Raw genomic sequence first — 46362 nt, 5'->3', positions numbered from 1 at the left:
GAATAACTATTGTGTTTATAAAGTGCGTAAATACCTGCTTGTCGTCAGAAGTCACTTTATCTATCGGTATGAGTTTAATGGCGCTAAATATGTTTCGAACGTTATTTGCTCTAGTTGCAAAAATAAATAGCCTATTTAGATAGAATCTGCTTCTTGAGGTGTGTCATCTAACCATTTTAAACTGCCTAATGGGTAGCCTAAAAACCATTTGCTGCGCTCTAACACAATGCGAGTTTTGATATTTTTAATACTTAACTCGGAGCGGTCAGATAATTCTGTACAGATATCATTGAGTTTTTTGATATTAGGAAAGCAACTTAACGACATGTAATCAATATCTCCGCTCAATTGCATACAGTCCATAAACTCTGGAATTTCTTGAATTGCACTCACAAAGCGACGACGAGACGGTGCACTATTATCGTGTAAAGTGAATTCTACGTACGCCATAACATGTTCACATATTTGCTCTAAATTCACATCAGCATGAAACGTTCGAAAGTAACCTGCTTCTTTTAGTGCTTTGACTCTTTGAAAACATGCACTCGGCGATAAGCTGACTTTTTCAGCTAATTCGATATTCGTCAGATCCCCTTCAAGATGAAGTGTCGCCAAAATCTTCTTATTGTAGCTATCAATTTTTACTTTCTTTTTCATTTTCAGAAACCTAAGCCTGCATTTGCTTTGCCTATACTGGATTATCCCTCATTTGTTTGCAAAATTTCGTTAGTTTTATCTCAAAGCGATAATTTTTTACTGCATTTAAATAGCATTACAAAATATTATTTTTCAGCAAAGCGCCACAATGGTTATAACGGATCACACACATGCACAATATCTACATAATTATGCATATAAGCCTATGAGGGCAACTACATGAACACTAGCCATCGTCACATTTTTGCAAAATCAATTTTAGCAACTGCGATCAGTTTCTCGCTCGTCACTTCGGCTTATGCTGCAGATGAACAGCAACAAGTAACGAATGCAGAAGCCGGTATTGAACGAATTCAAATTAGTGCTCGTGGTCGTGTAGAGACACTGCAAAATGTACCTGATTCTGTGACCGCATTCAGTGGCGACATGATCCAAAATCAGCGTATTGAAAACTTCCGTGATGTGGCTGATTTAACACCTAATTTAAGCCAACTTGATAACTTCCGCCCTGGGTTAGCCAGAATTACCATTCGTGGACTGATTACCCCTCAAGTGGGCGATGCCCCTTTAGCATTTGTGGTTGATGGAGTTACAGCACCTGACTTAGAGTTTATTAACCAAGATTTAGTCGATATTGAACGTATTGAAGTGATGCGCGGAGCACAAGGCGCGCTGTACGGTAAAGGGGCAATTGGCGGCGCGGTTATCGTGACCACCAAAAAACCGACGGATGAATTAGAAGGCACACTAAAAGGCTCTTATGGTAATGGCAACACTTACAATTTAAATGGTGTCGTGTCTGGTGCCTTAAATGATGATAGCAGCGCATTCTTCCGTGTTGGCGGTTACACCAAAAGCTCTGACGGATTAATTGATAATGTATTTTTAGATGAACAAGCAGATTACTTATCTGAAGACTCAGTATTTGCTCAGTTAGAATTTGACTTGTTTGACGATACAACTTTAAACCTTCGTGGCCGATACACCACCAGTGATGCTGGTTTTGCTTATTATCAAGGCGTGACTGAAGATACTTCTGAAGATTTTGATATTCCAACTTCGCAAAATATCAGAAATAACGATCAACGCGATGTATATGAAGTCAGTGCTAAATTAACTCAGCATTATGATTTAGGTACGTTCGACTTTATTACTGCCTATAGCAGCAGTGAAAACACTCACTTTTATGATGGAGACTATTCGGCAGACCCAACCTTTATAGATGAAGATGACTTCTTTCGAGCGCCATTTGGCACCGAAGGCTTAAATGATGTTAAGTCACTAACGGTTGAATCTCGTTTTACATCTCAAAGCGATCAGAGACTAAGATGGGCAGTGTCAGCCTTTTATCAAGATAAAGAGCGCAATAACACTATTAATTTCTTTGATGATTTTTTAGGAGACGTGCCACTTGACAGAGATGATTTTACCGACGATATGATTTACTTAACCATTGCTGATAAAAATAGCAGTAAAGCATGGGCTCTTTCTGGTCAAATTAACTATGACATTACTAACAAACTAGAACTCACAGCCGCACTTCGCTACGACAATGATAAACGCGAGTCTTATGACCCCAATAATCCTGTAGATACTTTTGCAGAAGATACGTTCAGTGAGTGGCAGCCTAAATTTACTTTGGCTTATCAAATGAATCCTGATCTATTGCTATATACCGGATATTCAAAAGGGTTTAGAAGTGGTGGTTTTAATGAGCCAGCCGAAGGAATTAATCGAGTATTTAATCAAGAAGTGTCAGACAGTTATGAAGCAGGTTTTAAAACCACGCTGTTTTCAAATAAGGTCACTTTGAACGGCGCTGTGTTTATGATTTCGCAATCAGATGCTCAAATAACCCAGTTTAATGTTGATACCTTTACCCTTGAAAACTTGGCCATTGATGACGTACTAACAAAAGGTGCAGAAATTGAACTTGGTTGGGCGGCTACTGAAAACCTAGATGTTCGATTTAATGCAGGTTTAATCGATTCTGAAATTAAGGAATTTACTGACAAACCTGAACTTGAAGGCTACTCGCAAGTATGGGTACCAGAATATACATACAGCTTGTCTGCTAATCACTTGTTCCCTATCGGTGCTAATTGGTCAATCGTTTCACGAGCTGATATTCAGGTTAAAGGGCCACAATACTTTGATATTGAAATCCCAGATGTGACGTCTTCTACCTTTACCTCGATTAATGCTGGCATCGGCTTACAGTCAGATGATTGGACAGTACAGCTATATGTTAATAACTTAACCGATGAGCGCACTATTGAAGACATCTTCTTTTTCGGTGACGGTGTGACAGACTTAGCACGTATGCCAAATAAACCTCGTACCTATGGTATTGAAGCAATATATAACTTTTAATCTAGTACTTGTTAAATAAGTCGCTCGTTAAATAACTTACTTATTAAATAAATTGTTCAATAAACCAAAGGCCTCATTAGAGGCCTGTTGAGGGTTCATGTCAGTAAAGCAATCATCACACACCAATGTTCTAGCTAATTCATCGCAACCAGACTCATCTCAATCACACAGAGATGACATATTTGATGATTATGCTACTCGCCCTGTACCACAACATAAAACCGTGGGCGGTATTCGCATTGGGATGATTAATGGAGGACTCGCCTTTGCGGTGCCAGGCCTCATTACAGGCATAGAGCTTGGCGGAGAATTAGGACTAGAGCAAAGTATTTACGCTTTTTTGATTGGCGGTCTGATTCTGTCAGTACTCGGTGTGGTGACAGGGTTAGTTGGCATGCATAACCGTTTAACATCATGCATGACAATGAAATTTGTATTTGGCACTAAGGGCGCTAACTTACTCAGCTTAGCATTCGTGTTGTCATTGCTGGGTTGGTATGGCGTTAACATCAATTTGTTTAGCGAAGTATCGCAAACGCTAATACTGCAGATGTTTAACTTTACAGTCCCTATTTGGGTACTCGATATTTCGTCCGGCATCCTTATAACACTTACCACTATTTGGGGTTTCTCATTGATAGAGAAAGTCTCAAGCTTGTTTGTGCCAGTGTTGTTTATCTTAATCAGTTACATGCTTTATAAAAGTTTCGGTTACTCATTGAGCCCTGCCGAGAGTATTAATCAACAAATGGACACCATTTCATTGACTTTCGGTGAAGCGGTATCTGCTGTTGTAGGAAGTTTTATTGTCAGTGTTGTGTTAATGCCTGACTTTACCCGTTTTGCTAAAACAAAAACCGATACCGTCGTCGCTTCTTTCCTGCCCTTTTTATTACTCAACACATTTGTTTATGTCGCCGCTGCAATTGCAGGGTTAGCCGTGCAACAAAGCGACATATTACAAGTCATGTTAACGCTCGGCATTGGTGCCTTAGCTTTTGTACTGCTAATTATGTCGAGTTGGGTGACAAACGTGGTTAACCTTTATAGTGCAGCATTAGGTTTTAATGCGATGAATGCTCATTGGAAGGAATGGAAGATTATTGTATGCGCTGGGGTGCTAGGCACTGGGATTGCTTCATTTAATTTACTGGAAAATTTCACCGACTTTTTATTTAGCTTATCAATAATCTTTACCCCAGTTGCTGCAATTTACGTAGTGGACTTTTTCCTGCTTCGTCATCAGCAAGTTTATCAACTTACACAATTAACCAGTTTACCCACCTTTAACTATTGCGCTGTCATGGCATGGGGGATCGGCATACTTACCTCAATATTAGTCAATAAAGGTCACTTAACTCTGACAAGCATTGAAGTATGTGACGCCATAATCGTCACTGTGCCGGCTTATTACTTTTTAATGAAAGCCTTTGCAAAAAAAACGCTCACATGAGGTGAGATATCGCGATGATTGTTTTGTGTAACGCTTAAATTTGAACACATATTTTTGCAGTGATTATTAAAATAACTTCAGATAACACAGATTAAAATTCCAGAGCAAACCTAAGCTTAAGAGATGTAAATGATGAAAACACTGACTCGATTAGACTTATCTGACATATTACACGGCTGCGCAATTCTTGGCACTGGCGGAGGTGGTGAGCTAGATGAAGGTTTTCACTATATTGATAAAGCGCTCGAGGCAGGTAAAACCTTTAATCTTATTAGTGTAGAAAATGTCCCTGCAGGCAAGAATATCTGCACTCCTTATATGCTTGGCGCACTAACGCCAATGTCAGAGGAAGAAGAGCTGCAATATAAACGTCTTCCAAAAGCTGATGAATCATCAATAATGACTGCATTTAAACGCCTAGAGCAATACACTGGTGATGAATTTTACGGCACTATATGTTGCGAACTTGGCGGCTCTAATACCGCGATCTCCTTTTACGTTGCCGCAATGGCTAATGGTTATATCATCGATGCCGATGTTGCTGGCCGCGCCGTTCCTGAAATCACCCACTCTACTTATTACTTTAATGACATTCCAGCAGCGCCTATCGTCACTGCAAACGAATTCGGTGAGTGCTTTATCTGTGAGAATGTCATCGATGATTTACGTGCAGAAAGCGTTGTGCGAGCCTTATCAATGATAAGCCGCAATGACATTGCAGCTATCGATCACGCAATGCCTATTGAACAAGTTAAAGATGCTGTCATTAAAGGCACAATATCTAAATCCTTAGCCATTGGCCAAGCCTATCGCAAAGCAAAAGAACAAAATAAAGATATCGCAGATGAAATAGCTAATCACGGTGAAGGATATGTGGCATTTAGAGGCATAGTCACTGAGTTTAGCTTTAAAACTCAAGATGGTTTTACTTTAGGAGATCTCTATATTGACGGTACAGGCGAGTATGTAAGTAACCGTTATCATATTGAAGTGAAGAATGAGAACTTGGTAAGCAGGCTGAACGAAGAAGTCGATGTCACTATTCCTGATTTAATATGCTGCTTAGACATGGACACCTTAACCCCTATTACCAATCCAAACTTTAGCCAACAAATGAATGTGGCAATTGTAGTACTTCCAGCACCAAAAGAATTTACGACTGAGCGAGGCCTTGAAGCCTTTGGTCCTGCATATGTCGGGCTCAAAATGCCATATATTGCTGCTGTTGAACGCCACTTTAAAAATAATCGGTATAAAAATATAAAGTAAAAATACCAATATGAGTATTTTGTAGGTTCTAATTTTGTCTAATAATGATGTTCATAGACTTTTTGCATTAGGTGACTTTAAGTATCAGGTGGCTTGGAACATATGGGTATATTTGTTCTATTTACTGAATAGATTTAACTACTTGCCACTTAACAAATTAACTTAAGTCAACTGACTTAAATCAATAATCCCGAATCAATCAACCCAAAACACAGCATCAATTTTAAATGTATGCGGGCCTCTCATAATAATTCCCTTTCACGCCCCATAGCTTATGAGGGAGTAAATGTAACAATCGCTTCACAAGCAAATTTTTAAAGGAATATGTAATACTAAATTGACATTAAATAGCCTTTCAATGGATTAAACATTTCTTTGCAAGAATTCCACAGTCACAAACATACGTTGTAAAATATTGATTTTAAGCACATAAAAGGCAATATTTCACTTTTTTAATTGTTCATTATTATGCTTAATAAAGCCTATTAACGTTCAAAAATCTTCTCTAATCTGACTAATACCATTACAAAAACAACCAGAATTGGTATTACCAATACTTAAACCGAAACATGACCAAAGCTTTACCACCAATCATCCACTTCGAAGAACACTTAACTATACCTACTTATAGGTAAAATAAATAAATCCTTTAAAATCAGAGCCATAAATACAAAACTCTATAGGAAACTTATATTACCTATTACAAATCGAAATTTTAAAGTGATCGTTCACGTATGACAACAAACCTAGTCACACTAGACCTTGGTATACCAATGTAATGATTTTGGTAATAATAAGTTGCAATCAAATTACCCCTGTTATATAAATGTTGCTGTTGATTAAAACAACAACAATTGGTCATAACAAAGTTTAACAATGACTAAAAACAATTTTTGGGGGAATTATGAAGCTTAATAGAATAAGCGCTATGTTTAGTGAGGCTAAAAGTAAAGCGACTAATGTGTCGCTCTTTGGTGCGACTTTAACGGCTTTGCTAACCATGCCAGCATTTGCAGCTGAACCTGCTGCAGAAGCTGATACAAGTGAAATCGAAGTAATCGCAGTTAAAGGGATCTTCGGTAGCTTGAAAGCTGCGAACTTACTAAAACGAACTGATGACCGTATTGTCGATGCTATTGTTGCTGAAGACATTGGTAAGTTACCTGATAACAATATTGCAGAAGCACTACAACGTATTACCGGTGTTTCAATTGGTACTGACTTCGGCGTAGGTGAATCTGTCACTATTCGCGGCGTATCAGAAAACCTTGTATTACTGAATGGTCGTTCTACTGCTGGTGCTGGTCGTGGCGGTATTGGTTTAGATGATTTCCCATCTAGCTTCTTAAAAACTGTTGAAGTCATTAAGTCTCCAACACCAGAAATGATTGAAGGTGCCTTGGGTGGTACAGTCAACATGCAAACAATTCGCCCATTAGAGCTTTCAGAGCCACTTGTAGCGATTACGTTAGATGGTGAATACGCGGATAAAACAGAAAATACAGCACCTAATTTTTCAATGGGTATTGGTGACAACTGGGACCTAGGTGATGCGGGTACTTTTGGTGCCTCTGCCAATTTAGCTTATTTAGATCGCGAATTACGTCGTGATGAATTTTTTAGTAAAGTAGACTTACAAGACAATATCGATATTGATGGTGACGGTATTGTTGACGATTCAGGTGGACCAAACGGTAAATACCTGCGTCGCACTCAAAACACAGTTGAACAAAAAACTGAACAACGTGAACGTACTGCTTATGGTATTTCTCTACAATGGGAACCCGTTAGTGCTGAAGCCAATATCTACCTAGATTTAAATGCAACCAAACTAGATGGCGGCCAGTCTGCTTATTCTATTCTTGATGTAGGCGGTTCTTCTGTAGCAAGAAGTGATTCTTACTACGACTCTAACGGCGAGCTTCATAATTACGATTTAGATGGCGTACTAGTAATTCCAAAAACATGGAGTGATTTTACTACGTCAGATACCACCTCACATGCCATTGGTGGTGAATGGTTTATCACAGATAATATTGAACTGTCTGCTGAGTATTCATTATCTAAATCTGAAGAAAAACAAACAGCAAACGAGTTTAACCTACGCCCTATTGAACGTACTGACCCAACTGATTCATTAACCACTCATACAAGTACAAGTAGCTCATACAGCGGTAGTGGTATTCCAGGTTATATGTATGCTGACTCAGGTATGCTAACTAATCCTGACAACTTAGTCTTCCGTGAATTTTTCCACAAAACATTAGAAACTGACAATGAAGAGCAAGCATTACGCTTTGACTTTAAAATTAGTGATATTGGTGTAGATTGGGTATCAGCTGTTAAAGCCGGTGTTCGCTTTACTGACCGAGATTACACAGCAAACCGCTTTGATCTTAAACCAATTAATGGTGACACAACACTTAAAGATTCATATAAAAAAGCGGTTGATGATAATGGTAACTTCGCCCCTATCTGGATTGATAACGCTTTACTTGCCGATAGCATGAATATCGTTAACTTGAATAATTCGTTCGACCAAACCGGTGTTAACGGCCAAAACGATTTATTGACGTACAATGTATATGACGCTGATCAACTGCAAGATACTGAAGCGACTTACGCACTTGTACAACAAATGCTGCAAGACACTTCTTATGCGATGAACGGGACTTTAGCCGACAACATGGTCGAAGATAACGGCGCATATAAAGAAATCAACGAGAAAACCAGTGCTATTTACGCTCAGTTCCATTTAGATTTTGATGATTTAACTGCGGTATTTGGTGGTCGTTATATTCAAACAGAACTGGAGTCAAGTGTTGTTGCTTCTGTTGACGCTGACGGTAATAAAGTACTAGATACTGGTAAAAATGATTATTCAGATTTCCTACCTAGCTTAAACGTGACTTATACCTTAACTGAAGAAACGTTAATGCGTTTTGCTGCAGCGAAAGTAATGCGTCGCGCTGATTTTGATGAATTAAGTCCAGCACTTTCAATCGATAACTCGTTAGTAACTGGTACTCAAGGTTCTTACCAACTTGAGCCATACCGTGTTACACAATACGATTTATCTGTAGAGCATTACTTTGGTGATGGCGGTATCGTTTCTGCGGCGCTTTTCTATAAAGATGTTAATTCATTCACCCAAACTGACAGCAGCTGTTTAGCTGATGCAAGTACCGTATCAGGTCAAAACACGACTGAATGGGGTAACATTTGTTTACTCGACACTGCTGGTCAAAGTCAAGGTGATGTTAATTTCGCTACAGAAGATCAAGGTTTAGCTTATGTAGACCAACAGAAAGCTGCTGGCCAAACGGGTATTGTAATTGATACTGACGTTAACGGTGGTAGTGGTGAAGTGAAAGGTCTAGAGCTTGGTTATCAGCAACAGTTCACATTCTTACCAGGTTTCTGGTCAGGTTTTGGTGTTAATGCTAACTATACTTATGCAGACAGTGAGCAGCCTGATGGTAACCCATTACTGAACATTTCAGAAAATACAGCTAATGGCCAAATTTACTGGGAAAATGAAGATCTTCAGTTCCGTTTAGCATACAACTGGCGTGACCGTTACTTATATTCACAAGCTGAAAAACGCGTTCAAACTGTTGGTGCATTGGGTTATAACGTATTTAACCAAAATGACCCTACTGCAGATGACTTTGACGCAACAGTAGGTAATAACTACCGTGAAGCACGTGGTCAGTTTGATTTCTCTGCAAGTTGGGATATTAACGAACACTTCGCTGTTGTCGGTAACGTTGTTAACTTAACTGGTGAGCCAATTGAGTATACAACGGAACTTGGTTCTGTATGGAAATATAGCGAATCAGATCGTCGTTACACGTTAGGTTTACGCGCTAGATTCTAATTTAGTCGCACCTCGCAAAGAGAGCCTATTAATTTGATAGGCTCTCTTTAAATAAACCCTAACCACACCACTGTATTTACTTCGAAATAAAACAACCAATGTCACAAAATCAACAATTGGTAAACCAATTATAATAATTGGTCAGTAAACAATTGGCTTTACAGTCTTATTGTAATACAATTAAAAAATCAGAAGTAAGTAAAGAATTCGTACACTTTTAATTGAAACTATAAAAGCAAGACTGATAATCATTTTCGCTTTTATAAAAATAACTTAGCACGCCTATTCTTGATGCTAGCGCAAATAGCATTCAGATAGCATTTACCAATATATTTAGGAGTTAGATATGACAAAGCCTGTCATTGGTTTCATCGGACTTGGCCTTATGGGCGGCAACATGGTTGAGAACCTTCAAAAGAGAGGTTATCAAGTAAATGTAATGGATCTTAGTGCAGAAGCTGTTGCTCGAGTTACTGACCGTGGTAACGCAACTGCGTTTACTTCAGCAAAAGAGTTAGCAGCTGCAAGTGATGTCGTTCAGTTCTGCCTAACAACTTCAGAAGTTGTTGAAAAGATTGTTTACGGCGACGACGGTGTTTTAGCAGGTATTAAAGAAGGTTCAGTATTAGTTGATTTTGGTACTTCTATCCCAGCTTCTACTAAGAAAATCGGTGCTGCACTAGCAGAAAAAGGCGCGGGCATGATTGATGCTCCTTTAGGTCGTACTCCTGCACATGCTAAAGATGGCCTATTAAATATTATGGCTGCTGGCGACATGGATACATTCAATAAGGTTAAGTCTCTTTTAGAAGAGCAAGGCGAGAATGTATTCCACCTAGGTGCATTAGGTGCAGGTCACACTACCAAGTTAATCAACAACTTCATGGGCATGACTACTGTTGCTACTATGTCTCAAGCTTTTGCAGTTGCAAAACTTGCAGGTGTTGATGGCCAACAACTGTTTGACATCATGTCAGCTGGTCCATCTAACTCTCCGTTCATGCAGTTCTGCAAGTTCTATGCTGTAGATGGTGAAGAAAAATTAGGTTTCTCTGTTGCTAATGCCAACAAAGATCTTGGTTACTTCCTAGCAATGTGTGAAGACTTAGGTACTCAGTCTTTAATTGCTCAAGGTACTTCAACAAGCTTACAAGCTGCTGTTGATGCTGGTATGGGTCAAAATGACGTACCTGTAATTTTTGATTACTTCACTAAGTTAGCAAAGTAATTTAAAACAAGCTTACTCAAAAGCCTTACTAGAGTGTTAACACTGCGATGCAGTCATACTCAGTAAGGTTTTTTTATGTTCTAAGGTAATGTTTGGAATTAAATATTTTGAAGCTAACATTTTGAAATAAACATTTTTAAGTTAACGTTTTCTTCTAATTAATCAAGTTTTTATAAATAATTAGCGCATGTATTAAAAGAATTCTCTCTTCTATTCTTATAGTTTAATCCATCTCTTGTCAGCCAAACATGCTCACATATCCCCTTTGCTTAGTAACCCGTTCTAACCAGTTATTAATGTTGACATAATGAGTTAAATCAAAACCTCCTTCATGTGCGACATGGGTATAGGCATAAAGTGCAATATCGGCCAAGGTAAACTGAGAGCCAATAATAAACAGGTTATCTGATAACTGCTGATCAAGTAAGCCAAGTATTTTAGTCCCCTTAGCATGTAATGAATCATATTCAGACTGACGCTCAACAGGCATGTTTTGGTATAACTGAATAAAGCGTGCCACGGCAATGCATGGCTCATGAGTATATTGCTCGTAAAACATCCATTGATACATCAACGCCTTATCAAATTCATCTTTAGGAACAAGCTCAGAATTACCAGCTAAATAACCAATAATCGCATTAGATTCAGCTAGGACTCTGCCATCAGTTAATTCTATAATCGGTAACTTACCTTGGGGACTTTTGGCTAAAAACGCTGGCGTTGTTGTCTCCCCTTTCATCAAGTCTACTGCTTTCCACTGATATTCAATATTCAGCAGATGTAGTGTGAGTTTAATTTTATAGCAATTACCTGACTTCTCATCACCGTATACTGTAATCATTCGCTGTCCTTGTGAAACCGATATACATCTTGGTTTGATGACTAATCGCTTATTTTACTCTTAATTTTTTGGCTGACCTAACTCTTAATTTTATGTCTTACTTAACTAAGCTAGAAATAAGCGCTCTTAATGCGGCAGGTTTTACCATTTTCGCCATATAGTGATAACCACGCTTTTGTACATCGTCAACCAAATCTTTATTGGTATTAGCAGTAATCAAGATCCCTGGTAAATGCTCACCGTAACGAGAGCGGATGCCGTCCATCGCATCAACACCATTTTGATCATTATCTAAATGGTAATCGGCTAAAACAATATCGGGCGCGACGCCCTTTAAGCCCAGTTTAATTCGTGCATCTGCTAAATCAGATGCACACACGACTTCACACTTCCAACGAGTTAATAAGCTTTCAAGCCCTGCTAAAATGGCTTCTTCGTTATCAATACAAAGCACTTTCACCCCAGCTAATGGCTGAGTTAATGTTGGCACTGGTTTAATGACTTTTTCACTGACTGTCTCACCAAGCGGCACCGTTATAGAAAATACCGAACCCTGACCCAATTTGGATGTCACTTGTATTTGATGTTCAAGCACCTTGCTGATCCTGTCTGCAATCGCTAAACCTAGGCCAAGGCCACTCACATTGCGACTACTCGGGTGATTGAGCCGCTTAAACTCTTTGAAAATTTCTTCGGTTTCGTTTTCATCAATTCCGCAACCGGTATCAATAACTTGTATTTCAAGGAAGTCACCACGACGGCGACAACCCAACAAGACTTGCCCTCCTTTTGCATAGCGATACGCATTGGTCAGAAAGTTTTGTAAAATACGTCTTAATAAAGATAAATCAGAATTTATCGTGGCAGTGCAAGGCATCATGTTAAATCGAATTTGGTTATCATTAGCCATCGCATCGAACTCAACAGATAAGCCATTTAACAGCTCTGCCACCGCAAAGTCGCGACGATTAACTTCGACCATGCCTGAATCTAACTTAGAGATATCCAGTAAATCTGTTAATAGCTCACCCGCTGTGCGAAGTGAATTATTGATATGAGAAATAGTAGTTTTACCTTCTAAATCTAAATTGGGGTATTGTGCAAGAGACGCTGTAAATAAACGCGCCGCATTTAAAGGCTGCATTAAGTCATGTCCTACTGCTGCCAAAAAGCGACTTTTAGAGGCATTTGCTAACTCTTCTTGGGCTTTCGCTTCCAGTAGTTCACTGTTAAGCATTGCCAGTTCATAAGTACGCTCTTGTACGCGAGACTCTAGTGTTTCATTAGCTTCAATCAATGCCTTTTCTTGCAGTCGATACTGAGTAATATCGGTAAAGGTCATCACAAAACCGCCATCTGGCATGGGATTACCTTGAATCTTAATGACCTTGCCGTCTTTTCGTTGTCGCTCTGAAGTATGTTCTGTGCCGTTTCGCATGTGCTGAACACGGATCTCAACCTGTGTTTCTATATCGCCTTCACCACAATAACCTCGCGCAGCATTAAAACGCACGACTTCACTGATTGGCATACCTTGTTGTAAAAAGTCATCAGGATAATCATAAAGCTCTGCGTATTTATAATTCCACGCAACAAGGTTTAAGTCTTTATCAACAACGCTCATGCCTTCATAGGCATGTTCAATAGCGCCGCGAAGCATGTCTTGGCTCAAAATAATTTTTGACGACGCTTCATCTACTAAGCTGAAAACTTCATCAAGGGCTAAATCACGTCCTTGTAATACAGAATCCATCACCAGTGAAGCACTGGATGCACCAAGCACACCTGCGAGCATATGTTCAGTATGAGAAATCAGTTCTTCACCAGCAACCTTGTGCCATGAGTCACTGCGCACTGCATCAGGGGAGAATTTACTGAAGCTTTCATAAGCTCTTGTCGGACTGACAAAACGACTCGCAAGGATTAATAAGTCCTGCTGAGAAATTGCGCCATGTTTGCGGTTAGTGTCCTTCTTATCACCCTGCTTATTTGCCCCAGGGTTAATAAAATGACTTGCTTGAATACGCTCTGCTACACCCGCTCTGAACCAAAGAGAGCCTAAAATATAACAAACCACATTGGCGAGTAATGCAATTAAGGTATCGGCAACTTCTGGGCTTATAGACGCTAGCAGACCCGTTTCGCCGCCAATCCCTACACTGCCCTCAAATAAGATGTAACACCAAAGCGAGAAACCAACGGCTAAGCCTAAAAAGACTCCAGAACGATTACCATATTTCCAATACATTCCACCTAATAAAGCTGGCGCTAATTGCGCAAATGCCCCAAAAGAAAGCTGTCCAAGGTGAGACAGCGATTCGCTGTTGCCAAACAACAAATAACTTAAATAACCTAACGCCAGAATGATGACGATGGCTAAGCGACGGGCGTTTAATAAAAAGCGGGCAAATTGATTAAAGTTGGTTCCATTAACACGGCCTGTTCGCAACATAAACGGCACTAACCATTCGTTACTGATCATCACACTAATAGTAACTACCGCTACGATTACCATGCCTGTCGCTGCAGACAAAGTACCCAATAATGCGATGACTGCCAGCACGGGCTGGTCTAATGCAAGAGGTAGATTAATCACATAGGTATCTGCAGCAACACTATCACCTAATAACAAGGTGCCTGCTAATGCCAGCGGCGCGACAAATAGCCCGAACATGGCTAAATAAAGCGGAAAAATCCAACGAGCTTTGTTAAGTACCGCTTCTTCAGCACACTCAACTACCATCACATGGAATTGACGCGGCATACACATGAAGGCAGCTATCCCCACCAGCATTTCAGGCAAAAATGACACGATATTAAGGCTGCCATTTTTGATGATATCTTTGTCTGATGCTTGCTGCCAAATATCGCCAAAACCATCAAAGTATAAATAGGTAATCACAAAACCGACGATCAAGAATGCCGCCAATTTTACCAGCGACTCAAATGCAATGGCGACCATCATGCCCGGGTTATGTTCTGTGGCATCCAGTTTTCGGGTGCCAAACAAAATGGCAAAAATAGCCAATATAAAAGTAATAAGTAAAGGTACACTGACAGCACTTAAAGGCTGATTGTCTGGTTGGAAAAGATTTAAACTAAACACCATCGCTTTAAGTTGTAAGGCGATGTAAGGCATGATGCCAAATAGTGCAATGAGGGTAACAATCGCTGCGAGAGTTTGAGATTTACCATATCGAGCGGCAATAAAATCAGCCACTGAAGTAATATTTTGCGCTTTTGAGATGATAACCATCTTGCGCAATACCCCAAAACCGAGCGAAAAAACTAATATGGGGCCTAAGTATATCGGTAAAAAAGACCACAAATCGTTGGCAGATTGACCAACTGTGCCTAAGAAGCTCCAAGAAGAACAGTAAACCGCTAGACTTAAGCCGTATATCCATACCTGAACTTTTTTGGTGATCTTGCTAAACCATCGCTCAGCTCCCCACGCTAAAATAAACAGTAAAGAAACATAGCAAATTGCAATCACAGCAACGACTAAGGTCAAATTCATGGCTTTCTCTTCTTATTATATTCGCTTAATAAATAAGCAATAAATCTGTGTCAATTTGGTGCCATGCTAACATGCGCAACAGGTTAAATATTAAGGATATTTTAAAACTAGACCAAGGTCTAATAGTGTTAACCTCACCTTGCAGACGATACTTTCGTAACGCTAAATTCGACAAAGGGAAGCCATATGAGCTCGCAGTCTCTCTATAAAGTACCAGCAGATTTCGCAACCAACGCACTGGTAGACAATGATACCTATAAGAAAATGTACCAAGAATCTGTGGTAAATCCAGAAGGTTTTTGGAGAGAACACGGTAAGCGTATTGATTGGATCAAACCCTACACCAAAATTAAGAAGACGTCATTTGATGATCATAACCTGTCAATTAACTGGTTTTATGATGGCACATTGAACGCTTCAGCTAACTGTTTGGATCGCCACCTTGAAAAAAATGGTGACCGTGTTGCCATTATCTGGGAAGGCGATGATGCCAGCGAACAACGCAAAATTACCTACCGTGAGCTTCATACTGATGTATGTAAGTTTGCTAACGCCCTACGCAGCCAAGGTGTTTGTAAAGGCGATGTAGTAACCATTTATATGCCAATGGTGCCAGAAGCTGCAGTCGCAATGCTAGCATGTGCACGCATCGGTGCTGTTCACTCTGTTGTCTTTGGTGGCTTCTCACCTGACTCAATTGCATCACGTGTGATTGATGGTAATTCAAAAGTGCTAATTACTGCCGATGAAGGTATTCGTGGCGGTCGTAAAATTCCATTAAAGCGAAGCATTGATGACGCACTGAATAATCCAGATGTTGATTGCGTCGAAAAAGTTATCGTACTTAACCGAACTGGTGGTGACATCGATTGGGTTGAAGGTCGTGATATTTGGTGGAGCGATGTAATGGCAACAGCTTCAGAGCATTGCCAAGCAGAAGAAATGGGCGCTGAAGACCCGCTTTTCCTACTGTATACATCAGGCTCAACCGGTAACCCTAAAGGTGTGTTACACACCACAGGTGGTTACATGGTTTATGCTTCAATGACTCACGAATATGTCTTTGATTACAAAGAAGGTGAAGTTTACTGGTGTACTGCTGATGTGGGGTGGATTACCGGTCACTCATACATGGTATACGGCCCGCTTGCTAATGGCGCAACCGTGCTAATTCACGAAGGTGTTCCTAACTCGCCAGGCCCTTCTCGTTTAGGCGAAATGATTGACCGTCATAAAGTCAATATTCTTTATACAGCTCCGACATTAATCCGTGCATTAATGGCTGAGGGCAAAGAGCAATTTGAAGGTTTCGATGGCAGCTCTTTACGTGTCATGGGCTCAGTAGGTGAACCTATTAACCCAGAAGCATGGCGTTGGTACCACGAAGTGATTGGTCATGAGTCTTGCCCTATTGTGGATACATGGTGGCAAACAGAAACTGGTGGCATTCTAATTAGCCCGTTACCAGGCGCAACTGATGCAAAACCAGGCTCTGCTACTCGTCCATTCTTTGGCGTACAACCTGCGTTAGTGGATAACATGGGCAATATTTTAGACGGCGCGGTTGAAGGAAACTTAGTCATCCTAGATTCATGGCCTGGTCAAATGCGAACTGTTTATGGCGACCATGACCGTTTTGCACTGACCTACTTTAAAACCTTTAGAGGCATGTACTTTACTGGTGACGGTGCACGTCGTGATGAAGATGGTTATTACTGGATCACTGGCCGAGTAGATGACGTTATTAATGTGTCCGGCCATCGACTTGGTACAGCAGAAGTTGAAAGTGCACTTGTTTCACATGAGCTAGTTGCTGAAGCTGCAGTAGTTGGTTACCCCCATGATATCAAGGGCCAAGGTATCTATGCTTATGTGACGCTTACTAAAGGCGTTGAAGAAACAGAAGAACTTCGTCAAGGTCTACGCCAATGGGTTCGTAAAGAAATCGGCGCCCTAGCGACCCCTGATTTAATTCAGTGGGCTGGCGGACTACCTAAAACGCGTTCAGGCAAAATCATGCGTCGCTTCTTACGCAAGATTGCAGCAAATGAAGTGACCAACTTAGGTGATTCTTCAACACTGGCAGATCCAGCGGTAATCGATACACTTATCGAATCCCGCTTAAATAAAACCGAATAACACTGACGATTAGTGATTGTCAGGTTAATCGTAACCTTTACGTCCTACCCACCTAGAGAGTCTTGACCAGATTCTCATTGCCCCCTCAAATGAGGGGGCTTTTTTATGTTAAAACTCAGCTTAAGCAAATCGTAATAACCTAACATCCACTGCGTTACGTGATAAAGTAACCCCTCAGTTATCTTTTCAAAACATTCAACAATAACGAGTTTATGCCAGTAACAATTTCGCTTCGTGATTATCAGCAAGACTCAGTCAATGCTGCCATAGCCCATTTTAAACAAAGTAATGATTCAGCGGTGCTGGTATTACCCACAGGTGCAGGTAAAAGCATCGTCATCGCTGAGCTTGCACGTATTGCACGTGGAAATGTTTTAGTGCTCACTCACGTTAAAGAGTTAGTTGCACAAAATGCAGAAAAAGTGGGTTTACTAACCGAAGAAGCCAGTATTTATTCTGCTGGATTAAATCAAAAAAAAGCAGTTGGTAAAACTGTTGTCGCCAGTGTGCAATCTGCAGCAAGAGCGCCAGAAAAATTCAATCAGGTTTTTTCTTTGGTGATCATTGATGAGTGTCACCGCGTGAGTAACGATGAAAATAGTCAATACTGGCAATTGCTGGCTCATTTAAAAAAACGTAACCCACAACTTAAATTATTGGGTTTAACAGCAACACCATACCGCTTAGGTTTAGGTTGGATATATCGCCACCACTACCATGGCAAAGTGGGTAACACTGAAAAACCGATTTTTGAAAAATGTATATTTGAGCTGCCAATGCGGCCTTTAATCAAGCAAGGTTATTTAACTGCGCCTAAGATTTTTGATGGCTTAAGTGCTCAATATGACTTTAGCCAAGTCACACCTTCAGAATCTGGGGAGTACCCGCAAAAAGAAGTCGATGACTTACTCAATCATCAAGGCCGAGCAACAACCGCTATTATCAAACAAGTGCTACAACTTGCCGAGCACCGTAAAGGCGTGCTCATATTTGCAGCAACAGTGCGTCATGCACAAGAAATAATGACGTTACTCGATGATAGTGCAGCATTAATAACCGCTGAGACACTTCATATCGAGCGCGATGAAATAATTACTCGCTTTAAACAACAGCAACTTAAATTTATTGTTAACGTTGCAGTATTAACCACTGGCTTTGACGCCCCTCATGTGGACTTAATCGCGATTTTAAGACCTACAGCATCAGTGAGCCTATTTCAGCAAATGATTGGCCGAGGGCTCCGTTTAGCGCCTGATAAAGATGATTGCCTAGTAATTGATTACGCAGCAAATGGCTATGACTTATACTTCCCAGAAGTTGGCCAAGTGAAAACCAACAGTAAATCTGTACCTGTGCAAGTTCACTGCCCCGTTTGTCAGTTTGCCAACACGTTTTGGGGATTAGTTGATAGTGACGGCGATATAGTTGAGCACTTTGGCAGGCGGTGCCAAGGCTTAGTAGAAAAGACTCATGATAATCAAAAACATCAATGTGACTTTCGATTCAGGTCAAAATCCTGTCCTGATTGCGGCGCTGAGAATGATATTGCTGCCCGTATATGCCAAACCTGTCAATCTACATTGATAGATCCAGACAAACGCTTGAAGCAAGTCTTATCTTCTCAACATCACCATCTCTTTAAATGCCAAGAAATGCTACTAACGGCAGATGACAACAAATTAATCGTTCAATACTTCGATATTGAAGCGAATGACTTTAAAGAAACCTTTAGAATGGAAACCCCTGCCCAGCGCCGCGCGCTATTTGCCATTTTTATCGCACCGCATTCGCGAACGCCAGGAATGAAACATCCACAATACAAAACACCGCAGCAACTTATTACTCAAGCAGATCACTTTAAGAAACCTGATTTACTCCTATTAAAAAAACAGAAAAATAAATGGGATTTAGTCGAGAAGTTTTTTGACTATAAAGGTCGTTATAAAACGATTGATGAAAGTAGTTTTTAACCGAGTTCTGTATAAATTATCAATTCAATAAGAGTTATGGTATAAATCTTCAAATCAAAAAAAGGAGTCACTATGTTTGTTGTAATTTTTGGCCGTCCAGGCTGTCCATATTGTGTTCGTGCTGTTGAATTATCAGAAAAATTAACTGAACAGCGTGACGGTTTTAAATTTAAGTACGTAGACATTCATGCTGAAGGCATTTCTAAAGCTGACCTAGAGAAAACTGTGGGCAAGCCAGTTGAAACGGTACCGCAAATCTTCGTAGATGAAGTTCATGTAGGTGGTTACACTGAGTTCGAACAGTATGTTCGTTCAAATAACTTATTAGGCTAAATATTTTCGCTACAATTCGCTAATATATTATTGAAAGAAAAAGGGTTAATTCAATGAATTAACCCTTTTAAATGTAACTTGATTTTCGGGGGGGAAGTTACAATATCAAACTACTTTACTATAGGACGTATTTAGCAGAAAACAAAATACGGCTTAAGTCACCATCGCTACCATCTTCTCTTTCATTCATCGCATACATATACTCAACACCAAAAGTTAACGGCTTAGTTGGTGAATACAGCAAGTTAATATAGCTAGAATATGATTCAGCATTAACCTGATCACTTGATAGCATGGTATCGTTATCAGCCTTAAACGCTGAAACAGTTAAGCTAGAACGCCATTTATCATTCCACCAATGACGATAAGCTGCATAACCACCATATGAACTGATGGTTTGTATTTCGCCAGATGCATCTAAATTACCTGCATTTGCATAGTTAAGCGCCATATAACGGCCTAAACCTTCACCATATGTTGCTGAAAACTTAAAGTCATCTCCGCCAACTGGAATAATACCTGCGATGCTCGCACCATAACCCATTTCTGTTGAGTCAACGGCTTGCGTGCCAACATTTTGTTCTACATTTAATTGACGTAAAATACCTGCTACAGAAATGGCTGTACCACCTTCTGTTTTAAAGTTATAACGCGCAACAACATCTGGCACAATACCACTTCCACTGGTTAAACGAGATGCTGTTTGGTATTGATTTACGGTTGTTTCTGGATTTTCTACCGCTAACTGGAAGCCACCATTGGTATATCGGATCATCGCTTGACGCACAAATGGCGTACCCTCAGCTGCCCCAACGAAATCTAAGTTCTCTGGCAACGCACCAGGGTTTTGAAATGTGGTCCATGTTTGACCTACAGTCCAATTATCATAGCTTACAAATGCTTGGCGAATACGAGGAGAATAACTGTTTGATACACGTTCATTACCATCTGTATGAGTCATGAAATCTAATTCAATAAACCCTGTTAGCTTATGGCCATCAAAATCTGACACAGTTTTAAAATTAAAGCGTGTCTCACGTGCTTGAAAATCGACAACTTGGTTGCCATTTCCTTCTTCCCCATAAATAGTACCAGGCACATAAAACTGACGAGATAAACTTCCTGAGTCTGGCGCCCCATTACCATAATCACTGAACATCACATCGGCTTTTACATAACCACCAAACTGCATATCAGTATCTGCATAGCTCACATTACTTAATGCCAGCATCGAGATACCTATTACTAAACCATATTTTGCTTGTTTCATCATGCTCTCCCTGTTCTTATCATCCATAGCAATATGACCCAGTTAACATCCAAGCAACATTAGCAATAGGTCTATTAGACAAAAGTAGATGAGAGAAAACTAAAATGATTATCAGAATTGCAATTAAATGGTGGATAACATTAGCAATTAGAATACGTTAAGACTGATCGGTGAATTTATTAGCTAAGCTGTATTTTTGTGAACAAAAGAATACTTATTTATGAGGCGATAAAGTTGACAAAAAGTACAACATCAACATACAAGAGATGAATTTATATCTAAGCTGAATAAATTAAAAAACTGGAATATAAATAGATTAAAAACGATAGGACAATAGAGGGTCTGAATCAAAGCCGAACAGGCTATCTCACTTTCAGAAAAGTGGTGGGTCGTGAAGGATTCGAACCTTCGACCAATTGGTTAAAAGCCAACTGCTCTACCAACTGAGCTAACGACCCATCTAGGTAATGCATCTAAATCTATGCCTAACTGGCAACACTTTTAGAAAAGTGGTGGGTCGTGAAGGATTCGAACCTTCGACCAATTGGTTAAAAGCCAACTGCTCTACCAACTGAGCTAACGACCCATCTGTATTTCATTAAAACTATGTCTTAATTGGAGAGAAAGCCAACTGCTTAATTAAACTAAGCAACTGTTCTAACGACCCATCTAGTTTTACGTAACGATTCATTACGTCTGAATTAAAGCCTGACTGGCAATCTCACTTTCAGAAAGTGGTGGGTCGTGAAGGATTCGAACCTTCGACCAATTGGTTAAAAGCCAACTGCTCTACCAACTGAGCTAACGACCCATTTCTGTTTCTTAGATTAAGTGAAGACTATAAATAGAGTTCAATCAATCTGTCATCAAAATAAGTTAATCTAACCTGTTTAATGACCCCAGAACGTCGCTCCGTTCTGAGGGCGCCTATAATACCTTTTTCATCTTCTCATGCAAGTGCAATTTATGGTTTTTTTGCCGTTTGCACTAAAAATAAACTAAGAGGCTGTTTTTTAGTTAAATTAGGCTTATAAAGCCGACAGTTGTTGTTGTGCTAGACGAGCAGAGGCACTATTTGCATATTCTTTTAATACGCGGTTATAGAAAGTCTTTGCTGTTGTGCTATCACCCTCTTTCTCTGCGATCATACCTAGCTTGACTAAACTATCACCACGCTTGTTTGAGTTAGGGTATTTTGTCACCACAGTATCAAAAGCTTGCTTAGCTTCTGGGAAGGTACCTTTATTAAATAATAACTGTCCAAGCCAATAATTTGCGTTAGCCGCATAAGTTGAATCAGGATATTGCTTAATAAACTCGCTGAAGGCTGGAATAGCTTCATCATACTTTCTTTCTTTCAACACAAGGTTGACCGCTTGCTCATAGCTGGCAGTTTCACCTAATGTGGACTTTGTCGCTGAAGTCGCACTTGAATCAGCAACAGTCACTGTGGTTGAAGCAGCACTTGCTGATAAATTGGCAATTTCTTCATAAAGCTGACGTTGACGCTGAAGCATTTGACTAATTTGGTAATCTTGCTGTTCGGTAATGCCACGTAAATCCAATACTTCACGTTGTAAAGCATCTAAGCGTTGTTGGGCTTCGAATTCAGTTTGTTGTTTCGCTTTAATTATACGCTCTAAACGAGAGATGCGATCATCACTTGAACCACCAGCAATGTCTTGTACTGGCGCAGGTGCAGCTGTGGCACCCGCAGTTACAAACATTGCAGCAACTAAAACAGCATGTTTCATCAATAAACTCCTAAAATGGCCAGCAGGACTGGCCCTCCGTATACGTCAATTGTTATAACGTAATTAGTAAACTAAAACACCACGACGGTTTTTAGCAAAACCACTTTCTGAACGAGAAAAATCTAATGGTTTTTCTTCACCGTAACTAACCACACTCATTTGGCTAGCTTGAACACCCATGCCTTGTAAGTATTTTGCAATGGCTTTGGCACGGCGTTCCCCAAGAGCAATATTGTATTCAGGTGTACCACGCTCATCTGCATGACCTTCAATCAATACTCGCACATTTGGATGTTCTACTAAGTAGTTACCGTGAGCTTGGATAATTGCCGCATTTTCGCTTTGTACTTCACTACGGTCAAAATCAAAGTAAATGATGTTTTGAGCACGTAATTCTTCTTGCTCAACTCTTTGTTGCTCTTCTGGTGTTAAGATTGGCGCTACGCCACCAGTTTCAACTCCACCAGAACCATATTCACCGCCAGTAGTTGTGGTTGTTGAACCACTTGTTGAACCACTTGCATCTGTTTCAGATTCTGAAGTTGTGCTACATGCCCCTAATGCCATTACAGGTACAACAACTAACATAGCTTTAAACAACTTATTCAGATTCATGTGTAATCCTTAATTAATTTTTATAAAAATGGAGACCAGGCTGGCGATTTCACTTCGCCTTGGCCTGCTGGTAGTCTTGCTTTAAATCTTCCATCCATAGATACCGCAGCTAACACTTGGCTACCGCGGTAAGTGGTACCATAAATAACCATGGTTCCATTTGGCGCAATACTTGGAGACTCATCAAGTTGAGTCGAAGTCAGTACTTGCATAAAGCGAGTTTTAAGATCCATTCTCGCGATATTGTATTTACCGTTAGTGCGGTTAACAAAAATCATGCTGCGACCATCAGGTGTTATCGTGCCACCTAAATTCCACTCACCTTCAAATGTCACACGTGATATTTTTCCAGTGCTCAGTTTCACTTGATAAATTTGCGGTCTACCGCCGCGTTCAGAGGTAAAAATCAACGACTCACCATCTGGTGTCCACGAAGCTTCAGTATCAATCGCATAATGATTAGTGACACGCTTCAATGCTTTAGTGGCGATATCAATAATATATATTTCTGGCTGGCCATCTTTAGATAAAGTCACCGCCAGCTTTTTACCGTCAGGAGAAAAGCTTGGAGCACCATTTATACCATTATGCGAGCTAACTTTAACGCGCTCTTGAGTATAGATATCTTGAACAAAGATTTCCGCTTTACGGTTCTCAAAACTTACATATGCTAAACGACGTCCATCAGGCGACCATGCTGGTGACATTAATGGCTCAGGTGAACGTAATAACATTTGTTCGTTATAACCGTCGTAATCTGAAATCATTAAATGATATGGCGACTTTTCGCCTTGCTTAACCACAACATAAGCTACACGGCTTAAAAACGCACCACGAATACCAGTTAATTTTTCATACACGATGTCGCTGATACGGTGACCGTATTGTCTAAATTGCGCTTCACTAATGACCGTTTCACGACTTTCAAGTAATAAGTCATTAGAAGTCGTAGGACCTTTACCTGATTGCAGTTGCGCTTTAACAAGATCAATCAGATCAAAGCTCACTAAATATTGATTAGTACCATAAGGTTTAATAGAACCTACGAGTAATGCTTCAGATGCCGTTTCGCCCCAACCAGTGGCAATAAACTCTTTCACAGTGCTGATATTCGTTTGTGGTAAACCGCGCGCATCAAGGGGGTTAAACGTACCGCTTCGCGCTAAATCACTGGTAACAACATCACTAATTTGCTGTGGAGCTGGACCTGTACCCTGCCAAACAAAAGGCATAATCGCGATAGGTCTAGCTGCATCAACACCTTCAGTGATAACAATATCTAATGCAGCATTAGCGCTAGTACTAATAAATAGTACCAATATCGTTAACCATTTTGCCAAAATCTTCATGTGACTCCTTTAATTAAATTCCGGTGATACGGTTAAATTAATTTCTTTCATTTTGTTATAAACGTCTGCTTCAGCTGAAACAGGTAAACGCCCTGCTTTGTTAATAGCCGCTTTAGCTGCACGGCAAACTACTTGGTCGCCACTTAATGTTTGGCTTGCAGTGACAAAACCATCTTGCGCTAAGCGAATGAATACTCGACAACTTTTACCACGCATCGACTCATCGACAACCAAATTACGCTGAATAGTTGATTTAATCATTGCGGTGTACTTGTTTACTTCAGACACAACTTGCTTATTACGAGTAGCCGATAGCGCAACTTGTTCAGCCGCCATTGCTTCTGCCATTTCACGTTCTTGGCGAGCACGTTCAGCTTCTTCAGCCTTACGTTTTCTTTCAGCCTCTTCTTTACGTTTGCGTTCATCTTCACGTTTTTTAGCCGCCGCAGCTTCTTCTGCTTTGCGTTTTTCAGCAGCTTTTTTCTCAGCAGCTTGACGTTCAGCTTCTTGCTTTTTACGTAAATCCGCTGCTTTTTGGGCTTTAGCTTTTTCTTCAGCTTCTTTTAACTTTGCAGCTTTCGCCGCATTGTTAGCTTTAAGAGTTTCTTGCTCTTTCAACTTACGCTGATTTTCGAGCTGCTTAATGCGTTCTTGCTCTTTACGCACTTCATCTTTTGCTTTGCGTGCTTGCCTGTCTAACTCAGCTTGACGCTCACGCTCGATACGAGCAGTATCAGCCCGTTGCTTTTTCAGCTTTTCAGCATGCTCATTAATACGCTGTTGATCCACCACCACAGCTTGCACTATTGGCTCTGACTGTTGAGCTTGCGGCAAATGTTTAGGCTTATCATCAAAGCTAATGCCTAATGCTAGCGCGACAATAACGCCAACATGCACACCTGCTGAGATTGTAATTGGTAAGGTTAATTGAGATTTAGCAGCCACCAAATTACTCCTTAGGTGAATCAGTCATCAAGCCCACTGCAGGCACACCCGCACCTTGCAGACTGACCATTAACTGAATCACATTTTCATAAGGAATACGGCGGTCAGCTTTCACGACCACCGGTCTTTCAGGTTCAAGTAAGATCATTGCGCCCACTTGAATTGAGATTTCATCCAAAGACAGTGAATCATCATTAGATCCACTTCCTACATTGAGGAAATACTCTCCAAACTCATCTATAGATGCCACAATAGGTGGTTTACTTTCAGCTGGTAACGGTTCAGCTTCACCTTGAGGTAATTCAACTTTGACCCCTTGCGAAACTATTGGCGCAGTAACCATAAAGATGATTAACAGCACCAACATCACGTCAATATAAGGTACAACATTGATTTCGGCGACCGGACGACGGCGCTTACGTTGATACATTACACCGCTTCCTTCTCACTGTAGGCCTGGCGTTGCAATATGTTAGAAAACTCTTCCATAAAGTTAACGTGCGACATTTCAATCTTTTCGACTTGAGTCGAGAAACGGTTATAGCCAATAACAGCTGGGATCGCGGCGAACAAGCCCATAGCTGTTGCAATCAAGGCTTCAGCAATACCTGGTGCAACCATGGTAAGCGTGGCATTTTCAACGGCGCCAAGAGCAATAAACGAGTTCATGATGCCCCATACTGTTCCGAACAAACCAATATACGGACTTGTTGAACCTATGGTCGCTAATAAAGGAAGGTGTGTTTCTAAACGTTCAACTTCACGAGATAAACTCACTCGCATAGCACGGGTAGTGCCATCCATGACAGCTTCAGGTGATTTACTGTTGGCTTGGCTTAAACGTGAATACTCTTTAAACCCTGCTACAAATAAAGCTTCAAGTCCTGAAACACCTTCACTGCGAGCAGATAATTCTTTATACAACTTGTTGAGATCAACTCCTGACCAAAATGTATCTTCAAATTTGATAGCTTTAGCCCGAGCGCTATTTAATAACTTTCGACGCTGAATAATGACAGCCCATGAGGCAATAGATAAGCATAATAAAGTCAGCATCACTAACTTAACGAGAACACTTGCCTCTAAAAAAAGACCGATAAAAGAAATTTCAGCTTGCACGATTGAACTCCTGCACAATATTTAATGGGATAGCTCTTGGTCGCATACGTGATAAAGCGATACAGGCAACAATAATAGTGCCCTCACAATAGCAGTCGCCTTTGTCATCAAGCAATCGCTGTTTAAACACCAAAGAGGCTTTTTTTAATTCTATGACCTGTGACTCTACAAATAAGTTCTGTTCGAATCTTGCTGCAATGCGAAAATCTAATTCAGCATGCTTAACAACAAAAGCAATATCATCCGCTAATAACTCACTTTGAACGACACCCATAGATTTTAACCACTCGGTTCGGGCGCGCTCGAAGAAGTTTAAATAGTTAGAATGATAAACTACTCCACCAGCATCGGTGTCTTCGTAATAAATTGAAATAGGCCATGTAAACATAATTTGCGATTGTAAATTTTGCGTAATAAAAGATGGCTTACTATACCGAGTACCACAACGCTTGTGAATAAAAGGACTCGGGAAAGCAGGCTTTATTTTATGGTTCAACGCTTAATTTGCCATTAAAAAACGGCTTTTTCAGGCTTAATACAAAGAAATGAAGAAAGTTTAATGTTAACCATTGAAAAGTTTACATTCTATTAACCTTGATAAGTAAACAAACTGGTAGGACAGTGCCGAAATAACCACCAAATTTTGTTACTCAGCCTTTAGTTTGAATTTCATGGGCACCAAATGCTGTTTTTATACTTATATTGCTTATAGAGTCGAGCAAATTAATTCCTTTCATTTATATTTACTTTTTTAGAATAGATTGATTCACCGTAGTCCAGACCCCTTCTTCAAAGTCTTTCTTTAGCGACCACTCACCTCTTAAAAAAACACTAGCTAAAAAAACAGTAACGTTAGTAAAACAAGGCATTTAATCAGCATAATTTATAAACTAATCTTCCATATCAGTTTTGGATAAGATTATTTATTGCATATATTTTTACTTAAAGCCTGCCCCAATTTATTGATGACTTCTCAGTCCAACAGTAAAACTCACTAACACCTCCATTTATTGAGTAGTTAATAGTCAAAAAAGCTATTTAGCATTAATTATACTCATCCTAGTCAAGTTGACATGTTGAACTAGATTCCGTTATCTAAAACCAAAAGGTGATAAACATCACCATTTAAGTTAATCACCCGATATCATAGGCTTATAGAAGATAAATTTATTTTATTATTTTAGTTTTTACTGTACATAAGCTGACTTTTAACAATTGTATATCATTACTTAAAACGCTTAAATCGACTAAATATGCACTCACCATGCTTATAAAGTATGTTTTAATCCACTTTACTCACTTAAGCGTGATTACACTATAATCGAACTCAATAGTTCAGATTAGTTTTACTAATGATAAATTGAAATTTTTCTAGTTTGTCAATCTAGAGCAATCTCTCTAATATGTATCTTGTTTTCAGGACATAGCTAATTTAGTTATTGAAAACCAAGAACTCCAAGATGATGTACCCCAATACCTCATCTTATCCCTGGTTCTTATGCTTGACTTCCTTCCTTGAATTTGTGAATACAAATTGTTTGGCCCGCTTACTTTAAGCGGGCTTTTTTTTATCTAAAAATTTACCCTTTAAAACCATTTAAAATCTACCGATGCTTCAAGCATAAAAAATGGCTTAGCTCATAAAGCTAAACCATTATCGCAGTTCTATTACCATCAAAAGTAACACAAACCATATTAAGGTCATCAAATTACTAACACCGGAATAAGTAACATCAAAATCAGCATCAACCAGTTGTCAGTTAACCTTCCTTATGACTAATCTTAAATGCTTTTAGAAATCTTAATCACAACTCGGCGGTTACGGGCTCTTTCTTCCATTAAGTTATTAGAAGCAACATGTCGCCTTTCACCATGGCCGGTTTTATGAATACGGCTTTCTTCAATGCCGCTAGCCACTAGAATGTCCGCAACAGAGTCCGCACGACGTTCAGAAACCCGCTGGTTAGTCGAGCGTCCACCATAACTGTCGGTATAAGCGTCCACGAAAATCAATTCAACATCAGAGTCATATGATAAATACTCTTTTACGCGATTAAGTTGCTGTTTAGAGAAACGGGTTAAATTAGTACCACCCTCTTCATAATTTAATACTGTAAATGCAATATCGTCGAAGCCGTAAGGTAATAATGTCGATAAACATGAGCGAAACTGTCTATATTGGCCACCAAAATTTGCTGCCGATAAACCTACTGCCACTTTATCTGCCTTGTTATACCAATCAGCATAATAAAAAGTAGGCTGCATCCCCTTACTTAATTCCGATAGCATTGACCAGGCTGCTTGTTTAGGTACTTCGCCATTAAATTGCTTTTGATACTTAAGTTTAGTAATTGCTTTTTCATTAACGCCTGGACGCCATTGAGGGGCTTTGCTGATAAGCTCGGCATTAGTGACTTGATCAGGTTTATTCCACATATCTAAGGTAAAGTTTAGATTCAAATCTTTACCCGCTTTACTCGTAAAAACGGCTCTACCGTAGTCAGGGATATCATGCTCTAGTCGGCATTCAATCGGACTATTTTGGCTAATGCGCCACATTGAATCATCTAAAGACGCAACATAGTGCTGTAAATCTGCTTGCACAGAAAACACACACCCTAAGCTTGATAATAGAATTGCTTTACGCCACATAAAAACACCCTGTCAGATAGTCACATTTCTGTATCGGCAAAGTTTTATTATTCTTTAGCAGAGAAATCGCACAATCAAACATGACACTGAGCCACAGTTTTAGCATAATAGCCGACATATTAGAGAATGAGGTTTTTAATGAGCGATATCTGCGACGCAAACAAATTCAAACACCGCTTTAGAGGCTACTTTCCTGTTGTTATCGATGTCGAGACCGCAGGTTTCAATGCCGCAACTGATGCGTTGCTAGAAATAGCTGTCACCACCCTTAAAATGAATGATGATGGTTTTATTGAACTTGATAAAACCCAACACTTTCATATTGAGCCTTTTGAAGGTGCAAACCTTGAACCTGAAGCATTAGCGTTTAATGGTATCGATCCAACTAATCCTTTACGTGGCGCTGTCGATGAAAAGCAAGCGTTCCTAGAAATTTTCAAGCATGTGAAGAAAGCACAAAAAGCGGCTGACTGTCATCGCTGTATCATTGTGGCTCACAATGCTGCATTTGATATTGGCTTTGTTAATAAAGCCATTGAACGCAACGACTTAAAACGTTCTCCATTCCACCCATTCGCAACTTTCGATACCGCAACGCTAGCCGGATTAGCTATCGGCCACACCGTACTTGCTAAGGCATGTAAAATGGCAGGAATCGACTTTGACAATAAAGAAGCGCACTCAGCCTTGTACGACACAGAACGAACTGCAGAATTATTCTGTTATATCGTCAATAAGTGGAAAACTTTGGGCGGTTGGCCAATGGTGAGTGAAGAAGTTGATGAAGTAGAAGTAAAAGAAGCGTCAGAGAGTTAGCACCAATTCAATGCACTTTTAAAAGACACAAAAAAAGCTGCCTAGGCAGCTTTTTTAATATCTAACAAAAGCGATTAAAGCTTGTCAGAGTTATCTTTTAGGTAAGAAGCAACACCTTCAGTCGTTGCAGTCATTCCTTTGTCGCCTTTTTCCCAACCAGCAGGACAAACTTCACCGTGCTCTTCGTGGAATTGTAACGCATCGATCATACGTAGCATTTCGTCAACGTTACGTCCTAGTGGTAAATCGTTAACCACTTGATGACGAACTTGACCTTCTTTGTCGATTAAGAAAGATGCACGGAAAGCAACACCTGCTTCTGGATGCTCAACGTCGTATGCTTTACAGATTTCGTGCTTAACGTCAGCAACTAGTGTGTAGTTAACTTCACCGATACCGCCTTTATCTACAGCAGTATTTCTCCAAGCGTGATGAGAGAACTGAGAATCGATTGAAACACCGATAACTTCAACGCCACGTTTAGTGAACTCTTCAATACGGTGATCAAAAGCAATCAACTCTGAAGGACACACGAAAGTGAAATCTAGTGGGTAGAAGAAAACAACTGCTGACTTACCTTTAATCGCGGTAGATAGATTGAAACTATCAACGATTTCACCAGTACCAAGAACCGCTGCGGCAGTAAAATCTGGGGCCGGACGGCCTACTAATACGCTCATTTTATATCTCCATCTATGGATTGAAAAAAACTTAAAAACAATGCCTGTTAATCTGAGTAGCATTATACCCAAACTAAAGCATTATGCGAGACAGCTCACACAATTGCTTCAACTTGAAATGAATCTGTATCTTGGATAATTGCGATATACCTTACCCCTAATTGATTAAAGAAATAAGTCCTTTAAGATGAAATATGTTTTACCTGCTGAAAAAACAGTCCACTTGTCGATAAGAAAAAGGCAAATGAATAATTTGCTTTATACAAAAGATTATATTCAACATAACGACAGGCCTTGTTACATCAATGAAAAACCCTCCTTACATGAATACACTTTTTGTAAACTGAATAGAGATAAACTGGACATGACGTTTGATACGGACAAGAATGACTTCACTATGTCTATCTAATAACAAAACTAAATAAGAAAAAATTAATATGAATGCGGTCGTAATTGCTGTCACCTTAATGCTTGCATTAAGTCTCATGCGTGTGAATGTTGTCATCGCACTAACTGTAAGCGCACTTGTTGCAGGGTTAGTTGGAGGCTTAGATATTCATCAAACCATCGCAGCCTTTAATGATGGTCTTGGCGGAGGTGCACAAATTGCTTTAAGTTATGCCTTACTTGGCGCCTTTGCTGCCGCTTTATCGCATTCTGGCTTAACCACACTCATTTCTCACAACATTATTAAAAAAGTGGGTAAAGAACCAAATAGCACCAACACATTAGTTGTGCGTTGGTTATTACTTGCTTCCATTTTATTAATGGCAATAAGTTCGCAAAATATTCTGCCAATCCATATTGCGTTTATTCCAATTTTGATCCCGCCATTACTGCATGTATTAAGCAAACTACAAATCGATAGACGCTTAGTTGCTTGTATTATCACTTTTGGTCTTGTTACCACTTATATGATTTTACCGATCGGCTTTGGTGGTATTTTCTTAAATGATATTTTATTGGCTAACTTGAACAACAATGGTCTTGAAGCAGTTAAAGAACAAATTCCAACCGCTATGCTTCTACCTGCGCTAGGAATGATTACTGGCTTATTAACAGCAGTGTTCATTACTTACCGTAAACCACGAATTTATGAAGCGAAGGATATTGTTGCAGACCAAAGTGAAGAAGTGGGAATTAACAAGAAGACCATAATCATTTCGCTTGTGGCTATCGTTGCAACGTTAGTGGTTCAATTACAAACTGACTCAATGATATTCGGTGCATTAACAGGTTTCATCATCTTCCGTTTCTCAGGCATTATTAAACCTGATGTCAGGCAAGATATGTTTAACCAAGGTGTATTGATGATGGCCAATATTGGTTTCATCATGATTGCAGCAGCGGGTTTTGCTGCGGTAGTAAAATCCACTGGTGAAGTCAGCACCCTTGTTACTTCGTTAGGCGACATTATTGGTGACAATAAAGCCTTAGCAGCCTTGCTCATGCTGGTTGTAGGGTTATTAATTACTATGGGCATTGGTTCTTCATTCTCAACCATTCCAATTATCGCTACCATTTATGTACCATTAGCACTCACCTTTGGCTTTTCAGTTGCAGCAACAATCGCATTAGTGGGTACAGCAGCAGCTTTGGGTGATGCAGGCTCACCTGCTTCAGATTCAACCTTAGGCCCAACAGCAGGTCTAAATGCTGACGGACAGCACGATCATATCCGTGACAGTGTTATCCCGACCTTTATTCACTACAACATTCCGCTTATCGGCTTTGGCTGGATTGCAGCAATGGTACTTTAGTAGTCGATAGCATTATCAGTCTTGAACAATATGAAGTCGTAAATACTGATTAAGACCCAATAAAAAAGGAGCCAACGGCTCCTTTTTTATTATCGGTTTACTAAATTTATTTAGTACCGAAAATCTTATCCCCAGCATCACCAAGACCCGGTAAAATATAACCCTGCTCATTTAAGCAGTCATCGATTGATGCTGTATATAGTTCGATATCTGGATGTGCAGCTTCTAAAGCCTTAATACCTTCAGGCGCAGCAACTAATACCAGTGCTTTTATTGACACACAGCCACGCTTTTTAAGTAAGTCGATAGTCGCAATCATCGAACCGCCTGTTGCCAGCATAGGATCGACCACAATCGCCACACGCTCATCAACATTGCTAACGAGTTTGTCAAAATATGGAACTGGTTCTAAAGTTTCTTCGTCACGGTAAATACCGACAACAGAAATTTTAGCACTAGGCATATGCTCTAATACGCCATCCATCATCCCCAATCCTGCTCGAAGAATAGGGACAACTGTCACCTTCTTACCTTTGATCTGTTCAATCTCAACAGGGCCGTTCCAGCCATTAATAGTGACAGTTTCTGTTTCAAAGTCTGCTGTTGCTTCGTACGTTAATAAGCTACCAACTTCTGTGGCTAACTCACGAAAACGTTTAGTACTGATTTCAGCTTCACGCATTAAGCCTACTTTATGACGAATTAACGGGTGTTTTACTTCAACGACTTTCATTTTTGCACTCCTGATGATGAGATATTTTTCGCAAATTGTTCAAATTCTAGTTTATTTATTCTCTTTATAAAACATAAGGTTTCATAATTGCAGCCAATCTCACGCTAAACAGCTAAAAGCATTACAGAAAACTGTTTTCATAATCGGATAAAGCTAAATCATGACTTTCGACGCCTACCACAAGCTGATAGAATAGCGCCGCATAAAATCCCATAAAACGATGTACCCTAGAGGATCCTCCGTGAGCACTCCTACACCACTTAGCTACAAAGACGCTGGCGTTGATATCGATGCTGGTAATGCATTAGTCAATAATATTAAATCTGCGGTAAAACGCACTCACCGTCCTGAAGTAATGGGCAACCTAGGTGGTTTTGGCGCTCTTTGCGAATTGCCAACTAAGTATAAACACCCAGTATTAGTCTCTGGTACTGACGGTGTTGGAACCAAGTTACGTTTAGCCATTGATTACAAAAAGCACGACACTGTTGGTGTTGATTTAGTTGCTATGTGTGTAAATGACTTAATCGTATCTGGTGCTGAACCTTTGTTCTTCCTAGATTACTACGCAACTGGCAAGTTAGATGTTGAAACTGCCACTTCAGTTGTTAACGGTATTGCTGAAGGCTGTCATCAATCAGGTTGTGCATTAATCGGTGGTGAAACTGCTGAAATGCCTGGTATGTATGAAGGTGAAGATTACGATTTAGCGGGTTTTTGTGTTGGTGTCGCTGAAAAAGAAGCTATCATCGACGGGACTAAAGTTAAATCTGGTGACGCACTTATTGCACTAGGTTCAACTGGCCCTCACTCAAATGGTTACTCTTTAGTACGTAAAGTATTAGAAGTAAGCAAGGCAGATCCTCAACAAGATCTTGCTGGTAAACCGCTTATAGAGCATTTATTAGAACCTACCAAGATTTATGTAAAGCCTTTACTTAAGTTGCTTGAGCAAACTGAAGTTCATGCAATGGCGCATATTACTGGTGGTGGATTCTGGGAAAACATCCCACGCGTATTACCTGACGATTGCAAAGCAGTTGTTAAAGGCGACTCTTGGCAGTGGCCTGTTGTTTTCGACTGGTTAATGGAAAACGGCAACATAGAGCAGTTTGAAATGTACCGCACCTTTAACTGTGGTGTAGGTATGATTATTGCCCTTCCTGCTGAAAAAGTAGAGTCAGCACTTGAACTACTTAAAGCTGAAGGTGAAAACGCTTGGTTAATCGGTGAAATTGCAAATCGTCAAGGTGACGAAGAGCAAGTGGAGATTAACTAGATGTCTGAATGCTGCCGCGTTCTTGTTCTTATCTCAGGTAACGGTACTAACTTACAAGCCATTATTGATGGTTGTGATGATAACCTTAACGCTGAAGTTGTTGGTGTTATTAGCAACAAACCTGATGCTTACGGACTTGTCCGTGCTCATCATGGTGAAATCAATACAAGTTGTGTTATCGCCCGTAAGGATGAAAGCCGCCAGCAATATGACATGCGTTTACAGCAAGCCATTGAGCAGTATCAGCCAGATTTAATTGTGCTTGCTGGCTTCATGCGTATTTTATCTGATGAGTTCGTTAGTCAATATATGGGTAAGATGATCAATATCCACCCTTCTTTATTGCCTAAATATGCAGGGCTGCATACTCATCAAAGAGCATTAGATGCCAAAGATACTGAGCATGGTGCGAGTGTTCACTTTGTCATTCCTGAACTGGATGCTGGGCCTGTTGTATTGCAGGCTAAAGTCCCTGTTTATGAAGATGATACAGTAGAAACCTTATCTAGCCGTGTTCATGAACAAGAGCATGCTATCTACCCGCTAGTGGTAAAATGGTTTAGCTTAAACCGATTAAAAATGGTGGATAAAAAAGCCTATTTGGATGACCAACTTATTGGTATTCACGGTTACGCACCTGATTAATTTGTTTAATAAAGCTTAAAAATTAAAAATCTCGCCTTGGCGAGATTTTTTGTTTTTATCGATTCAAACTGACCTAACAGGTTGAAATCATAAATTAGCGAACGGGTAAATCCATTCCGGCAAACATCTCATCAATCAGTTGTTGGTCCCGCAATGCTACCGCCTTCTCTACGACATCACGAGTTAAGTGCGGCGCAAAGTTATACATGAAGTCGTACATATAACTACGTAAAAAGCTACCGCGTCTAAAGCCAATTTTTGTCGTGCTATGGGCAAATAAATGTCTCGCATCAATTGCCACTAAGTCTTTATCAATCACTGGATCAATTGCCATTGAAGCGATAACACCGACACCAAGTCCTAATCTCACATAGGTTTTAAGTACATCAGCACTGGTGGCACTGAATACGACTCTTGGCTCTAGCTCAGCCTTCTTGAATGACTTTTCAATTTCAGATGCTTTGTCGAAACCAAATACATAAGTTACCAATGGAAACTCAGCCAAATCTTCAATAGTCAGGGTTTTACGATTAGCTAACGGATGATCTCGGGTAACAACAATCGAACGATTCCAGTGATAACAAGGTAACATAATTAAGTCTGAGTATAGGTGCATTGCTTCTGTTGCAATTGCGAAATCAGCATCACCTCTTGCAGCTTGCTCACTAATTTGCGAAGGCGTCCCTTGATGCATGTGCAAGTTCACTTTTGGGTAGCGCTTAATAAAAGGCTTAATGACTTGTGGAAGCGCATAACGGGCTTGTGTATCAGTTGTCGCAATATTGAGTTCACCTTGATTAGGTTGGGTATACTCTTCTGAGACTTTTTTAATACTTTCAACTTTACCTAAAATATCATTGGAAATATCGATCACTAATTGGCCAGCTGGTGTCACATGAGTTAAATGCTTACCACTGCGGCCAAAGATTTGTATCCCCAGCTCATCTTCAAGCATTCTGACTTGTTTACTGATCCCTGGCTGCGAGGTGTAAAGGTCTTCTGCTGTTGCTGAGACATTTAAATTGTGTTTTACCACTTCTGCAATATATCTTAGTTGCTGTAATTTCATGTTACTACCTTCGTGTTGCACCAGATGTGAATCAGTTTTATTTACTAGAAACTTTCGATAGAAACTAAACTGTTCAAATAAAACACAACCAAAACAGTTTATGAAAGATTTCGTTATAGCTAAATGTTATAGACGATCTAAATTATTAAATCAAATAGTAATAACGAGTTTGAGAATTTTGCATGTTATTGGCCTCTAATGGTAACCTTGCGGACTCAGTCCAAAGTTATAGCAATTCTTAACGATTTGAATGACTTTTTATACGACACTGTTCGTGTCTTGCGCTAAGATATAAACTACAAATTTAATAAAAGTGGTAACAAACCACTCTGCTGTTAATTATTGAACGGAAACCATATGACCTTTACCTTGGTATTGATACTGTTAGGTGCACTTTTTATTCTGATCATTGGTATTAGTGTTATTCAGCAACAAAAAGAACGTGCTGAAGCAGAACGTAGAATGGAATTAAAACGCCATAGAGCTATCATTAATGAAACCGAAAACGTTTTATCTAACACAGGCTTGGCATCATTTCCTAGCAGTGTAATTTTAGTGCTTTACAAGCGGATTAATGAAGCGCTTGAAATGTCCCTAACCCATCTTGAAAATCAACCACAACAAGCGGATTACCAACGTCGCTTAGTCGATATCCAAACTCAAATCACGACTTTAAGCTCTAGTCCATCACAAGCTTTAGCGATTGAAAACTTTCGCTTACCGGACAATGACAAGCAAATTTTAGAATTAGTACAGATGCTCAAGAAGCTTAAAGCTATTGTTAGAGCTGAAAACAACAAAGGTAAACTAGACCCGCAAGTGTTTGCTGAAGCAGAAAACCGTATAGATAGCTACCAATTGCGCATTAATGTTGAGTCAATGCTTTCACGTTCACGCGCTGCTAACTCGCTAAAACAATTTGGTTCATCTAAACAAATGGTGTCCAAAGCACTAGCAACATTGCAGGCTATTAAAGCTAAAACACCTAATGACCCTTTCATTAGTCGTAAAGTTGAAGAAGCGAAAGAGTTGTTAGAAGAGATTGATTCTCAGCAGAAACAGTTGAACCCTCAAGCGGTCAAAACACCTAAAGATGACGAAGATGATATCGATATGCTATTCCAACCTAAGAAGAAATGGTAAAGCGCTCATTAGGTTTTTCAAGCATATAAGTTGATTATTTAATTAAAGCCTCGAAAGAGGCTTTTTTGTATTTGTGAAAAAGTATGTAATTACTTAACAATAGATTGAATGGGTCTAACTGATGAGTCACTTTGGCTAAGTATCTATTTGGTACCCTAGTATGTTAAATGAGCCTACGAGTTAATCTTGAAAGGCACAAATCATTGATTTAATATTTTTACCTTTAAAAACAAAGGCATACATCGGATCCCAGCTAAAAATCAGAAACAAAAATGGGACCCTTAGGTCCCATTTAAATTTAAAGCTTAATCAAATTAAGAGGCTTTTTTCTTGACCGCTTTTTTTGCTGGCTTTTTCTTAGTAGATTCGCTTACCCACTTGCCACCAATAAACTTCGAAGACCAACCTGTCGCTTTGCCATCAACTTCAGTCGCAACATATTGCTCCTTAGTTTTACGGCTAAATTTAACGGCGGCTTTATTACCATCATCATCTGTAACCGGGGCATCAGCTAGGTACTGATATTTTGGCCATAGTTGGTCACGGTAATGCACAAGCTCTTCAACTAACGGTGCACGAGTCTCACGGGATTTAGGGAATGTACTTGCAGCTAGGAAAATACCTGCAGCGCCGTCACGTAAAACGAAATGCGCGTCAGACTTTGTACATTTTAAATCAGGTAAGAAGATCGGATCTTCTTTTGGCGGCGCTGCTTCACCGCTCTTAAGCAGCTTACGAGTATTTTTACACTCTGTATTAGTACAGCCAAAGTACTTACCGAAGCGACCATTTTTAAGTTCCATATCATTGCCGCATTTATCACACTCAATGATTGGGCCTTCATAGCCTTTAATCTTGAACTGTCCCGCTTCGATTTCGTACCCTTCACACGTTGGGTTATTACCACAAACATGCAATTTACGGCCTTCATCGATTAAGTAGCTGTCCATTGCTGTGCCACATTTACCACAACGATGTTTGGCGCGAAGAGCATCAGTTTCAGCATCTTCATTATCACTAACCGCTTCTTCACCAGGCGTTAAGTTCATTGTCGTCTTACAACGTTCTTTCGGCGGCAATGCATAACCTGAACAACCTAGGAATACACCGGTTGTACCTGTGCGGATCCCCATTGGACGGCCACAAGTAGGACATTTAATGTCTTCAGCAAGTACCATCTCATTGAGACGCATACCACCTTCTTCAGGATCTAACTCAGCATTTTTGAGCTGCTTAGTTAATTCAGCATAGAAACCATCAAGTACGGTTTTCCACTCTAACTTACCTTGAGCTACGTCATCGAGCGTTTGCTCCATGCTAGCAGTAAAGTCAAAGTTCATAATGTCGCTAAAGCTTTCAACTAGGCGGTCACTAACGATTTCACCCATCTTTTCAGCGAAGAATCGACGGTTTTCAACTTTGACATAACCACGATCTTGAATCGTAGAAATAATCGTTGCATAGGTTGATGGACGACCGATACCGCGTTTTTCAAGTTCTTTGACCAATGATGCTTCACTAAAGCGCGCTGGCGGTTTAGTAAAATGCTGTTTCGGCAATAGCTCATTAAGGTCTAACACATCACCTTTATCTAAAGGTGGTAAAGTGTTGTCTTCATCATTCTTCTTACCCATTGGTGGCTGAACTTTAGTCCAACCATCAAAACGTAATGTGCGACCACTGGCTTTTAATTCGTAATCACCTGCGGTAACAGTAAGACGAGTTGCATCATATTTGGCAGGCATCATCTGACAAGCAACAAATTGTCGCCAAATGAGCTCATAAAGACGCTGAGCGTCTCTTTCCATATCTGTTAAAGATGCTGACTGTACGATGACGTTTGACGGCCTGATAGCTTCATGCGCCTCTTGAGCACCTTCTTTGCTACCATAACGTAATGGTTGTTCAGGTAAATACTTCTTACCGTACTCTGAACCAATCATGTCACGCACGCCTTCAACGGCTTCTTTACTTAAGTTTGTAGAATCGGTACGCATATAAGTAATATGGCCCGCTTCGTACAAACGTTGCGCCATCATCATGGTCTTCTTAACACCGAAACCAAGTCGCGTACTCGCAGCTTGTTGCAGTGTAGAAGTAATATATGGTGCAGAAGGTTTGCTTGATGTCGCTTTGTCATCACGACCAGTGACAACAAACTTGGCATCTTTTAATGCATCTAGTGCAACTTGAGCTTGAGCTTCATTAATCGGGCTAAATGCCGCTGATTGAAACTTGGCAACTTGCATTTTAAGCTTTTGCTGCTGTGAAGTAGCTAGGTCAGCATGAACATCCCAGAATTCTTCTGGCACAAATGCTTTAATCTCGCCTTCACGTTCAACCACTAGACGCACTGCAACCGATTGAACTCGACCAGCAGATAAACCGCGCGCTACTTTTTTCCAAAGTAATGGTGACACCATGAAACCCACAACGCGATCGAGGAATCGACGAGCTTGTTGTGCATTAACCATATTGGTATCAAGAGCTGAAGGCTCACTGAAAGCATCTTGGATAGCAGATTTGGTAATTTCGTTAAAGACAACTCGTTGATAACGAGATTCGTCACCACCAATGATCTCTTGTAAATGCCAAGCAATTGCTTCTCCCTCTCTATCCAAATCGGTTGCGAGATAGATGTGGTCGGCTTTTTCAGCAAGCGCTTTTAATTCTTTAACGACTTTTTCTTTACCAGGTAATATTTGGTATTTAGCAGCCCAGCCTTTTTCAGGGTTAATTCCCATACGAGCCACTAACGCACGTTTATCACGTTGTAGCTTATACTTGGCTTTCTCTTCAGGGGCCATTTTCCTAACTTCAGCAGGCGTTTTAGTCGCAACCTTGCTGTCAGGCGATGATGATGTAGGCAAATCACGGATATGACCTACACTCGATTTAACGATGAATTCTTTACCAAGGTATTTATTAATAGTCTTGGCTTTGGCCGGCGATTCGACAATAACTAGCGATTTACCCATAGTTTAATTTGCGCCAAAAAGTCTCTGATAGATTAAATTGGTTCCATATATAGAGTGTTGAGACGAATGTTTCAAGTAAATACCTCTAATATGTGTCCAGCGAGCCATTTTTTAATCAATTATAAAAAATGAAAAAAAATAATATTGCGTTAATTAAAAGTAATATTTCATTATTTATGGTCTAGCAAGTAAAAGTTGTGCATGTTTAGTCACTTTTTCAATTTTTGAGACCAAAGTCACCGCTTGTTAAGGCCTATTTCATCAGTATACTGGCTGTATTCTTGCAGTACCTAGCAGCAAATGAACTCATTTTCATAACAATATTTCATAACAATAATAAATATTTTTTAAGGATAATAAATGAAGCACTTCGAAGCGAACTTTGATGGACTTGTCGGACCAACCCACAATTATGCAGGTTTATCTTTTGGTAATGTAGCCTCATATAGCAACGCTGCGCAAGCTTCAAATCCAAAGTCTGCCGCGAAGCAAGGACTGAAAAAAGCAAAAGCACTTGCTGACTTAGGTATGATTCAAGGAGTATTAGCCCCTCAAGAACGTCCTGACCTTCACTCTCTTCGCCGTATGGGTTTTGCAGGTTCTGACACTGAAGTACTAAACCAAGCCGCTAAGCATGCTCCTGCTTTATTAAATGCCTGTTGCAGTGCATCATCAATGTGGACTGCAAATGCGGCCACAGTCTCACCGAGTGCTGATACTCGCGATGGGAAAGTGCATTTCACACCAGCAAACTTGGTCGATAAGCTGCACCGCAGCATTGAGCCGTTAACGACAGGTAATATTCTAAAAGCGACATTTAAAGATGAGCGTTTTTTTAAGCATCATCTGCATTTACCTGAACACGCAAGTTTTGGTGATGAAGGCGCAGCCAATCACACTCGCCTTTGCCAGGATTACGGCCACTCAGGTGTAGAGCTATTTGTTTACGGACAAGAAGCAACTAATCCGAATGCAGTTAAACCGACTAAATACCCAGCTAGGCAAACATTAGAAGCGTCACAAGCTGTTGCTCGCTTGCATCAACTAGATGAAGAAAGCAGCGTCTTTATGCAGCAAAACCCAAGCGTGATTGATCAAGGTGTATTTCATAACGATGTGATTTCAGTTGGTAACCAAAATGTATTGTTCTATCACGAACAAGCTTTTTTAAATACTGAAGCCAAATTTGAAGAAATCCGCAGCAAGATGAACACCGATGTGCACTTTATTAAAGTCGCAACGGATCAAGTTTCAATTAACGATGCTGTTAAGAGTTATTTATTTAATACTCAGATTATTACCCTACCAAACGGCGAAATGGCGATTATTGCGCCTACTAACTGTCAAGAGAACCCTGCGGTATTTGCTTACCTCAATGAGCTGGTGACTTTAGGCACGCCTATTAAACAAGTACAGTATTATGATGTGAAACAAAGTATGCAAAATGGCGGCGGCCCTGCTTGTTTACGTCTGCGGGTTGCAATGAGTGAATTAGAAATATCAGCCGTTAATCAAAACACATTAATGAATGATGCATTATTTAATCGACTAAATGTCTGGGTAGATAAACATTACCGCGACAGTTTAGAAGTAAAGGACTTAGCTGATCCGCAATTAATAATTGAATCACGCACCGCGTTAGATGAATTAACCCAGATTTTAAAATTGGGCAGTGTTTATCAATTCCAAAAGTAAATAATACTTCTTTTAATAAGCATAAAAAATGCCGCTCAATGAGCGGCATTTTTGTATCTTATGATTCAAGTTAAAGTATTTTAATTGGAATTGATAGCACTTCTGTTAATACGCCTCCGGGGGTTTCAGTTGTTACTGAGAACACACCCGAATTGGGTTCATCTTCACCTTTTAGCGATACGGCTAAATCAAGGCCACCGTTATGGTTTGAGCTAGGCCATGTAATTGTCGAGGTACTACTTACAGCCCCTGCAGACGCTTTAAAGGTCACTGTGGTACCAGCTGGTAATTGCTGATTATGTAAATCAGAAAGAGTAAATACTACACTAGCAGAACCTTTACCAATAATTTGAATTGGAGAATTTCCGTCATGCTCTCGGTCAACTACAATTGGGTTCCCATCAACATCTTCCCCACTTTCTTCATCAAATATTTTAATGTCTTCAGGTAGAGACACAACAGCAGTACTTCCTGACATCACGATTACAATACTACGTCTTACAAATAATGACTTAGAATCACTCACCCCATCAGCACAACCTGCGTGAACAGGGTCTGAACAAAGCACACCATTGTATAAACCATCAGCTTTGTCAAAAACGGTATTGACATTGAAATCAATCAATTCTTCTAATGAACCACCATCAAGACCTTTTAAAGCATCATCAGCTTGTGGATTGAAAACTGTATCTTCATTGTAATCATTAAATGCATCATCTAAATCAAACTTCTCACCAGTAACATCAGTACCAGTTAAAAATTCATTCATTTCATCGGCATCAAAGCGACCATTACCATTCAAATCTGGGAATGATTCTTCACCAATAGCAGTGGCAGTAATTGTTGCTCGACCACCATAAGGTTGGCCATAATAGTTACCGGAAACAATATTATCTTCTTCACAAGTTGGATCTTCTGTTTTGTCCGATAATTTATAGCACTTTAGATCTTGTATTGGGCTTAATACTTGAACTCCTAGAGCATCATAAAAGCTTTTACCTTCGGGACGTGGTAACTGTGATGTCCACACAACCGAACAAGCACCATTGATAGTCTGACATGCATCTTCAATCGAACCACCTTCGGTTGTAAAAGATACTGTTGTTCCATCAGGCACAGGGTTATTGAATGCATCAGCCATTCGAGCTGTGACTTCAACCTCAGTCCCCTCTTTATTCCAACCTTCAGCGTTTAAAATTGTTGAAGATAATGAAAAACTGTCTTGGTCAGGAATACCCGTTGAAACAACTAATTGGCTTGATTGACTTGAAATAACAGGAGATGACCCCTGAATAGTGCCCGTAACTCGAACAGATGTTGCGACTGTACCAGTGGTTACCACTGTCTGAACAATGCCTTCATTATTAGTGGTCGCAGTAATTGGATCGATTGAAATGCCACCGACAACAGTATTTAACGAGAAATCTACAGCTTGATTAGCTACGACATTACTATTTTTATCAAGAACTTGAAACTTCACCACTGATGATTCAATACCACCGGTACCTAAAATTCCAATATTTTCAGGCTCAGCTGATACAAACACAATACTGCCAATATCAGACTGTAAAACATTGATAGTTGCAACAGCTGATAAACTGATACCACCCGCATTTGCAGTTACATTAATCTGATCTTCCCCAACACAACCTTGTGCTAGATAAGTAGATGTGGCAACGCCGTTTGAAGATGAAACTGGAGAACTTAATTGAGCCTGTGCAGGAACCTTTGTCGCACAAGTCGATGAAAAATTCACATCAATAGGTTGTGTGAATGGATTACCTTCCTCATCTTGTATAAGAACAGTAACTGTTGCTGTGCCACCAGCAGATAAATCAGAAGTGCTGACTTCAGCTACTCCCTCAGTAAAAGGAGAACCGCTTCCCATCACAACATTTGTTGCTCCGACAACAACAATCGCTTCGCCTTTCTCACCGGTAGAAAGTGATGCGGTAACTGTTCCTGCCCCTAAAGAGCTACCTGCATAAATATCTACAGATGCTTGATTCTCACCATTTGTTACCGCTGAAGTTATTGGCAAGTCACCAATTTCAGAACTAAACGAAACAATCGTTGGCTTGCTGATACCAGTTACTGTAGCAACTAAAACACCTGGAACAAGTGTACTAATCGTTTCAACTTCTTCACCAGCAGCATTATATAACTTGAGACTTACTTGGGATCCACCGCCCGCTTCACCACCATCGCCAAGCATAGTAAATGCAACAGTACCAGCTTCACCAGATGCGATACTGGCGGTCACAGAACCTGAGCCTGCAATTTCAGCTGAAAAGAGGTTAATAGTTGCAACGCCTTCTGAATTGGTTACAGCTGTTGCAGTTGAAACATCAAAAGAACCTAATTCTTGATTGCTCAACTCAAAGGTAACTAACTCACCAGAGACTGCGCCATTTATTGAACTTTTAACTGTAGCGGTTAATAGTGCTCCGGTAGTTGCATCTACTACTTCATCGGATGCGACTGAAGAAACCAGTTCAACTGTAAAAGTTTCAGTAGGAGTCGTTCCCCCACCACCGTCATCTGAAATGCTTCCTCCACCACTACAAGCGAAAAGAAAAATTGAACTCAAAAGCGCTAAAAATAGTCTTTGTGCTGACCTCATTGTCAGTCTCCCTGTTACATTAAAATCGTACTTAAGATTTATAATAGTTACTTATATCGCGATATTACACAAAAATCTGGTAACTTTTTTGTTACTCTACTGTTTTATTCGGCATTTTTCCTTAAAAACTTTAACTTTTACACCGTTTCATAAGATTTATTTTCCTGCTAGGCTTTAAAAGATAAATATAAAAATCATTAAAAATCGATGATTGAGATTGGAAGGAAGTAGTTTTGAATAAAAATAGTAAGCTTGGTTTAACAAGCAAAATCCTCATAGGTATGGGTGCGGGTATTCTTCTCGGATTAATTCTGAGAAACGTATTTCCAGAAAGCCTTTTTGTAAAAGACTATATAACCGAAGGCATTTTACATGTTGTCGGAACAATATTTATTTCAAGTTTGAAAATGTTAGTAGTACCACTCGTGTTTGTATCACTGGTTTGTGGTACAAGTTCATTGAGCGATCCCTCTAAATTAGGGCGACTAGGCGGTAAAACCATTGCCTTTTATATGTTCACTACTGCAATTGCACTCACCGTTGCAATCACACTCGCTATTATCGTTCATCCTGGTAATGCGTCACTTGCCACTTCAGCAATGGAATTCAGTGCCAAAGATGCACCAAGCCTTTCTGAAGTAGTGATTAACATTGTGCCGACTAACCCAATTGAAGCTATGAGCCAAGGCAACATGCTGCAAATTATCATTTTTGCAGTCATCTTTGGTTTTGCCATTTCTCATATTGGTGAACGCGGCGCTCGTGTATCCGCGCTATTTAATGACTTAAACGAAGTCATCATGCGTGTAGTAACGCTAGTCATGCAACTTGCACCATACGGTGTCTTTGCTCTAATGGCTAAGTTAAGCTTAACTCTTGGACTAGAAACCTTAGGCAGTGTGGTTCAATACTTCTTCTTAGTCATTTTCGTGTTGCTAGTACAGGCATTAGTGGTTTATCCAACACTGTTGAAAACATTTACTGGGCTCAGTCCATTTATGTTCTTGCGCAAGATGCGTGATGTTCAGCTATTTGCTTTCAGCACCGCGAGTTCAAATGCGACGTTACCTGTAACGATTGAAACATGTGAACACCGTTTAGGTGCTGACAATAAAGTCGCTTCATTTACTCTGCCTTTAGGTGCAACCATCAACATGGATGGCACTGCTATCATGCAAGGTGTTGCAACGGTATTTATTGCCCAAGTATTTGGTATTGAATTAGGTCTTATGGATTATGCCTTAGTGGTTGTAACCGCAACCTTAGCCTCTATCGGTACCGCTGGTGTTCCTGGTGTTGGTCTAATCATGCTTGCCATGGTACTTAACCAAGTTGGTCTTCCTGTTGAAGGTATTGCACTAATTATTGGTGTAGACCGTCTATTAGATATGATCCGTACAGCAGTAAACGTCACCGGTGACTCAGTAGCTACTGTCGTGATTGCTAAATCTGAAGGCGAGTTCAACGAAGAAATCTTTAATAACTCTCAAGCAGGTAAAGTTGGCTCAAGCTTTGAAGATCAAGTTAAAAATGCTTAGTTAATAATTTGTATTTTATGCGAATAAAAAGGCGCC

The 46362-nt window shown here is 40.0% G+C and carries 32 protein-coding genes and 3 tRNA genes; 15 read left to right on the top strand and 20 right to left on the bottom strand.

Annotation, left to right across the window (positions count from 1 at the left end; genetic code table 11):
* Positions 1 to 135 precede the first annotated feature (135 nt).
* Positions 136 to 657, bottom strand: a complete 522-nt coding sequence (locus K5Q58_RS16715) for an Lrp/AsnC family transcriptional regulator (protein ID WP_220755032.1) — start codon at positions 655 to 657, stop codon at positions 136 to 138.
* Between the two features lie 219 nt (positions 658 to 876).
* Between K5Q58_RS16715 and K5Q58_RS16710 the strand changes: the two genes are divergently transcribed.
* The 5 genes from K5Q58_RS16710 (at position 877) to K5Q58_RS16690 (ending at position 10860) form a co-directional block, all read left to right on the top strand.
* The gene (locus K5Q58_RS16710; protein WP_220755031.1) at positions 877 to 3030 is read left to right on the top strand and encodes a TonB-dependent receptor; all 2154 of its coding nucleotides are present in this window, start codon (positions 877 to 879) and stop codon (positions 3028 to 3030) included.
* A gap of 97 nt (positions 3031 to 3127) precedes the next feature.
* Complete coding sequence (locus K5Q58_RS16705; protein ID WP_220755030.1) at positions 3128 to 4483, top strand: cytosine permease; 1356 nt, start codon at positions 3128 to 3130, stop codon at positions 4481 to 4483.
* 129 nt (positions 4484 to 4612) lie between these two features.
* The gene (locus K5Q58_RS16700) at positions 4613 to 5752 is read left to right on the top strand and encodes a DUF917 domain-containing protein (RefSeq protein ID WP_259651374.1); all 1140 of its coding nucleotides are present in this window, start codon (positions 4613 to 4615) and stop codon (positions 5750 to 5752) included.
* A gap of 904 nt (positions 5753 to 6656) precedes the next feature.
* A complete protein-coding gene (locus tag K5Q58_RS16695; RefSeq protein WP_220755029.1) occupies positions 6657 to 9632 on the top strand; it encodes a TonB-dependent receptor in 2976 nt (991 codons plus the stop codon).
* 346 nt (positions 9633 to 9978) lie between these two features.
* A complete protein-coding gene (locus tag K5Q58_RS16690; RefSeq protein ID WP_220755028.1) occupies positions 9979 to 10860 on the top strand; it encodes an NAD(P)-dependent oxidoreductase in 882 nt (293 codons plus the stop codon).
* Between the two features lie 238 nt (positions 10861 to 11098).
* Here the strand turns inward: K5Q58_RS16690 and K5Q58_RS16685 are convergent, their stop codons facing one another.
* Together K5Q58_RS16685 and K5Q58_RS16680 are read right to left on the bottom strand one after the other, a co-directional pair.
* Positions 11099 to 11698 (bottom strand): glutathione S-transferase family protein, encoded by a 600-nt coding sequence (locus K5Q58_RS16685; RefSeq protein WP_220755034.1) that lies wholly within the window; start codon positions 11696 to 11698, stop codon positions 11099 to 11101.
* Positions 11699 to 11798: 100 nt separating this feature from the next.
* Entirely contained in the window at positions 11799 to 15221 is a 3423-nt protein-coding gene (locus K5Q58_RS16680; protein WP_220755027.1) for a PAS domain-containing hybrid sensor histidine kinase/response regulator, read from the bottom strand.
* 186 nt (positions 15222 to 15407) lie between these two features.
* On the opposite strand from K5Q58_RS16680, the gene acs reads away from it, so the two are divergent.
* The 3 genes from acs (at position 15408) to K5Q58_RS16665 (ending at position 19663) form a co-directional block, all read left to right on the top strand.
* Positions 15408 to 17360 carry an acetate--CoA ligase gene (acs, locus tag K5Q58_RS16675; protein ID WP_220755026.1) on the top strand — a complete coding sequence of 651 codons (1953 nt, stop codon included), beginning with the start codon at positions 15408 to 15410 and terminating at the stop codon, positions 17358 to 17360.
* Between the two features lie 212 nt (positions 17361 to 17572).
* On the top strand, positions 17573 to 19330 hold the full coding sequence (locus K5Q58_RS16670; RefSeq protein ID WP_220755025.1) for a DEAD/DEAH box helicase: 1758 nt from the start codon (positions 17573 to 17575) through the stop codon (positions 19328 to 19330).
* 72 nt (positions 19331 to 19402) lie between these two features.
* Entirely contained in the window at positions 19403 to 19663 is a 261-nt protein-coding gene (locus tag K5Q58_RS16665; RefSeq protein ID WP_055026330.1) for a GrxA family glutaredoxin, read from the top strand.
* A 118-nt stretch (positions 19664 to 19781) separates the two neighbouring features.
* On the opposite strand, the gene K5Q58_RS16660 is transcribed toward K5Q58_RS16665, so the two are convergent.
* From K5Q58_RS16660 to K5Q58_RS16605, 12 genes are all read right to left on the bottom strand, one after another.
* Positions 19782 to 20933 (bottom strand): DcaP family trimeric outer membrane transporter, encoded by a 1152-nt coding sequence (locus K5Q58_RS16660; protein ID WP_220755024.1) that lies wholly within the window; start codon positions 20931 to 20933, stop codon positions 19782 to 19784.
* A 382-nt stretch (positions 20934 to 21315) separates the two neighbouring features.
* Positions 21316 to 21391, bottom strand: a tRNA-Lys gene (locus K5Q58_RS16655).
* A gap of 52 nt (positions 21392 to 21443) precedes the next feature.
* A tRNA-Lys gene (locus K5Q58_RS16650) sits at positions 21444 to 21519 on the bottom strand.
* Between the two features lie 149 nt (positions 21520 to 21668).
* Positions 21669 to 21744: transfer RNA gene (locus K5Q58_RS16645), tRNA-Lys, on the bottom strand.
* A 217-nt stretch (positions 21745 to 21961) separates the two neighbouring features.
* A complete protein-coding gene (ybgF, locus tag K5Q58_RS16640) occupies positions 21962 to 22687 on the bottom strand; it encodes a tol-pal system protein YbgF (protein ID WP_220755023.1) in 726 nt (241 codons plus the stop codon).
* Between the two features lie 63 nt (positions 22688 to 22750).
* Positions 22751 to 23302: a peptidoglycan-associated lipoprotein Pal gene (pal, locus tag K5Q58_RS16635; RefSeq protein WP_220755022.1), complete on the bottom strand. Its 552-nt coding sequence runs from the start codon at positions 23300 to 23302 to the stop codon at positions 22751 to 22753.
* Between the two features lie 20 nt (positions 23303 to 23322).
* Positions 23323 to 24651, bottom strand: coding sequence for a Tol-Pal system beta propeller repeat protein TolB (gene tolB, locus K5Q58_RS16630; protein ID WP_220755021.1), 1329 nt, complete (start codon positions 24649 to 24651; stop codon positions 23323 to 23325).
* A gap of 9 nt (positions 24652 to 24660) precedes the next feature.
* Entirely contained in the window at positions 24661 to 25596 is a 936-nt protein-coding gene (tolA, locus tag K5Q58_RS16625) for a cell envelope integrity protein TolA (protein ID WP_220755020.1), read from the bottom strand.
* A gap of 4 nt (positions 25597 to 25600) precedes the next feature.
* The gene (gene tolR / locus K5Q58_RS16620; RefSeq protein ID WP_220755019.1) at positions 25601 to 26026 is read right to left on the bottom strand and encodes a protein TolR; all 426 of its coding nucleotides are present in this window, start codon (positions 26024 to 26026) and stop codon (positions 25601 to 25603) included.
* A complete protein-coding gene (tolQ, locus tag K5Q58_RS16615) occupies positions 26026 to 26715 on the bottom strand; it encodes a protein TolQ (RefSeq protein WP_220755018.1) in 690 nt (229 codons plus the stop codon). The genes tolR and tolQ overlap by 1 nt, the downstream gene beginning before the upstream one ends.
* Positions 26705 to 27106: a tol-pal system-associated acyl-CoA thioesterase gene (gene ybgC, locus K5Q58_RS16610; protein ID WP_220755033.1), complete on the bottom strand. Its 402-nt coding sequence runs from the start codon at positions 27104 to 27106 to the stop codon at positions 26705 to 26707. The genes tolQ and ybgC overlap by 11 nt, the downstream gene beginning before the upstream one ends.
* 1391 nt (positions 27107 to 28497) lie before the next feature.
* Positions 28498 to 29367, bottom strand: coding sequence for an OmpA family protein (locus K5Q58_RS16605; protein ID WP_220755017.1), 870 nt, complete (start codon positions 29365 to 29367; stop codon positions 28498 to 28500).
* Positions 29368 to 29505: 138 nt separating this feature from the next.
* On the opposite strand from K5Q58_RS16605, the gene rnt reads away from it, so the two are divergent.
* On the top strand, positions 29506 to 30183 hold the full coding sequence (gene rnt, locus K5Q58_RS16600) for a ribonuclease T (protein ID WP_220755016.1): 678 nt from the start codon (positions 29506 to 29508) through the stop codon (positions 30181 to 30183).
* Positions 30184 to 30257: 74 nt separating this feature from the next.
* Here rnt and K5Q58_RS16595 read toward each other — a convergent pair whose 3' ends face one another.
* Positions 30258 to 30863 carry a peroxiredoxin gene (locus K5Q58_RS16595; RefSeq protein WP_102528360.1) on the bottom strand — a complete coding sequence of 202 codons (606 nt, stop codon included), beginning with the start codon at positions 30861 to 30863 and terminating at the stop codon, positions 30258 to 30260.
* Between the two features lie 437 nt (positions 30864 to 31300).
* Here K5Q58_RS16595 and K5Q58_RS16590 point away from each other — a divergent pair, with 437 nt between their 5' ends.
* Entirely contained in the window at positions 31301 to 32623 is a 1323-nt protein-coding gene (locus tag K5Q58_RS16590) for a Na+/H+ antiporter family protein (protein WP_220755015.1), read from the top strand.
* 106 nt (positions 32624 to 32729) lie between these two features.
* Here K5Q58_RS16590 and upp read toward each other — a convergent pair whose 3' ends face one another.
* Positions 32730 to 33356: a uracil phosphoribosyltransferase gene (gene upp / locus K5Q58_RS16585; RefSeq protein WP_220755014.1), complete on the bottom strand. Its 627-nt coding sequence runs from the start codon at positions 33354 to 33356 to the stop codon at positions 32730 to 32732.
* 241 nt (positions 33357 to 33597) lie between these two features.
* Here upp and purM point away from each other — a divergent pair, with 241 nt between their 5' ends.
* Both purM and purN read left to right on the top strand, forming a co-directional pair.
* Entirely contained in the window at positions 33598 to 34635 is a 1038-nt protein-coding gene (gene purM, locus K5Q58_RS16580; RefSeq protein WP_220755013.1) for a phosphoribosylformylglycinamidine cyclo-ligase, read from the top strand.
* The gene (gene purN / locus K5Q58_RS16575) at positions 34636 to 35280 is read left to right on the top strand and encodes a phosphoribosylglycinamide formyltransferase (RefSeq protein ID WP_220755012.1); all 645 of its coding nucleotides are present in this window, start codon (positions 34636 to 34638) and stop codon (positions 35278 to 35280) included.
* 94 nt (positions 35281 to 35374) lie between these two features.
* On the opposite strand, the gene cysB is transcribed toward purN, so the two are convergent.
* Positions 35375 to 36349: an HTH-type transcriptional regulator CysB gene (gene cysB / locus K5Q58_RS16570; RefSeq protein WP_102528355.1), complete on the bottom strand. Its 975-nt coding sequence runs from the start codon at positions 36347 to 36349 to the stop codon at positions 35375 to 35377.
* Between the two features lie 357 nt (positions 36350 to 36706).
* Between cysB and K5Q58_RS16565 the strand changes: the two genes are divergently transcribed.
* A complete protein-coding gene (locus K5Q58_RS16565) occupies positions 36707 to 37492 on the top strand; it encodes a hypothetical protein (RefSeq protein ID WP_220755011.1) in 786 nt (261 codons plus the stop codon).
* A 314-nt stretch (positions 37493 to 37806) separates the two neighbouring features.
* Here the strand turns inward: K5Q58_RS16565 and topA are convergent, their stop codons facing one another.
* The gene (gene topA, locus K5Q58_RS16560) at positions 37807 to 40470 is read right to left on the bottom strand and encodes a type I DNA topoisomerase (protein ID WP_220755010.1); all 2664 of its coding nucleotides are present in this window, start codon (positions 40468 to 40470) and stop codon (positions 37807 to 37809) included.
* A 360-nt stretch (positions 40471 to 40830) separates the two neighbouring features.
* Here topA and astB point away from each other — a divergent pair, with 360 nt between their 5' ends.
* Entirely contained in the window at positions 40831 to 42165 is a 1335-nt protein-coding gene (astB, locus tag K5Q58_RS16555; protein WP_220755009.1) for an N-succinylarginine dihydrolase, read from the top strand.
* Between the two features lie 70 nt (positions 42166 to 42235).
* Here astB and K5Q58_RS16550 read toward each other — a convergent pair whose 3' ends face one another.
* Positions 42236 to 44788 carry a hypothetical protein gene (locus tag K5Q58_RS16550; protein ID WP_220755008.1) on the bottom strand — a complete coding sequence of 851 codons (2553 nt, stop codon included), beginning with the start codon at positions 44786 to 44788 and terminating at the stop codon, positions 42236 to 42238.
* Positions 44789 to 45021: 233 nt separating this feature from the next.
* On the opposite strand from K5Q58_RS16550, the gene K5Q58_RS16545 reads away from it, so the two are divergent.
* Positions 45022 to 46326: a dicarboxylate/amino acid:cation symporter gene (locus K5Q58_RS16545; RefSeq protein ID WP_220755007.1), complete on the top strand. Its 1305-nt coding sequence runs from the start codon at positions 45022 to 45024 to the stop codon at positions 46324 to 46326.
* Positions 46327 to 46362 lie beyond the last annotated feature (36 nt).

This window comes from Shewanella sp. KT0246 (assembly GCF_019654955.1).
Lineage (GTDB): Bacteria > Pseudomonadota > Gammaproteobacteria > Enterobacterales > Shewanellaceae > Shewanella > Shewanella goraebulensis.
Note: the sequence above shows the minus strand (reverse complement) of the source record. Positions and strands in the feature narration are given on the sequence as shown.

Bases quoted from the DNA above. Each gene is read 5' to 3' on its own strand.
- K5Q58_RS16715 (WP_220755032.1), bottom strand. From the start codon at position 657: ATGAAAAAGAAAGTAAAAATTGATAGCTACAATAAGAAGATTTTGGCG.
- K5Q58_RS16710 (WP_220755031.1), top strand. From the start codon at position 877: ATGAACACTAGCCATCGTCACATTTTTGCAAAATCAATTTTAGCAACT.
- K5Q58_RS16705 (WP_220755030.1), top strand. From the start codon at position 3,128: ATGTCAGTAAAGCAATCATCACACACCAATGTTCTAGCTAATTCATCG.
- K5Q58_RS16700 (WP_259651374.1), top strand. From the start codon at position 4,613: ATGATGAAAACACTGACTCGATTAGACTTATCTGACATATTACACGGC.
- K5Q58_RS16695 (WP_220755029.1), top strand. From the start codon at position 6,657: ATGAAGCTTAATAGAATAAGCGCTATGTTTAGTGAGGCTAAAAGTAAA.
- K5Q58_RS16690 (WP_220755028.1), top strand. From the start codon at position 9,979: ATGACAAAGCCTGTCATTGGTTTCATCGGACTTGGCCTTATGGGCGGC.
- K5Q58_RS16680 (WP_220755027.1), bottom strand. From the start codon at position 15,221: ATGAATTTGACCTTAGTCGTTGCTGTGATTGCAATTTGCTATGTTTCT.
- acs (WP_220755026.1), top strand. From the start codon at position 15,408: ATGAGCTCGCAGTCTCTCTATAAAGTACCAGCAGATTTCGCAACCAAC.
- K5Q58_RS16670 (WP_220755025.1), top strand. From the start codon at position 17,573: ATGCCAGTAACAATTTCGCTTCGTGATTATCAGCAAGACTCAGTCAAT.
- K5Q58_RS16665 (WP_055026330.1), top strand. From the start codon at position 19,403: ATGTTTGTTGTAATTTTTGGCCGTCCAGGCTGTCCATATTGTGTTCGT.
- K5Q58_RS16660 (WP_220755024.1), bottom strand. From the start codon at position 20,933: ATGAAACAAGCAAAATATGGTTTAGTAATAGGTATCTCGATGCTGGCA.
- ybgF (WP_220755023.1), bottom strand. From the start codon at position 22,687: ATGAAACATGCTGTTTTAGTTGCTGCAATGTTTGTAACTGCGGGTGCC.
- pal (WP_220755022.1), bottom strand. From the start codon at position 23,302: ATGAATCTGAATAAGTTGTTTAAAGCTATGTTAGTTGTTGTACCTGTA.
- tolB (WP_220755021.1), bottom strand. From the start codon at position 24,651: ATGAAGATTTTGGCAAAATGGTTAACGATATTGGTACTATTTATTAGT.
- tolR (WP_220755019.1), bottom strand. From the start codon at position 26,026: ATGTATCAACGTAAGCGCCGTCGTCCGGTCGCCGAAATCAATGTTGTA.
- K5Q58_RS16605 (WP_220755017.1), bottom strand. From the start codon at position 29,367: ATGTGGCGTAAAGCAATTCTATTATCAAGCTTAGGGTGTGTGTTTTCT.
- rnt (WP_220755016.1), top strand. From the start codon at position 29,506: ATGAGCGATATCTGCGACGCAAACAAATTCAAACACCGCTTTAGAGGC.
- K5Q58_RS16595 (WP_102528360.1), bottom strand. From the start codon at position 30,863: ATGAGCGTATTAGTAGGCCGTCCGGCCCCAGATTTTACTGCCGCAGCG.
- K5Q58_RS16590 (WP_220755015.1), top strand. From the start codon at position 31,301: ATGAATGCGGTCGTAATTGCTGTCACCTTAATGCTTGCATTAAGTCTC.
- upp (WP_220755014.1), bottom strand. From the start codon at position 33,356: ATGAAAGTCGTTGAAGTAAAACACCCGTTAATTCGTCATAAAGTAGGC.
- purN (WP_220755012.1), top strand. From the start codon at position 34,636: ATGTCTGAATGCTGCCGCGTTCTTGTTCTTATCTCAGGTAACGGTACT.
- cysB (WP_102528355.1), bottom strand. From the start codon at position 36,349: ATGAAATTACAGCAACTAAGATATATTGCAGAAGTGGTAAAACACAAT.
- K5Q58_RS16565 (WP_220755011.1), top strand. From the start codon at position 36,707: ATGACCTTTACCTTGGTATTGATACTGTTAGGTGCACTTTTTATTCTG.
- topA (WP_220755010.1), bottom strand. From the start codon at position 40,470: ATGGGTAAATCGCTAGTTATTGTCGAATCGCCGGCCAAAGCCAAGACT.
- astB (WP_220755009.1), top strand. From the start codon at position 40,831: ATGAAGCACTTCGAAGCGAACTTTGATGGACTTGTCGGACCAACCCAC.
- K5Q58_RS16550 (WP_220755008.1), bottom strand. From the start codon at position 44,788: ATGAGGTCAGCACAAAGACTATTTTTAGCGCTTTTGAGTTCAATTTTT.